Annotated in this window: 49 protein-coding genes (1 of these 49 only partly in view); 13 read left to right on the forward strand and 36 right to left on the reverse strand. The window is 66.7% G+C overall.

The window, feature by feature from the left end; translation table 11 throughout:
* Window positions 1–133: 133 nt before the first annotated feature.
* The 8 genes from N5C91_RS20690 to N5C91_RS20725 all read right to left on the reverse strand — a co-directional run bounded on the left by N5C91_RS20690 (window position 134) and on the right by N5C91_RS20725 (window position 9,128).
* Window positions 134–949 carry an ABC transporter permease gene (locus tag N5C91_RS20690; RefSeq protein ID WP_236170718.1) on the reverse strand — a complete coding sequence of 272 codons (816 nt, stop codon included), beginning with the start codon at window positions 947–949 and terminating at the stop codon, window positions 134–136.
* Between the two features lie 275 nt (window positions 950–1,224).
* A complete protein-coding gene (locus N5C91_RS20695; RefSeq protein WP_236170717.1) occupies window positions 1,225–2,061 on the reverse strand; it encodes an ABC transporter permease in 837 nt (278 codons plus the stop codon).
* Between the two features lie 15 nt (window positions 2,062–2,076).
* A complete protein-coding gene (locus tag N5C91_RS20700) occupies window positions 2,077–3,207 on the reverse strand; it encodes an ABC transporter substrate-binding protein (RefSeq protein ID WP_236170716.1) in 1,131 nt (376 codons plus the stop codon).
* Window positions 3,208–3,263: 56 nt separating this feature from the next.
* Window positions 3,264–4,349 carry an ABC transporter ATP-binding protein gene (locus N5C91_RS20705; protein ID WP_236198733.1) on the reverse strand — a complete coding sequence of 362 codons (1,086 nt, stop codon included), beginning with the start codon at window positions 4,347–4,349 and terminating at the stop codon, window positions 3,264–3,266.
* A gap of 139 nt (window positions 4,350–4,488) precedes the next feature.
* A complete protein-coding gene (locus N5C91_RS20710) occupies window positions 4,489–5,412 on the reverse strand; it encodes a LysR substrate-binding domain-containing protein (RefSeq protein WP_037018793.1) in 924 nt (307 codons plus the stop codon).
* Window positions 5,413–5,875: 463 nt separating this feature from the next.
* Entirely contained in the window at window positions 5,876–7,189 is a 1,314-nt protein-coding gene (locus N5C91_RS20715; protein WP_279831682.1) for an FAD-binding oxidoreductase, read from the reverse strand.
* A 209-nt stretch (window positions 7,190–7,398) separates the two neighbouring features.
* Window positions 7,399–8,763 carry a glutamine synthetase family protein gene (locus tag N5C91_RS20720; RefSeq protein ID WP_279831683.1) on the reverse strand — a complete coding sequence of 455 codons (1,365 nt, stop codon included), beginning with the start codon at window positions 8,761–8,763 and terminating at the stop codon, window positions 7,399–7,401.
* A 176-nt stretch (window positions 8,764–8,939) separates the two neighbouring features.
* Entirely contained in the window at window positions 8,940–9,128 is a 189-nt protein-coding gene (locus N5C91_RS20725) for a hypothetical protein (RefSeq protein WP_024763537.1), read from the reverse strand.
* Window positions 9,129–9,360: 232 nt separating this feature from the next.
* Between N5C91_RS20725 and N5C91_RS20730 the strand changes: the two genes are divergently transcribed.
* Both N5C91_RS20730 and N5C91_RS20735 read left to right on the forward strand, forming a co-directional pair.
* Complete coding sequence (locus N5C91_RS20730) at window positions 9,361–9,630, forward strand: MoaD/ThiS family protein (RefSeq protein WP_054909907.1); 270 nt, start codon at window positions 9,361–9,363, stop codon at window positions 9,628–9,630.
* Window positions 9,631–9,657: 27 nt separating this feature from the next.
* On the forward strand, window positions 9,658–10,761 hold the full coding sequence (locus N5C91_RS20735; RefSeq protein WP_279831686.1) for an exo-alpha-sialidase: 1,104 nt from the start codon (window positions 9,658–9,660) through the stop codon (window positions 10,759–10,761).
* On the opposite strand, the gene N5C91_RS20740 is transcribed toward N5C91_RS20735, so the two are convergent.
* Both N5C91_RS20740 and N5C91_RS20745 read right to left on the reverse strand, forming a co-directional pair.
* Window positions 10,740–10,883, reverse strand: coding sequence for a hypothetical protein (locus N5C91_RS20740; protein ID WP_236198736.1), 144 nt, complete (start codon window positions 10,881–10,883; stop codon window positions 10,740–10,742). The genes N5C91_RS20735 and N5C91_RS20740 overlap by 22 nt on opposite strands.
* 23 nt (window positions 10,884–10,906) lie before the next feature.
* The gene (locus N5C91_RS20745) at window positions 10,907–12,487 is read right to left on the reverse strand and encodes a RimK family protein (RefSeq protein ID WP_279831688.1); all 1,581 of its coding nucleotides are present in this window, start codon (window positions 12,485–12,487) and stop codon (window positions 10,907–10,909) included.
* A 93-nt stretch (window positions 12,488–12,580) separates the two neighbouring features.
* Between N5C91_RS20745 and N5C91_RS20750 the strand changes: the two genes are divergently transcribed.
* Window positions 12,581–13,060 (forward strand): N-acetyltransferase, encoded by a 480-nt coding sequence (locus N5C91_RS20750; RefSeq protein ID WP_279831689.1) that lies wholly within the window; start codon window positions 12,581–12,583, stop codon window positions 13,058–13,060.
* Complete coding sequence (locus N5C91_RS20755; protein ID WP_279831690.1) at window positions 13,057–13,920, forward strand: MBL fold metallo-hydrolase; 864 nt, start codon at window positions 13,057–13,059, stop codon at window positions 13,918–13,920. The genes N5C91_RS20750 and N5C91_RS20755 overlap by 4 nt, the downstream gene beginning before the upstream one ends.
* A 259-nt stretch (window positions 13,921–14,179) precedes the next feature.
* On the opposite strand, the gene aceF is transcribed toward N5C91_RS20755, so the two are convergent.
* The 3 genes from aceF to N5C91_RS20770 form a co-directional block, all read right to left on the reverse strand.
* Window positions 14,180–16,120 carry a dihydrolipoyllysine-residue acetyltransferase gene (aceF, locus tag N5C91_RS20760; protein WP_279831691.1) on the reverse strand — a complete coding sequence of 647 codons (1,941 nt, stop codon included), beginning with the start codon at window positions 16,118–16,120 and terminating at the stop codon, window positions 14,180–14,182.
* Between the two features lie 154 nt (window positions 16,121–16,274).
* Complete coding sequence (aceE, locus tag N5C91_RS20765; RefSeq protein ID WP_236198740.1) at window positions 16,275–18,923, reverse strand: pyruvate dehydrogenase (acetyl-transferring), homodimeric type; 2,649 nt, start codon at window positions 18,921–18,923, stop codon at window positions 16,275–16,277.
* A gap of 177 nt (window positions 18,924–19,100) precedes the next feature.
* Entirely contained in the window at window positions 19,101–20,087 is a 987-nt protein-coding gene (locus N5C91_RS20770; RefSeq protein ID WP_279831694.1) for a sensor domain-containing diguanylate cyclase, read from the reverse strand.
* Between the two features lie 340 nt (window positions 20,088–20,427).
* On the opposite strand from N5C91_RS20770, the gene N5C91_RS20775 reads away from it, so the two are divergent.
* Window positions 20,428–21,024, forward strand: a complete 597-nt coding sequence (locus N5C91_RS20775) for a histidine phosphatase family protein (protein WP_236170704.1) — start codon at window positions 20,428–20,430, stop codon at window positions 21,022–21,024.
* Here the strand turns inward: N5C91_RS20775 and N5C91_RS20780 are convergent.
* The 3 genes from N5C91_RS20780 to N5C91_RS20790 all read right to left on the reverse strand — a co-directional run bounded on the left by N5C91_RS20780 (window position 21,011) and on the right by N5C91_RS20790 (window position 23,117).
* Window positions 21,011–21,583: a hypothetical protein gene (locus tag N5C91_RS20780; protein ID WP_236170703.1), complete on the reverse strand. Its 573-nt coding sequence runs from the start codon at window positions 21,581–21,583 to the stop codon at window positions 21,011–21,013. The two genes, N5C91_RS20775 and N5C91_RS20780, sit on opposite strands and share 14 nt — an antisense overlap.
* Before the next feature lie 83 nt (window positions 21,584–21,666).
* On the reverse strand, window positions 21,667–22,263 hold the full coding sequence (locus tag N5C91_RS20785) for an NAD(P)H-dependent oxidoreductase (RefSeq protein ID WP_279831698.1): 597 nt from the start codon (window positions 22,261–22,263) through the stop codon (window positions 21,667–21,669).
* Complete coding sequence (locus tag N5C91_RS20790) at window positions 22,260–23,117, reverse strand: sterol desaturase family protein (RefSeq protein WP_279831700.1); 858 nt, start codon at window positions 23,115–23,117, stop codon at window positions 22,260–22,262. The genes N5C91_RS20785 and N5C91_RS20790 overlap by 4 nt, the downstream gene beginning before the upstream one ends.
* A 67-nt stretch (window positions 23,118–23,184) precedes the next feature.
* On the opposite strand from N5C91_RS20790, the gene N5C91_RS20795 reads away from it, so the two are divergent.
* Window positions 23,185–24,156: an AraC family transcriptional regulator ligand-binding domain-containing protein gene (locus N5C91_RS20795; RefSeq protein ID WP_279831703.1), complete on the forward strand. Its 972-nt coding sequence runs from the start codon at window positions 23,185–23,187 to the stop codon at window positions 24,154–24,156.
* Window positions 24,157–24,370: 214 nt separating this feature from the next.
* On the opposite strand, the gene N5C91_RS20800 is transcribed toward N5C91_RS20795, so the two are convergent.
* Window positions 24,371–24,751 (reverse strand): NUDIX domain-containing protein, encoded by a 381-nt coding sequence (locus tag N5C91_RS20800; RefSeq protein ID WP_236198746.1) that lies wholly within the window; start codon window positions 24,749–24,751, stop codon window positions 24,371–24,373.
* 363 nt (window positions 24,752–25,114) lie between these two features.
* On the opposite strand from N5C91_RS20800, the gene ycaC reads away from it, so the two are divergent.
* Window positions 25,115–25,741 (forward strand): isochorismate family cysteine hydrolase YcaC, encoded by a 627-nt coding sequence (gene ycaC / locus N5C91_RS20805; RefSeq protein WP_205336358.1) that lies wholly within the window; start codon window positions 25,115–25,117, stop codon window positions 25,739–25,741.
* A gap of 41 nt (window positions 25,742–25,782) precedes the next feature.
* Here ycaC and N5C91_RS20810 read toward each other — a convergent pair whose 3' ends face one another.
* From N5C91_RS20810 to N5C91_RS20820, 3 genes are all read right to left on the reverse strand, one after another.
* A complete protein-coding gene (locus N5C91_RS20810; RefSeq protein ID WP_236170699.1) occupies window positions 25,783–26,277 on the reverse strand; it encodes a hypothetical protein in 495 nt (164 codons plus the stop codon).
* Window positions 26,274–26,555, reverse strand: a complete 282-nt coding sequence (locus N5C91_RS20815) for a hypothetical protein (RefSeq protein WP_236170698.1) — start codon at window positions 26,553–26,555, stop codon at window positions 26,274–26,276. The genes N5C91_RS20810 and N5C91_RS20815 overlap by 4 nt, the downstream gene beginning before the upstream one ends.
* 654 nt (window positions 26,556–27,209) lie before the next feature.
* The gene (locus tag N5C91_RS20820) at window positions 27,210–28,496 is read right to left on the reverse strand and encodes an OprD family porin (protein ID WP_279831708.1); all 1,287 of its coding nucleotides are present in this window, start codon (window positions 28,494–28,496) and stop codon (window positions 27,210–27,212) included.
* Between the two features lie 191 nt (window positions 28,497–28,687).
* On the opposite strand from N5C91_RS20820, the gene N5C91_RS20825 reads away from it, so the two are divergent.
* Window positions 28,688–28,939, forward strand: a complete 252-nt coding sequence (locus N5C91_RS20825) for a DUF6021 family protein (RefSeq protein WP_279831709.1) — start codon at window positions 28,688–28,690, stop codon at window positions 28,937–28,939.
* A 9-nt stretch (window positions 28,940–28,948) separates the two neighbouring features.
* Here the strand turns inward: N5C91_RS20825 and N5C91_RS20830 are convergent, their stop codons facing one another.
* The 12 genes from N5C91_RS20830 to phnD form a co-directional block, all read right to left on the reverse strand.
* Window positions 28,949–29,515, reverse strand: a complete 567-nt coding sequence (locus N5C91_RS20830; RefSeq protein ID WP_279831711.1) for a hypothetical protein — start codon at window positions 29,513–29,515, stop codon at window positions 28,949–28,951.
* A gap of 13 nt (window positions 29,516–29,528) precedes the next feature.
* Entirely contained in the window at window positions 29,529–30,164 is a 636-nt protein-coding gene (locus N5C91_RS20835) for a hypothetical protein (RefSeq protein WP_236170694.1), read from the reverse strand.
* On the reverse strand, window positions 30,161–38,410 hold the full coding sequence (locus tag N5C91_RS20840) for a hemagglutinin repeat-containing protein (protein WP_279831712.1): 8,250 nt from the start codon (window positions 38,408–38,410) through the stop codon (window positions 30,161–30,163). Before N5C91_RS20840 ends, N5C91_RS20835 begins: the two co-directional genes overlap by 4 nt.
* A 43-nt stretch (window positions 38,411–38,453) precedes the next feature.
* Complete coding sequence (locus tag N5C91_RS20845) at window positions 38,454–38,972, reverse strand: toxin-activating lysine-acyltransferase (protein ID WP_236198752.1); 519 nt, start codon at window positions 38,970–38,972, stop codon at window positions 38,454–38,456.
* Window positions 38,973–38,982: 10 nt separating this feature from the next.
* On the reverse strand, window positions 38,983–40,776 hold the full coding sequence (locus N5C91_RS20850; RefSeq protein WP_279831715.1) for a ShlB/FhaC/HecB family hemolysin secretion/activation protein: 1,794 nt from the start codon (window positions 40,774–40,776) through the stop codon (window positions 38,983–38,985).
* A gap of 364 nt (window positions 40,777–41,140) precedes the next feature.
* Window positions 41,141–41,968, reverse strand: a complete 828-nt coding sequence (gene phnX / locus N5C91_RS20855) for a phosphonoacetaldehyde hydrolase (RefSeq protein ID WP_279831716.1) — start codon at window positions 41,966–41,968, stop codon at window positions 41,141–41,143.
* A 102-nt stretch (window positions 41,969–42,070) separates the two neighbouring features.
* Window positions 42,071–42,931 carry a LysR substrate-binding domain-containing protein gene (locus N5C91_RS20860; RefSeq protein ID WP_279831717.1) on the reverse strand — a complete coding sequence of 287 codons (861 nt, stop codon included), beginning with the start codon at window positions 42,929–42,931 and terminating at the stop codon, window positions 42,071–42,073.
* Between the two features lie 41 nt (window positions 42,932–42,972).
* Complete coding sequence (locus tag N5C91_RS20865; RefSeq protein WP_279831718.1) at window positions 42,973–44,268, reverse strand: MFS transporter; 1,296 nt, start codon at window positions 44,266–44,268, stop codon at window positions 42,973–42,975.
* Window positions 44,269–44,379: 111 nt separating this feature from the next.
* Complete coding sequence (gene psrA, locus N5C91_RS20870; RefSeq protein WP_279831720.1) at window positions 44,380–45,468, reverse strand: iron-containing alcohol dehydrogenase PsrA; 1,089 nt, start codon at window positions 45,466–45,468, stop codon at window positions 44,380–44,382.
* 196 nt (window positions 45,469–45,664) lie between these two features.
* On the reverse strand, window positions 45,665–46,483 hold the full coding sequence (phnE, locus tag N5C91_RS20875) for a phosphonate ABC transporter, permease protein PhnE (RefSeq protein WP_279831721.1): 819 nt from the start codon (window positions 46,481–46,483) through the stop codon (window positions 45,665–45,667).
* Complete coding sequence (phnC, locus tag N5C91_RS20880; protein WP_279831722.1) at window positions 46,480–47,280, reverse strand: phosphonate ABC transporter ATP-binding protein; 801 nt, start codon at window positions 47,278–47,280, stop codon at window positions 46,480–46,482. Before phnC ends, phnE begins: the two co-directional genes overlap by 4 nt.
* Entirely contained in the window at window positions 47,277–48,149 is an 873-nt protein-coding gene (gene phnD / locus N5C91_RS20885; RefSeq protein ID WP_279831723.1) for a phosphonate ABC transporter substrate-binding protein, read from the reverse strand. Before phnD ends, phnC begins: the two co-directional genes overlap by 4 nt.
* A gap of 111 nt (window positions 48,150–48,260) precedes the next feature.
* On the opposite strand from phnD, the gene N5C91_RS20890 reads away from it, so the two are divergent.
* From N5C91_RS20890 to N5C91_RS20900, 3 genes are all read left to right on the forward strand, one after another.
* Window positions 48,261–49,118 (forward strand): LysR substrate-binding domain-containing protein, encoded by an 858-nt coding sequence (locus N5C91_RS20890; RefSeq protein WP_279831724.1) that lies wholly within the window; start codon window positions 48,261–48,263, stop codon window positions 49,116–49,118.
* A gap of 86 nt (window positions 49,119–49,204) precedes the next feature.
* A complete protein-coding gene (locus N5C91_RS20895) occupies window positions 49,205–50,335 on the forward strand; it encodes an MFS transporter (protein WP_236170683.1) in 1,131 nt (376 codons plus the stop codon).
* Window positions 50,336–50,418: 83 nt separating this feature from the next.
* On the forward strand, window positions 50,419–51,306 hold the full coding sequence (locus N5C91_RS20900; protein ID WP_279831727.1) for a sterol desaturase family protein: 888 nt from the start codon (window positions 50,419–50,421) through the stop codon (window positions 51,304–51,306).
* On the opposite strand, the gene N5C91_RS20905 is transcribed toward N5C91_RS20900, so the two are convergent.
* The 3 genes from N5C91_RS20905 to N5C91_RS20915 all read right to left on the reverse strand — a co-directional run bounded on the left by N5C91_RS20905 (window position 51,295) and on the right by N5C91_RS20915 (window position 53,503).
* Window positions 51,295–51,978 carry an AraC family transcriptional regulator gene (locus N5C91_RS20905; RefSeq protein WP_279831728.1) on the reverse strand — a complete coding sequence of 228 codons (684 nt, stop codon included), beginning with the start codon at window positions 51,976–51,978 and terminating at the stop codon, window positions 51,295–51,297. The two genes, N5C91_RS20900 and N5C91_RS20905, sit on opposite strands and share 12 nt — an antisense overlap.
* Window positions 51,965–52,525, reverse strand: coding sequence for a GNAT family N-acetyltransferase (locus N5C91_RS20910; protein ID WP_279831730.1), 561 nt, complete (start codon window positions 52,523–52,525; stop codon window positions 51,965–51,967). Before N5C91_RS20910 ends, N5C91_RS20905 begins: the two co-directional genes overlap by 14 nt.
* A gap of 87 nt (window positions 52,526–52,612) precedes the next feature.
* Window positions 52,613–53,503 (reverse strand): LysR family transcriptional regulator, encoded by an 891-nt coding sequence (locus tag N5C91_RS20915; protein WP_279831732.1) that lies wholly within the window; start codon window positions 53,501–53,503, stop codon window positions 52,613–52,615.
* Between the two features lie 170 nt (window positions 53,504–53,673).
* Here N5C91_RS20915 and N5C91_RS20920 point away from each other — a divergent pair, with 170 nt between their 5' ends.
* Window positions 53,674–54,663 (forward strand): zinc-dependent alcohol dehydrogenase family protein, encoded by a 990-nt coding sequence (locus N5C91_RS20920; RefSeq protein WP_279831734.1) that lies wholly within the window; start codon window positions 53,674–53,676, stop codon window positions 54,661–54,663.
* A 42-nt stretch (window positions 54,664–54,705) separates the two neighbouring features.
* Here N5C91_RS20920 and N5C91_RS20925 read toward each other — a convergent pair whose 3' ends face one another.
* Window positions 54,706–55,479: an SDR family NAD(P)-dependent oxidoreductase gene (locus tag N5C91_RS20925; protein WP_279831736.1), complete on the reverse strand. Its 774-nt coding sequence runs from the start codon at window positions 55,477–55,479 to the stop codon at window positions 54,706–54,708.
* 169 nt (window positions 55,480–55,648) lie between these two features.
* Between N5C91_RS20925 and gcvA the strand changes: the two genes are divergently transcribed.
* A protein-coding gene (gcvA, locus tag N5C91_RS20930) for a transcriptional regulator GcvA (protein WP_279831838.1) crosses the window boundary here: on the forward strand, window positions 55,649–55,917 show its beginning. The gene runs 649 nt beyond the window's last position; 269 of the gene's 918 nt are visible here — the first part of the coding sequence; it begins with the start codon at window positions 55,649–55,651; its stop codon lies off the right edge, out of view.

Genomic DNA, 55,917 nt, shown 5'->3' on the forward strand with positions numbered 1-55,917 from the left:
CCGCTCGGTTGTCGCAGGGAGTGGCCGATGCGCGATCGCGGACGGAGTCCGCTCCTACGCTGAGTTTCGGCCGCAGAATCACCGGCGATAGCGCTTTTTTGTAGGAGCAAGCTCGCTCCTACAGGGAAAGGCTTCAGCTTCCTGCCGGGCGTGCTGCAATCTTCTGGGCGATCATCCGCCCGATCAGCGCGACGAAGGTCAGGGCGATCAGCACCACCGAGATCGCCGCCACCGCCGGGTCGATGTTGTCGCGCAGGCCGGACCAGATCTGCCGGGGCAACGTGTTCACCTCGGTGCTGGTAACGAACAGCGTCACCGCGATTTCCTCCCAGCTCAGCGCAAAGCACAGCAGCGCCGTGCTCGCCACGCCCAGCTTGAGGTTCGGCAGCACCACCATGAAGGTGGTCTGGCCCAGGCTCGCGCCGAGGTTGCGCGCGGCCAGCTCGATGCGTCGGTCCAGTTGGCTGAGCGCCACCAGCATGGTCACCACGCCGTAGGGCACCACCATCACGATGTGCGCGATGGTCAGGCCGACCAGGGTGTCGTAGCCCAAGCCGGGGGCGAACTGGCTGACCTTGGTTTCCATGAAGTACAGGACCATCGCCGAGATCATCGGCGGGATCGCCATGGGCAGCAGCACCAGGCCGATCAGCAGGGTCGCCAGGCGCGAGCGCAGGTACCAGATGCCGAGGCTGAAGCTCACCGCCAGGGCGGTAGCGATGATGCAGGTGGCGGTGGCGACGATCAGGCTCTGGCTGATCGCCGAGAGCCATTCCGGGCTGTCCAGCAGCGCCTGGTAATGCCGCAGCGACCAGTTGCCGTTGGGCATCGAGAGGAAGCGCTTGCTGGTGAAGGACACCGGAATCACCGCCAGCAGCGGGAAGATCATGAAGATCATCGCCATGGTCGCCAGCAGGCGGCTGGGGGCTTTGGTTTCGTGTGCATTCATCATGAGGGCCTGTTGTCGTTTCGCGGCGAGCCGCGTTGCCGCGTCAAATCGCGCCAGGCAAGGCGCGGGACGCAGGTAATGGTTATTCCCTTGGCAAGTCCTGCAACGCAGCATGGCGCGATTTGCCGCGCAACCCGGAGGGACGGGGCCCATTTGGCGCAGTGCCGCGTTGCTCGTCGTTCATCTGGATCACCAAACCTCTCTCCTCGCGCCTTGCTCTGCGCCAAATGGGCCTGGGTCGCGGTCGTCGCGAAACGACAACAGGCCCTCGCTCCTCAGCCGACCAGCTTGTCGACGCGGGTCATGCGCAGCAGCGCCCAGATCATCCCGCTCACCAATGCCAGCAGCACCACTGAAAGCGCCGCACCCAGGCCCCAGTTGCTGGTCTGGAACATCTGCAGGTAGACGTACTCGGCCACCATCACCGTCTGCCCACCGCCGAGGATCGCCGGGGTGATGAAGAAGCCCAGGCAGAACACGAAGACGATGATGAAGGCGCCGAGGATGCCGGGAATGGTCTGCGGCACGAAGATGCTCCAGAAGGTGCGCATCTGTCCGGCGCCCAGGCCGCGCGCGGCCAGCAGCACGCGCGGGTCGAGGCGGCGCATGGTCGAGACCAGCGGGAACAGCGCGAATGGCACCATGAAGTGGACCATGCCGATCACCACCCCCAGTTCGTTGCGCGTGAGCTGCAAGGGCTCGTTGGTGATGCCCAGGTACTGCAGCCAGTCGTTGAGCAGCCCGTTGCTGCGCAGGGCGATCAGCCAGCCGAAGGCACGCACCAGCACCGACAGCCAGAACGGGATGAACACGCAGATTTCCACCACGCGCTGCCAGAACGGCGGGCTGTAGACCCAGCAGTAGGCCATCAGGTAGGCGATCAGCAGGGAGATCACGCTGACCGTGGTGCACAGGCGGAAGGTCCGCCAGAGCACGTCGTGGATCGCCGGGTCCGTCATGATCCGCTGGTACTGCTCGATCCCCGGCTCCGGCAGGGTCACGCTCCAGCCGAGCACGCCGAGGAAGGGCAGTACGTAGAACACGAACAGGACAACCGGCAGCGGCAGCAGCAGGGCGCCCAGCTTCAGCCGCGAGGGGGCGTTATCGGCCATGACCTGCGCTCCGCGTCACTTGGAAATGTGGGTCAGGTACTGCTCCAGGGTCGCCGCGTAGTGGTCGGTGTACCACTCGTGGCTGAGCATGATCTGCTTGGGCAGGTTTGCCGGATCGGTGCAGTTGAGGTGCTTGCGGTCCTCGGGGATCAGCGCGGCGGCGGCGGGGTTGGCCGGGCCGTTGCCGAACATCTTGAACAGCTCGACCTGGGATTGCGGGTCCTGGGCGTAGGCGATGAACTTCATCGCGGCCTCGGTGCCGGCCGGGTTGCCCTTGAGCACGCCCCAGTTGCTGCAGCCCAGCAGGGCGTTGTCGAAGGTCCACTTGATGCGGTCTTCGCTGTCCTCGGTGATTACCTGGGCGCGGGTGTTCCAGATCGCGCCCATGGAGACTTCGCCCTCGATCAGCAACTGCTGGGTTTCCGCGCCCGAGCCCCAGAAGGCCAGTACGTGGGGCTTCAGCTCCTCGATCTTCTTCATGGCGCGCGGCACGTCCAGCGGGTAGAGCTTGTCCGGCGTCACGCCGTCGGCCAGCAGCGCGGCCTCCAGCATGCCGTTCATCCACTTGTAGAGGGTGCGCTTGCCGGGGAAGGTCTTCACGTCCCAGAAGTCCGCCCAGGTCTTCGGCACTTTGTCGCCGAAGCGCTCGCTGTCGTAGGCGATCACGTAGCTGAGCATGTAGTCGGCGATGCCGTATTCGTAGGCGAAGCCGGGCAGCACCTTGTCCCTGGAGACGACGTTGTAGTCGATCGGCTGCACCAGGCCTTCCTTGCCGAGGTTCTGCAGGATCGAGCTTTCCGCGTCGACCACGTCCCAGCTCACCCGGCCGCTGGACAGCTGGGTGCGGATGGCGCCCTCGGTGGGGCCGCTGCCGTCGATCTTGGTCGGGATGCCGGTGGCCTTGGAAAAGCCCTCGGTCCAGGCCTTGCCGAAGGCCTTGATGGCGTCGCCGCCCCAGTTCACCACCACCAGCGGCTTGTCGCCGGCGGCGAAGCTCACGCCGTTGCGCAGCGCCAGCGGCAGGGCGGCCATCAGGCCCATGCCCTTGAGGAAGGTACGGCGGTCGATCTGGCCGCGACGGGTCTTTTCGATGAGGACTTCGATGCAGTCTTGCTGGTGCGGATTGAACTCTTTCGGATTGAACATGGGGGCAGCTCCCGATCAGGTGGGATGGCGAAAAGGGGACTAACGCGTTTGGCGGCTCAGGCCAGCAGCAGGCTTTTCTCGATGGGCCAGCTCAGCCAGACCTTCGAGCCGTGCTCCAGGCGCGAGGCCTGGTGGTCGGCGTGTACGGCCAGGCTCATCGGCAACTTGCCTTCGGCGCCGGCACCCAGGCACAGCTCGGTGCTGGCGCCCTGGTAGGTCTTGGCGGTCAGCACGGCCTGCACCACGTTGTGGCCATTCACCTGTGGCGGAGCGCTGTGCAGCTGCATGTGCTCGGGGCGTACCGCCAGCAGCGGCGCGTCGGCCTGCAGGGCGGGAGAGTAGCTGGCGCGCAGTTCGGTCTCGCCGAAGCGCCCGCAGGCCAGCTCGCCGGCGCGGCCCACCTGGCTCAGCGGGAAGAGGTTCATCTTGCCGAGGAATTCGGCGACGAAGCGGTTGTTCGGCTGGTTGTAGATGATTTCCGGCGCGTCGACCTGGGCCAGTTGGCCACGGTTGAAGATGGCGATGCGAGTGGACAGGGCGAGGGCTTCGTTCTGGTCGTGGGTGACGAAGACGAAGGTGGTGCCGACCTGGCGGTGGATGCGTTGCAGCTCAGCCTGCAGTTGCTCGCGCAGGTTCTTGTCGAGGGCGGAGAGCGGTTCGTCGAGCAGCAGCATGTCCGGTTCGAAGACCAGGGCACGGGCGATGGCGACGCGTTGCTGCTGGCCGCCGGAGAGCTCGCCGGGGCGCTTGCCCAGGTGCTCGCCGAGGCCGACCACTTCCAGCATGTGGCGCACGCGGCGGTTGCGTTCCTCGGCCTTCACCCCGCGGATCTTCAGCGGGAAGGCGACGTTGTCCTCGATGCTCATGTGCGGGAACAGGGCGTAGCCCTGGAACACCATGCCGAAGTTGCGCTTCTCGGCGGGGCGCCTGGTGATGTCGGCGCCGCCTTCCTCCAGACGACCGCGGGATGGGTCCTGGAAGCCGGCGAGGATCATCAGGAAGGTGGTCTTGCCGGAGCCCGAGGGGCCAAGGAGAGTGAGGAACTCACCCTGCTGGATGTCGATGTTCACGCCATCCAGCGCGTTGAAACTGCCGTAGCTCTTGCCGATGCCGATCGCACGTAGTTGGGGCTGTCGCTCCACTGCACTTACCTCGATTTCTTGTTCTTGTTCGAGCAGCCGCCGGGTGAGGATCAGGTAAAAATCAGCGGCCTTTTTTTAACGCAGTATTGTCAAATCTCTCTTCGCTTCAATCGCGTTTTTTTGCCCTCATTGTTCGAAATCACTCACCAATCAGCGCGTGGCGCGCATTCTGGCGGAACTGCTCGGACATCCGCAGCTCGGCCTTCATCCAGGCCTTGAAGGCCCGTACGTCGGGGCGTTCGGACTTGGCCGGGTCGGTGACGAAGTAGTAGCGATTGGGCGGCTCGATGGCGACGTTGAACAGGCGCACCAATTGGCCCTTGGCCATGGCGTCACCGCTGACCAGCGCATCGCCCATGGCCACGCCCTGGCCGGCGATGGCCGCCGATTGCACCAGGTGCGCGTCGGAGAAGACGATGCCGTTGCGCACGTTGAGGTTCTTCACCCCGGCGGCGGCGGTCCACAGCAGCCAGTCGGAGTGATCGACCATGTGCAGGAAGGGCAGGCTGGCGAGGTCTTCCGGCGAATCGAGGCCGCCGACGGAGTTGATCAGCGACGGGCTGCACACCGGGAAAGTGTCCAGGGTGGCGATCAGGTCCACGTGCAGGTCCTGCCAGTCGCCCACGCCGTAGGCGATGAACAGGTCGACGTCACGATCGCTGACATCGTCGGGGACGCGGGGGGAAACCAGATTCAGCTCCACCTGCGGGTGGGCGCGCTGGAACTTGCCGATCTGGTGGCACAGCCAGTAGGTGGCGAAGCCCGGCGTGCAGCTCACGCACAGGCGGCCGGAGACTTCCTCGGCGTTGGCGAAGCGCCGCGCCTCGTTGAGGATGGCCAGGGCGCGCTGGGTTTCGCGGGCGAAGCACTCGCCGTGGTAGGTCAGCGCAATGCCGCGGCCAACCCGTTCGGTCAGCGGGATGCCCAGGCAGTCTTCCAGGCTGTGCAACTGGTGGCTGACCGCGCTGCGGGTCAGGCTCAGCTCGCTCGCCGCGCCGGACAGGCTGCCCAGGCGGGCGACGGCGTCCAGCACGCGCAGGGCGGTCATCGAGGGGAAACGCATGGCTGCTCACTCCTGGTGCGCGAAGTGGAGCCTTTATCCCTGAGCGGGGCGGTGGTGTCGAGTGGCTGCGGGTACGGGCGGAGAGGGCGGTTGTTGCGGGGCGTTTCGCGCAGCCCTGGAGCGCCGGAGCCAGACCGTAGGGCGAATAACCTGGAACAGGTTATCCGCCGTTGCTCCTACGGCGGATAACGCTGGCGCGTTATTCGCCCTACAAAACTCGCGAACGGGGCTCGCGGCGGGGGCGGGTTCGCGAGCAAGCTCGCTCCTACGAAGAGCCGTGCGCGCGCAACGTAAACCCCGGCCTTCAGCACGAACGTAGGATGGGTGGAGCTTGCGATACCCATGCTGCCGGTGCCTGGCCATCGATGGGTATCGCTGCGCTCCACGCCATCCTAGATAGGCGTTTGCCGGGCAGGTCGGCAGAGTGCGGCTCGCTCCTGCAGACTGGCTCCGGAGCAGGCCGTTAGCGCAGCTTCTCCATCATCTGGTAGTACCACATGCCCGCCGCCAGCATCGGGTTGCCGAAGACGTCGCCCATGGGCACGCGGATGTGCTTGCACTGGGCGAAGGTATCGAACTTCTCCAGGTCGCCGGTCATCGCCGTGGCCATGATCTCGCCCATGATGTGGGTGGTCGCCACGCCGTGGCCGGAGTAGCCCTGGCAGTACCAGACGTTCTCCGACAGCTTGCCCAGCTGCGGGATGCGGTTCATCACGATGCCCATGGCGCAGCTCCACTGGAACTCGATGTCCACGCCCTTGAGCGCCGGGAAGGTGCGCTCGATGCAGGGGCGCAGTTCGCCGGCGATGTCGCGGGAGTCGCGGCCCGAGTAGTTGGCGCCGCCGCCGAAAAGCAGGCGGCCGTCGCCGGTCATGCGGTAGTAGTCGAGCACGAAGCGGCAGTCGTAGACGGCCAGGTCCTGCGGGTTGATGCGCTTGGCCAGCTCGCCCAGCGGCTTGGTGGTGACGATGCCGCCCATGGCCGGGAAGATCATGCCCTTGAGCTGCTTGCGCTCCAGCTTGTGGTAGACGTCGCCGGCGAGCATCACCTGCGCGGCGTTGATCCGTCCGCCGGAGGTGACCACCGCCGGGCGTGGGCCGTGGATGATGTCCAGTACTTCGGAATGTTCGAAGATCAGCGCGCCCAGGCTGGCGGCGGCCTTGGCTTCGCCGATGCACAGGTTGAGCGGGTGCAGGTGCATGTTGCGGGTGTTCTTGATGGCGCCGCAGTAGAGATCGCTTTCCAGGTGCGCGCGCACGCCGGCGCCGTCCAGCAGGCTGATCTCGTCGCCCATGCCGCGGCGTTTGGCGTCATCGAAGGTGGCCTTCAGTTCGTCCATGTGCGACTGCTTCATCGCCGCGTGCAGGTGGCCGAACTTCAGGTCGCACTGGATGCCGTATTTCTCCACGCGGCTCATGATGATCTCGTGGCCGCGCCAGCGCAGGTGCCAGATGAAGTCGTCGACGTCGTCGCCGAGCCACTGGCGCATCTGCTTTTCCATGGCGGAATCGCCGGAGAGGCTGCCGGTGACCTGCCCGCCGTTGCGCCCGCTGGCGCCCCAGCCGACCTTGTTGGTCTCGACGATGGCGACCTTGTAGCCGCGCTCGGCCAGCTCCACGGCGGTGGCGACGCCGGTGAAGCCGCCGCCGATGATGGCGATGTCGACGTTCACCTCGCCCTGCAGCGTGGGGTAGCTGGTCTCTTCGTTGAGGCTCGCGGAGTAATAGGACTTCGCGCGCTCGGGGGCGGGCGTGGCGGGGTTAACAGCGGCGTTCATTGCGGTGTTCCTTTCTTGTTCGTTCGTTTGGCCCTTCTCCCTCACCCTGACTCTCTCCCAGAGGGAGTGGGGACTGATCGGAGCGGGCTTTGAAGTTGGGTTCTCGCCGGGTGCATCAGTGAGCGAAAAGCTCGTCTCGGCACGGACGGCCCCCTCTCCCTGTGGGAGAGGGTTGGGGTGAGGGGCGCTGCAGTTCCATCAGCACAGCCTCAAGCCTGCGTCAGATACCAGCGCCAGTCCTGCTCGCCGACCTCGCCCATGAACTGGCGGTACTCGGCCTGCTTGACCTTCAGGTAGACACCGAGGAATTCGTGCCCCAGTGCATCGCGCGCCCAACTGGAGCGCTCCAGCGCGCGCAGCGAGGTGAGCCAGTCGGTGGGCAGCAGCTCCTTGGCCTGGGCGTAGCCGTTGCCTTCCACCGGCGCGCCCGGGTCGATGGCCTCGCGGATGCCGCGATGGATACCGGCGAGGATGGCGGCGGCAGCCAGGTACGGGTTGGCGTCGGCGCCGCAGATGCGGTGCTCGACGTGCCGGGTGTTGGCCGGGCCGCCCGGCACGCGCAGGCTCACGGTGCGGTTATCGCAGCCCCAGGTCGGTGCCAGCGGCGCGTAGCTGTTGGCCTGGAAGCGGCGGTAGGAGTTGGCGTTGGGGCAGAACAGCAGCAGCGAGTCGAGCAGGCTTTTCAGCATGCCGCCCACGGACTGACGCAGCAGCGGAGTGCCGGCAGGGTCTTCGCTGGCGTAGAGATTGTTGCCCTCGGCGTCAGCCAGCGACACGTGCATGTGCATGCCGGTGCCGGCCAGATCGTCGAACGGCTTGGCCATGAAGCAGGCCTGCATGCCGTGCTTGTGCGCCACGCCTTTCACCAGACGCTTGTAGCGCACGGCCTGGTCCATGGCGAGCAGCGCGTCGCCGTGTTCCAGGGTGATCTCCACCTGGCCCGGCGCGTATTCGGAAATCGCCGTGCGCGCCGGAATGCCCTGGGCCTTGCACGCGGCATAGAGGTCGGCGAGGAACGGCTCGATCTGCTCCAGCTCGCGCAGGCCATAAACCTGCGTGGCGCGCGGGCGACCGCCGTCGGCGTCCAGCGCCGGTTGCGGGCGGCCATTGGCATCGCGCTTGGCGTCCAGCAGGTAGAACTCCAGCTCGCAGGCCATCACCGGGTGGTAGCCATCGGCCTTGAGGCCGTCGATCACGTGCAGCAGCACATGGCGCGGATCGGCGATGTCCGCCGGCTTGCCTTCCTCCGGGTGCATGCTGACCTGCACCGCCGCCGTAGGAATCTGCCGCCAGGGCAGGCGCACCAGGCTGCCTTGCAGGGGATAGGCGCGGCAATCGATATCGCCCACGTCCCAGACCAGCCCGGAATCCTCCACATCCTCCCCGTGCAGGGTGAGGCCGAGAATGGTGCTGGGCAGCGGCCGGCCGGACTGGTACACGGCGAGCAGTTCCTCGCGGTGCAGCAGCTTGCCGCGCGGCACGCCGTTGGCGTCGAGGATGAACAGCTCGACCATCTCGATATCGGGGTTCTGGGCCAGGAAATACTGGGCTTCTTGCACGGAGGCGAAATTCATGGGGCTCTCGTTAGCATCCACACGGATGCGCTGACGACCTGCAGGCCTGGGCCGCGCCGACGGGCGCAGGGTTGAAGGCAGGCAAGCGATGCAACGGGCTACGTCTTGTTCGAGAACGGCGTTGTGCCAGTCCTTGAGCGTAGTTCCGTCGAGGGAATCCGGGCGATGACGCCCGCTCAGCGAGAGGTGCTGTCCGGTGGACGGGCGTGGCGGCAGTGCCAGAGCGCCCAGAAGGCCAGTTCGAGAGGCAGGGTCAGCGGTTGCAGTTCGAGCCAGCGGGCATGTTTGCGCGGCAGGCGGACAGCGCTGCCGGCCTTGCGGGCGGCGACGGGTTCCAGCGATGCGGGCGAAACGAGCAGATGCATGTCGAAGGTTATGGCTGACGATTCCCGGAGACTCGCACGGCGGATGGGTTTGTTAAATGTGATTTTCACGACGTTTGGTTTCGTTTTATCGAAACTGAATGCCGGGCGATGGCCGCCGTGAAGGCCGTTGCAGAGCCGCTCCGGTGGCCACCGCGCATCCCGTCGAAGCGCTCGGAACACCCGTCGCGCCTGCCCTAGACTGGTGCAGTCAGCGCCCGTTGCGAGTTCGCCCATGTGCCGTATCGCCTTCGCCCCGTCGATCCAGCGTCACGTTCCCATCGAGGAGCGCGAGCTGACCGCGGACACGCTGTCCGGCGCATTGGAAATGGTCTTCGCCGAGGCGCCGAAGCTGCGCGGCTACCTGCTGGACGACCAGGGCGGATTGCGCCGGCACCTGACGATTTTCATCGACGGGCTGCGCCTGCGGGACCGCGCCCGCCTCAGCGATGCGCTGGCGGCGGACAGCGAGGTCTACGTGGTGCAGGCCTTGAGCGGTGGTTGAGACGCGGCGGCAATTCAGGAGAGCAGAATGGATGATCGACTGCTGGTGGCAACCCGCAAGGGCCTGTTCACCTTCCAGCGTGGCGCGGATGGCTGGCGGGAATGCCGCCGCGACTTCATCGGCGAGCCCCTGAGCACGGTGCTCGCCGATCCGCGCGACGACACTCTCTACGCCGCGCTCAATCTCGGTCACTTCGGCTGCAAGCTGTGGCGCCAGCGCGCGGGGGAGGATTGGCAGGAAGTCAGCGTGCCGACCTATCCGCCGCAACCCGACCCGCTGCCCGAACCCGCGGAAGGCGAAGCGCCGCCCGCGCCCTGGACCCTGCAACAGATCTGGTGCCTGGAAACCGGTGGCGCCGCCGAACCCGGCGTGCTCTGGGCCGGCACCATTCCCGGCGGCCTGTTCCGCAGCAGCGACGGCGGCGACAGCTGGGAGTTGAACCGCCCGCTCTGGGATGTGCCCGAGCGCTCGCGCTGGATGGGTGGCGGCTATGACTGGCCGGGGATTCACTCGGTCAGCGTCGACCCGCGCGACAGCCAGCACCTGACCGTCGCCGTGTCCTGCGGCGGGGTCTGGCAGAGCGATGACGGTGGCGCCAGTTGGCGCCTGAGCACCGCCGGCATGTACGCCGACTACATGCCGCCGGAGCTGCGCGAAGAGGGCGCCATCCAGGACCCGCACCGCCTGGTGCATTGCCCGGCACAGCCGGATCGCCTGTGGGTGCAGCACCACAATGGCATCTTCACCTCGACCGATGGCGGCTCGCGCTGGAACGACGTACCGGTCGAACCCTCGAGTTTCGGTTTCGCCGTCGCCGTCCACCCGACACGGCCGGGCACGGCGTGGTTCGTTCCGGCGGTGAAGGACGTCTGCCGGATTCCGGTGGACGCCCGCTTCGTCGTCACCCGTACCCGCGATGGCGGCGCCAGCTTCGAGGTGCTCGATGGCGGGTTGCCCCAGGGCGCCGCTTTCGACCTGGTCTATCGCCACGGCCTGGCCATCGACGATGACGGCGCCTGCCTGGCGATGGGCTCCACCACCGGTGGCCTGTGGTTGTCGGAGAATGGCGGCGACCACTGGCAATGCCTCTCCGCCAACCTGCCGCCGATCTACTGCGTGCGCTTTGGCTGAGCCTTGCGCCGGGCCTGTTCGCGCACCTCGCGTGGCTTCATGCGGTGGTCGAAGTAATTGATCGCGGTGCCGAACACGACGATGGCGATCAGGATGGTCAGGCCGATCTGTGTGGCTTCCATGGGCTTCTCCTTGGGCGGTGCGCTCAGAGCGCCTGGCCGCGGCGCTTGAGTTCCAGGCGGCGGATGAACTCCTCCAGCACCCGGCGGTAGAGGTCGTCCTTGAGGCAGGCATCCTCGATGCCGGCGTCGAGGTTGGGGTTGTCGTTCACTTCGATCACCACCACTTCGCCGTCCACCTCCTTCAGGTCGACGCCGTAAAGGCCGTCGCCGATCAGGTTGGCGGTCTTCAGTGCCAGCTCGACGACGGCGGGCGGCGCGCTTTCCACCGGCAGCGTGCGGCACTCGCCGATCACCTCGCCGTCGGCCTGGTGCTGGACGATCTGCCAGTGCCCGCGGGACATGAAGTACTGGCAGGCGAACACCGGCTGGCGGTTGAGGATGCCGATGCGCCAGTCGAACTCGGTGTAGAGGTACTCCTGGGCGAGCAGCAGCACCGAGTGCTCGAACAGCTCGGCGCTGACGCTGCGCAGCTGCTGGGCGTCCTCGACCTTGTAGACGCCACGGGAGAAGCAGCCGTCGGGGATCTTCAGCACCAGCGGGAAGCCCAGCCGCGCGCCGACGCGCTCCAGTTCCTGGGGGTTGTCCTTGTAGAGGATTTCCGTGTCCGGCATGCCCAGGCCGTGGTTGCGCAGCAGATCGGTGAGATAGACCTTGTTGGTGCAGCGCAGGATCGACGCCGGGTCGTCCATCACGATCAGCCCCTCGCTCTCGGCTTTCTTGGCGAAGCGATAGGTGTGGTCGTCAACGCTGGTGGTCTCGCGGATCAGCAGGGCGTCGTACTCGGCCAGGCGCGCGTAGTCCTTTTTCTCGATCAGCTCGACGTCGATGCCCAGTTTCCGGCCGACCCGGACGAAGCCTTCCAGGGCGCCGGCATTGGAGGGCGGCAGGCTTTCCGCCGGGTTGTGCAGGATGGCCAGGTCGTAGCGCGCCAGGCGCCGCGAATTGGGCTGGCGCCAGACGCGCCGGCTGAAACGGTCGAGGGCGTCGGCGAACTGGTCCTCCTGGTTATCGCGCAGCTTGTGCAGCGCGCCGGGGCGGATTCCCGCGATGTGCCAGGCGTCGGTGCAGCGGAAGTCCACCAGCAGGATGGGGCAGGGGAAGGCCTCGAACAGTTGGCGGGCGATGGGCTGCAGCGGCTCAAGCTCCGTATGGCCGAAATACAGGCGCAGGGTGAAGCCGTCGGTGCTGGCGCAGGGATGCTGGGCGAGGGCTTTTTCCAGGGATCTTTCCAGGCCGTCCAGGGCCAGGCCGTAGAGGGATTTCTTCGCCAGTTCGCTGATGGTACGTACCGATGGAATGACCTTGTGGCCTCGCGCTTCGGCCAATAGTGAACAGTAATAACCGTGGCCGAGATATTTATAGTGGCGGCACAGGTTGATGACCTGGAAGCGCTTTCCCGATTCGAACTGATGCGAGTCTTCCAGGTACTCGCGGGCGCTCAGCATATCTTCGCTGGGAATATAGGACGCCCAGTCTTCCTTGCGCTCGACGATGATCAGAACCCGGCTGGCCCTCGCTGAAGGAGGCTCCGCAGAGGTGTCGGCGACGACATGCAGGGAACTTGCGCTGAACTTTTCATGGAAGTTAGTGTGTAACGAGGACATTGTTCACGGACCTGTCTGGAAGTTGCCGTGTGTCTATTAAGCAGCAACTTTCTGAAATGTCCCGGTTCATTACGAAAGTTTTACGGAGTGCCCATGTCGCTGTTATATCGCCTTGCCGCGCCGGCCGATCTGGTGAACTTGCTGGAGCTGGAAGAGGCGTGTTTCGAGCAGGATCGCATCAGTGGCCGCAGCTTTCGCCGACTGATCGGAGCACCCAGCGCCATCCTGCTGGTCGCCGAACGTGATGGCGGGTTGCTGGGTTACGCGTTGCTCCTGTTGAAACGGGGCTCGGATATCGCCCGCCTATACTCCCTGGCGATTTCCTGGCAAGCGCGAGGGCAGGGTCTTGGCGCTGCGCTGCTGGAGCGCTGCGAAGAGCAGGCCCGGGCGCGCGGTTGCCGGCGCCTGCGTCTGGAAGTGCGCACCGACAACGCCAGCGCCATTGGCCTTTACCAGCGCAGCGGCTACGTCCGCTTTGCCCGCAGCGCCGGTTTCTACGAAGACGGCAGCGATGCCTGGCGCTACGAGAAACCGCTCGGCGCTCCGGCCCCGACAGCAAGGAACCCGGCATGACCGCCCGTATCCAGCACTTCTTCGACACCGCCACGTCCACCTACAGCTACGTGGTCGCCGACCCCGCCACGAGCCGTTGCGCCATTGTCGACCCGGTGCTGGACTATGACGCCGCAGCGGGCCGGGTCAGCCATGACAGCGCCCGGCGCATCGCGGCCTATGTGCGCGAACAGGGCCTGACGGTGGAATGGCTGCTGGAAACCCATCTGCATGCGGACCACCTGTCCGCATCGGCGTGGCTCAAGGGCGAACTGGGCGGACGCCTGGCCATCGGCTCCAGCATTGCCCAGGTGCAGCGCACCTTTGCCGGGCTGTTCAACCTGGGCGAAGACTTCCCTTGCGACGGCAGCCAGTTCGACCATCTGTTCGCGGACGGCGAGACCTTCCGCATCGGCAGCCTGCACGCCGAAGCCCTGCACACTCCCGGCCACACGCCGGCCTGCATGACCTACCGCATCGGCGATGCGGCCTTCGTCGGCGACACGTTGTTCATGCCTGACTACGGCACCGCCCGCTGCGACTTTCCCGGTGGCGATGCGCGGCAGTTGTACCGGTCAATACAGCGGCTGTTCGCGCTGCCCGCTTCAACCTGGCTGTTCCTCTGCCACGACTACCTGACGGAGGGGCGCGAGGAGCACCAGCACCAGACCACGGTCGAACGCGAGCGCAGGGAAAACGTGCATGTCCACGATGGCATCAGCGAGGATGCCTTCGTCGCCATGCGCGTGGCCCGCGATGCGACGCTGAACGCCCCGGCGCTGATCTGGCCGTCGATCCAGGTGAACATGCGTGGCGGCGTGTTGCCGGAGGCCGAAGCCAATGGCGTGCGCTATCTGCGGATTCCGCTGGATCGGATGTAGTCACCCGCGATGGCGATGGCGATGGTGATCCTGTAGCAGCGCCCCATGGGCCCGCTCCTACGAGATGCCTCTGCGCTTGGGGCGGCCCTCACCCTAACCCTCTCCCAGGGGGAGAGGGGACCGTTCGGTGAAGGATGAAACTTCGGCGTCAGCCGGCACGGTCGGCTCCCTCTCCCTCTGGGAGAGGGCTGGGGTGAGGGAAATTCGACGGCACGGACCTCTCCGAAGAGGACGCTTGCTCCTAACAGGCGTGTTCCGGTTACAGCAACAGACTGCGAATATCCCCCAGCACCTCTCCCAGCCGCCGAGTGAACCGCGCCGCTGCCGCACCGTTGATCACCCGGTGGTCATAGGACAGCGACAGCGGCAGCATCAGCCGTGGCTGGAAGGCCTTGCCATCCCACACCGGCTGCATCGTCGCCTTGCTCACGCCGAGGATCGCCACTTCCGGCGCATTGACGATGGGCGTGAAGCCCGTGCCGCCAATGTGCCCGAGGCTGGAGATGGTGAAGCAGGCGCCCTGCATCGCGTCGGCGGAGAGCTTCTTGGTGCGTGCCTTCTCCGCCAGTTCGGCGGCCTCCAGGGCAAGCTGCAGCAGCCCCTTCTTGTCCACGTCGCGGATCACCGGCACCAGCAGGCCATCCGGCGTGTCCACGGCGAAACCGATGTGCACGTAATGCTTGCGGATCAGCGCCTTGCCGCTGGGGGCCAGCGAGCTGTTGAAGTCCGGCAACTCGCGCAGCAGGTGGGCGCAGGCCTTGAGCAGGATCGGCAGGATGGTCAGCTTGGTCCCGGCCTTTTCCGCCGCCGCTTTCTGCGCAATGCGGAAGGCTTCCGCCTCGGTGATGTCGGCGGACTCGAACTGGGTCACGTGGGGCACGTTCAGCCAACTGCGGTGCAGGTTGCTGGCGCCGACCTGCATCAGGCGGGTCATCGCCACTTCTTCGATTTCGCCGAACTTGCTGAAGTCGATTTCCGGGATCGGCGGAATCCCCGCGCCGCCACTGGCGCCTGCCGCCGAGCCTGATTTTCCGCGTTGCAGTTGCTCCTTCACGAATAGCTGCACGTCCTCCTTGAGGATGCGGCCCTTGGGCCCGGTGCCAGTTACCTGCGCCAGGTCGACGCCGAACTCGCGGGCGAGCATGCGCACGGCGGGGCCTGCATGGACCTTGCTGCCGTCGCGGCTCGGCGCGCCGACGGGCGCGGCTGCCGGTGCTTTGGGTTGCTCGGCTTTTGCACTGGGCGCTGGAGCGGGTTGCTCGGCGCTCTGCGCAGGAGCGGGCGCGGCGCTACCGGCGACTTCCAGTTCGAGGATCTCATCGCCTTCCTTGAGCGTGTCGCCGATCTTCACCTTGATGGCTTTCACCACGCCGGCCCTGGGCGCGGGAATCTCCATGCTGGCCTTGTCGGATTCCAGGGTCAGCAGGCTCTGGTCGGCCTCGATGGAGTCGCCCACCTTGACCATCAGTTCGATGACGTTGCCCTGGCCATTGCCGATATCCGGCACGCGGACGGTCTCGATGCCGCCACCTCCGCTGACTCCGCCGGAGGCTGGTGCTGGCGCCGGCGCAGCGGCCGGCTGCTGTTGCGCTGGAGCCGCAGCGGCCGGCGCACTGGCCGCCTGTGCGCTGCCCTCGGTTTCCAGCTCGAGGATGTCGTCACCCTCCTTGAGCGTGTCGCCGATCTTCACCTTGATGGCCTTCACCACCCCGGCCTTCGGCGCGGGAATCTCCATGCTGGCCTTGTCGGACTCCAGGGTCAGCAGGCTCTGGTCGGCCTCGATACGGTCGCCGACCTTGACCATGACCTCGATGATCTCGCCCTGGCCGTTGCCGATGTCCGGCACCTTGATGGTTTCCACGCCACCACCTCCCGCGGGCGCGGGTTGCGGGGCTGGTGCGGCGGCGGGTTTGGGCGGCTCAGCGGCAGGTTTGGCGGGCTCTTCGGCCTTGGCCGCGGTGGCGCTACCTTCGGCCTCCAGTTCGAGAATCTCGTCGCCTTCCTTGAGGGTGTCGCCGACCTTCACCTTGATGGCCTTCACCACGCCCGCCCTCGGCGCGGGGATTTCCATGCTGGCCTTGTCCGATTCCAGCGTCAGCAGGCTCTGCTCGGCCTCGATGCGGTCGCCGACCTTGACCAGCAGTTCGATGACTTCGCCCTCGCCGTTGCCGATGTCGGGTACGCGGATAGTCTCGCTCACGGTGCCTCTCCTCAGAACCTGCTCAATGTCTGCCTGCACTTGCTCATGCGGCGTTGAGAGCAGGCTCGAAATGCTCATTTACCGCTCGTAAACTGCGCTTTCTCGCCTGCTCTCGCCTTGCCTGAGCTGCGTTCGGCAAGACCTTGAACAGGTTCTAGCAGTCCAGCGGGTTGGGTTTTTCCGGATCGAGACCGAACTTGGCGATGGCTTCCGCCACCACTTTCGGCTCGATGTCGCCGCGATCGGCCAGCGCCTCGAGCGCGGCGAGCACCACCCAATGGCGGTCCACCTCGAAGAAGTGGCGCAGCCTGGCGCGGGTGTCGCTGCGGCCGAAGCCGTCGGTGCCCAGCACCTTGTATTCCTTGGTTGGCACCCACTGGCGAATCTGTTCGGCGTAGACCTTCATGTAGTCGGTGGACGCCACCACCGGCCCGCGCCGCCCTCCCAGGCACTGCTCGACGTAGCTGGGCCGTGGCTTCTGCCCCGGGTGCAGGCGATTCCAGCGCTCCACGGCCAGGCCGTCACGGCGCAGTTCGTTGAAGCTGGGGACGGACCAGATGTCCGCGCCTATGCCGAAGTCTTCGCGGAGGATTTTCGCCGCCGCTTCCACCTCGCGCAGGATGGTGCCCGAGCCGAGCAGCTGGACGTGGTGCGCGGCGCCGCGCTTGTCCTCGTCGAGCAGGTACATGCCCTTGATGATGCCCTCTTCGGCGCCCTTGGGCAGGGGCGGGTGGGGGTAGTTCTCGTTCATCACGGTGATGTAGTAGAAGACGTCCTGCTGCTCCTCCATCATCTGCCGCACGCCTTCGCGGATGATCACCGCCAGCTCGTAGGAGTAGGTCGGGTCGTAGGTGCGGCAGTTGGGGATGACCGATGCCAGCACGTGGCTGTGGCCGTCCTCGTGCTGCAGGCCCTCGCCGTTGAGCGTGGTGCGCCCGGCGGTGCCGCCGAGCAGGAAGCCGCGTGTGAGGCTGTCGCCGGCCGCCCAGGCGAGGTCGCCGATGCGCTGGAAGCCGAACATCGAATAGAAGATGTAGAACGGCAGCATCGGCTGGCGGTAGTTGCTGTACGCGGTGCCGGCGGCGATGAACGACGACATGGCGCCGGCCTCGGTGATGCCTTCCTCGAGAATCTGGCCCTTCTTGTCCTCGCGGTAGAACATCAGCTGTTCCTTGTCGACCGGCTCGTACAGCTGGCCCACCGAGGAGTAGATGCCGAGCTGGCGGAACATGCCTTCCATGCCAAAGGTGCGGGCCTCGTCGGGGATGATCGGGACGATGCGCTGGCCCAGCTCCTTGTCCTTGACCAGCTGCGAGATGATCCGCACGAAGGCCATGGTGGTGGAGATTTCACGGTCGCCCGAACCCTCCAGCAGCGCCTTGAGCGTTTCCAGCGGCGGCGCCGGGATGGCCTGGCTGTTGCCATGGCGCTGGGGCATGAAGCCGCCGAGCGAGGCGCGGCGCTCCTTCAGGTAGCGCGCTTCGGCGCTGCCCTCGTCGGGCCGGTAGAAGGGCAGCTTGGGCAGGTCGGCGTCCTTGATCGGGATGTCGAAACGGTCGCGGAAGGCGCGCAGGCTCTCGACATCGATCTCGTGGATGTTGTGGGCGATGTTCTTCGCCTCGCCGGTGCCGGTGCCGTAGCCCTTGATGGTCTTGGCCAGCACTACGCTGGGTTGGCCCTTGTGGTTCACCGCCGCATGGTAGGCGGCGTAGACCTTGTACGGATCGTGGCCGCCGCGGTTGAGCTTCCAGACTTCCTCGTCGGAGAGGTCCTTGACCATCTCCAGCAGTTCCGGCCGTGTGCCGAAGAAGTGTTCGCGGACGAACGCACCGTCCTTGGCCTTGTAGTTCTGGTAGTCGCCGTCCACCGCCTCGTCCATCCGGGCCTGCAGCAGGCCGGCGGTGTCCTTGGCGAACAGCGGGTCCCAGAAGCGCCCCCAGATCACCTTGATCACGTTCCAGTTGGCGCCGCGGAACACGCCTTCGAGTTCCTGGATGATCTTGCCGTTGCCGCGCACCGGGCCGTCCAGGCGCTGCAGGTTGCAGTTGACCACGAAGATCAGGTTGTCGAGCTTCTCGCGCCCGGCCAGGGAAATAGCGCCGAGGGATTCCGGCTCGTCGGTTTCGCCGTCGCCAAGGAAGCACCAGACCTTCTGCTTGCCGGCGGGGATGAAGCCACGGCTCTCCAGGTACTTCATGAAACGCGCCTGGTAGATCGCCTGGATCGGCCCCAAGCCCATGGATACCGTGGGGAACTGCCAGAAGTGCGGCATCAGCCGTGGGTGCGGGTAGGAGGAAATGCCCTTGCCGTCGACTTCCTGGCGGAAGTTTTCCAGTTGCTGATCGCTGAGCAGGCCCTCGATGTAGGCGCGCGCGTAGATGCCCGGCGAGGCGTGGCCCTGGAAGTAGATCAGATCGCCGGCGTGTTCCTCGGTGGGGCCGTTGAAGAAGTAGTTGAAGCCGATGTCGTAGAGAGTCGCCGAGGAGGCGAAGGTGGAGATGTGCCCACCCAGCGACGGGTCCTTGTGGTTGGCGCGCATCACCATGGCCAGTGCGTTCCAGCGCACCAGCGAACGGATGCGCCGCTCCATGAACAGGTCGCCCGGCATGCGGGCTTCATGGCCCACCGGGATGGTGTTGCGGTAGGGCGTGGTGATGGCGTAGGGCAGTTGCGTGCCGGTGCGGCTGGCCAGCTCGCCAAGGCGAGTCATCAGGTAATGGGCGCGGTCTTCGCCTTCTTTCTCCAGTACGGATTCCAGCGCGTCCAGCCATTCCTGGGTTTCGACGGGGTCGATGTCGTGCATGGTCAGGGGTCCTGGTTACGGGGTCGGCTCTACGCAATGCCGGCTCCGGGCCAGGTGTTCCAAGGGGTTGGCGCAACGCTCGGCGGCCCTTGTGAGGCCACCGCGCTGCCGCCGGCACGCGCGTGTGGCTATAGAGCTTAGACAGCTCTGGCGCAGGCGTCGGGCCGCTTGGTCGAGTCAGGTCGTCGCAGGAGCCTCTGGCGCATCGCGCCGCAAATCATCCCCGCGGTTCCACTGCCCCGCCATCAGCCGGTCGCGCCCGGCCTGCTTGGCCTGGTAGAGCAGGCGGTCCACCGCCGCGACGAAGTCCAGCGGACGGTCGCTGGAGGCGGGCACGGCGGTGCCGACGCCGAGGCTGATGGTCAGCAGGGTGGAGACGGCGGACTTCTCATGGCTGATCTGCTGCTCGCGCAGCACACTGCGGCAGCGCTCGGCGATCTGCCGGGCGGCCTCGCTGTCGGTTTCCGGCAGCACCAGCACGAACTCCTCGCCGCCGAAGCGCGCGATGAAGTCCCTTGGGCGGTGCAGGCTGCCGGCCAGGGCCTTGCCTACGGTGCGCAGGCAGTCGTCACCCTGGATATGCCCGTAGTGATCGTTGAACTGCTTGAAGTAGTCGATATCCAGCAGTACCAGCGAAAGCGGCTGGCCGCTGCGCTGGGCGCTGCCCCATTCGGTGTCCAGCACCGAATCGAACATGCGCCGGTTGGCCACGCCGGTCAGGCCGTCCTTGTAGGAGTACTCCTCCAGCTGGCGCTGCAGCATGATCAACTGCTCTTCGGCGCGCTTGCGCTCGCTGATGTCGAACATGAAGCCGACCAGCGAATCCACTTCGCCGTTGTCGTCGCGCACCACGTGCACCACGTCGCGGATCCACACGTAATCGCCCGTCGAGGTGAGGGCGCGGTAATCCGCCTCGTGGTCGGTGCCCTCGCGGGACTGCGACACGCAGAAGTTCACCACGCGCTCGCGGTCTTCCGGGTGCATGCGTTCGGCCCAGTCGTTGGCGCTGACCCAACTGGCCTGGCTCCAGCCCAGCAGGTCTTCGATCTGCGGGCCGATGTAGGCGAAGGTCATGGATCGCCAGTCGATCTTCCAGGGAATGGCGCGGGTGGATTCGAGGAGGGTCTGGTAGACGGGGTTTTCCGGGGCGGCGTCGTACGGCATGGCGGCGGCTCGCTGATGGCACTGTGCCTTGTTCTACCACAGCGCGATGTCTGAAAACCGTTCGATTGCGCCAGTTGGCGCTGTGAAAGCGGCGGGGCGACAGACGGTCATTTCTGACAGAGACGGATTCTTCAGCAATTCATAACGGCTTCTTCACGAAACCGGGGATAGGGTTTGATCGCCCGCCATCTGACAACCCCGCAGTGCGATGGTCATCCCAGGGAAGGGTCGGGCCTCCCTCCGTCACGGAGGGAAAGGATGCGGACCTCTTCTCTGCAGTACGGCCGAACTCATGCCCATCCCAAAGCTTTTCAGTTCCCTGTCCCGCGGTTGGCTGTCCTTGCTGGCAATCCTTCCGGTGATCGCCTTGCTCAGTGGCTTCCTGCCGCTGGATTTCTCACGGCCGACACCCCTGGTCGGTGACGTCCAGCGCCAGGCCGAATTGCGTGCCCACTGGCAGAACGGCGACCTGATCGTCCTGGTACGCCACGCCGAACGCTGCGACCGCTCCAGCGCTCCGTGCATGGCCGACCTCAGTGGCATCACCGTGCGTGGCGGGCAAAGCGCCCATGAGATCGGCCAGGACTTCGCCGCGCTGGGCCTGGCCAATGCGGACATCCTCAGCAGCAACCAGCTGCGCGCCGTGCAGACCGCGTCTTCGATGTTCGGCCGGACGCCGACGGAGCAGCCCTGGTTGTACAAATGTGAAGGCTCGATGCTGGACCAGGCGCTGCAGCACAAGATCGCCCACCGCAATCTGATCCTGGTGACCCACAGCGAGTGCATCGAGGACCTGGAGCATTCGGTGAGCGTGGACGACCCGGCGACCCCGGACTACACCTCGACGCTCTTCGTGCTCAGTGAAGCGGACAAGAGCCCGCGCCTGCTCGGCTACCTCGACGCCGACCAGTGGCCGCTCGACGTCAGCGGGCGCTGATCTGGCTGGGCGTGGCGCCCAGGCGGTAGCGCTGCAGTTCCTGCGGAGTCAGTACGCGCATGCGCTGCGGGTCGATGCTCTGCATGGTATCGGCGAGTTCCAGCGGAATATCCATGTCGCGGAAGTAGGTGCGGGCGTTGTAGCTGCCCGCGGCCTGGGACGAGTCGCCGGCCGGGAAGTAGGGGCGATGCAGGCCCACGTAGCCGCGCACCGTGCGCTGTTTGCCGGCGGCCAGCAGGTAGACGCACGAGCCCTGGCAGACGCTGTTGGTCGGCACCAGGGTCTCGAAGCCCGACTCGCGGAGCAGGCGGCCCATCTTGATCGACTCGGCGGCGCTGCCGCCGATGCTGTCGAGCAGGGCCACCTTGCGGGCGAACTTGCCGGGGTTGGCCAACAGCCCCTTGAACAGCCGCTCGTAGTCGCCCGGAGCGATGTCCTCGCTGATCCGCACCGCCAGCACTTCGCCGACCTTGGAATGCTTCACCGGCTTCACCTCGACCTGGGCGAAGGTCAGGCTGGAAAACAGCGCAGTGGAGCAGAGCAGGGCGGCGCGAAGCATCGGAGGGCGAATCCTTTCGAAGTTTTTCTGGGAAGGCGCTGAAGATACCTTGAAGCGCCTTCCCGCGCACCCTCCCGGATTCGTCACATGCCGTTGGCGTAGGCCGGGTTGAGCAGATCGATACGCTCGCGCACCCCGCGCAACGCGCCAGCGTACTGGCAGAGCATGTGCAGTGCCCAGTCGGCGCGTTCGCGCAGGCGCTGGTCATCCTCATCGCTCGGCGGGCCGTCGTTGAGCATGCCCTCCACCCGGCGCACCAGCAGTTGCTCCGGCAGGTAGGCGATGCGGCTGTTCTTGTAGCTGGAGGCGCGCAGCTCCGCCAGCGGGTAGGCGCCACCAAGGCCCGCGGAGACGCCCACCGGCAGCGCCGGCTTGTGCCCCAGCTCGTGCAACCCGGCATAGAGGAAGAAGTTCTTCAGCGCCGGGCAAGCCATGCCGTGCCATTCCGGGGCGATGATCACCAGCGCATCGGCCTCGCGCAGCAGCTCGCGGTGCTGCGGCCAGAGCTCCTGCGTATCCGTGGCCGGCCACAGCGGCAGCGGCGCGGCACCCAGGTCGATGACCTGGGCCCAACCGCACAGCGCCAGGCTCTCCAGGCGACCGGCGAGGTAACGGGCGACCTTCGCCGACTGGCTGTGCAACTGGCTGGAGCCGGCGACCAGGACGATATTCGGGCTCATCGGGCCACCTCCGCCGCGCCGTCCTCGGCTGCGGCTGGCGCGCGGGTCCGCACCAGCGGCCAGAACACCTCCTCCTGCCAGCTCACCGGTGCCAGGTCCTCGATGCCGTAGGTTTGCGGACGGCGCCGGGTGATCTTCGCCGTACCGAACAGCACGTCCCAGAAGAACAGCAGGTTGCCGAAGTTGCCTTTGTAGTTCGTCACCCCGTCGTCGGCGTTCAGGCCGTGGTGCGCGGAATGGGTGGCCGGCGTCGAGATGGTTCGCTCCAGCAGCCACATCAGCGGGCGCAGGGCGCGGATGCGGTAGAGCCTGTCGTCCCAGGCGAGGTTGCTGTGGGCGCCGAAGATCACGCACATCTTCAGGATCAGGTAGACGTAGTAGACGTTCGCCAGGCCCATGTGGATCAGCGCCCCGGAGAACCAGATGCCCGGCATCAGCAGGTAATAGAAGCTGTTGTTGCGGTAGACGATGCGGATGCTCATGTAGGGCGCCGAATGGTGGGCGCGGTGCAAGGCATAGAGCACCGGTACGCGGTGCGCCAGGCGGTGCCACCAGTACTGGGTCAGGTCGTCGAACAGCAGGAACAGCGCGAAGCCCGCCAGCCACGGGATGCCTGCCAGGGAGCCGGCGGCGGCCGGGAAGGCCAGGTCGAGCAGGGCGCCGCTGGCCCACATCACCAGCGGAAAGGTCAGCCCCAGCAGCAGGCTGGAGCCGAAAATCTCGATCAGCACGTCGCGGCGCTGGCCACGGGGTTGGCGGAAGGTGGCGCAGGCCAGTTCGAGAAGGATGAAGGCGAGGAAGATTCCCGCCACGATCACGGTCGGATTATCGAGGAGCATTGTTGTTGTAGTCATGGCACTCTCGGTTCGGGTCCAATGGGACAAGGCGTGCCCATCAGAACCCAGGACCGAACGGCAACCCATGCGCGAAACGGACAGAAACACCCGAGAAGTGGCCAATCCTGTGGCCCAGCGCTACCACCGCGGGCCGCTCGGCCAGGTGCTGGAACGCTACCTGAGCAGCCATCGCGCGCGCCGCCACAGCGATTACAGCCTGATCGAACTGGAGCAGCTGTGGCTCGAAGCGGCGAGCCTGGAGCCGGCCATCGGCCTGCAACTGTTCGGCCAGTTCACCCCACAGGACTGGCATGTGATCGCCCACCTCGCGCAGTTCTGCGCCGACGTGCGCCAGGCCGTGCTGTGCTGGGTGCGTTACGCCCCGTTGGCGGCCGATACCGACACCTTCCACCTGCTCGAGGACGGCGACAGCGTCGCCGTCGAGCTGATCATCGACGCCCCCGAACCGCTGAGCCGTTATCTGCTGGAGCACTACAGCGTGATGGCGATGACGCAATTGCGCCGCGCGACCGGTTGCTCCATCACGCCGGTACGCGCCTGCTTCAGCCATGCCCGGCCCGAGTACCACGCGCAGTACCGGGCGTGGTTCGGCGAGCGCATCGAGTTCGGCAGCGCCTGCAACCGGCTGTACTTCGACGCGCCGACGCTCGCCCTGCCCCTGCTGGGGCGGCATGCCGGCCTGGTGGAACTGCTCACGATGGAACTCGACCGCCGGCTTGCCCGCTTGCGCCAACTCAGCGGCTGGGCGGCCAGCGCGGCCGGTATCGCCCGGCGCATGCTCGAACGCGGCGAAGTCCCTGCCCTGGAAGCCATTGCCGAGCAGTTGCACCAGAGCCCGCGCACCTTGCGCAGGCGCTTGGCGGAGCAGGGCATGGGTTTTCGCGAATTGCTCGACCAGGTGCGCAAGGAACTGGAGCAACACCTGGAGTTGCAAGGGGAAAGCCGCACACGCATCGCCGAGCGCCTGGGCTACGGTGACTTGGCCGCCTATCTGAACGCGCGCAAGCGCTGGAGTGCCTCAGGCACCGAACAGTAAGGCAGAGCACCCGAACCGAACGGCCTGACGGCCACGCCACCTTGCCCTTGTAGGAGCGAGCTTGCTCGCGAACAACCAGACACCGGCGTCGAGAGGGTTCGCGAGCAAGCTCGCTCCTACAGCAATCTACGCAGCCATGGTCACTTGGTAAGAGTCGAACGCGCCTGCGTTGTCCGCCGTGGGCGCGGAGATGGAGCGATGAAAAAGGCCGGCGTCAGCCGGCCTCTTTGCTCAGGCACGAACGCAACAGGCGCCGCACCGACTTGTTGATGTTGCGCTTGCTCGCTTCTTCCGGGGTGAACCAGCGGCAGTCGGCAATTTCGTTCAACGGCGTGGGTTGCTGCGTCGGGTCGACAGGCGTTTCGAACACGTAGTGCAGCGTCTGGTACAGCTCCAGCGGCGCCACGTAGTTCATCTGCTCGATGGCCAGCCCGGTTTCCTCGATCAGCTCGCGCGTGGCCGCCTGGCCGGGGCGCTCATCGGCTTCGATGCGGCCGCCGGGCAGGTTCCACTTCGACTTGGATTTGCGGACGAAGAGGATCTTGTCGTCCAGGCGGCAGATGACTGTCGCGCGCTCCTTAACGTTCTTGGCCATGGCGCTGACTCCCCCACACGCTTCCTACAGTTTTCAGCTTAGACATTTAGCGAATATTTCCATTGAGAAGAACTGGTTACGGCAATTATGTCGACGGATGGTAAGGATTTGTCGCTGGATAGGTCTGTAAGGGAAATCTGAAGACCTGATCGTCATCATCCTTTCTCCAAAATCCTCCACCGTGGACCGGTGGCCAGAGCCGAAGTGCGATGTTTTTGTACCGGCGTACCGGGTTCCATGGCCTACGCTTGATTCCTGCCATTGCGCCGAGTGGCGCGCGCGAACTGAGCGAGCACGCAGTACCGCTGACTCATCATCGGCCCGGCGCCCCGCGCCGGGTGACCTTCATCCAGAGGAAACGCCATGAGCAAGCCCTATGTCCGTCTCGACAAGTCCCAGGCCGCCGTGCTGCTGGTCGACCACCAGGCCGGTCTGCTGTCACTGGTCCGCGATATCGAACCGGACAAGTTCAAGAACAACGTCCTGGCGCTGGCCGACTTGGCCAAGTACTTCAAGCTGCCGACCATCCTCACCACCAGCTTCGAGAACGGCCCCAACGGCCCGCTGGTGCCCGAGCTGAAGGACCTGTTCCCCGACGCGCCCTACATCGCTCGCCCGGGCAACATCAACGCCTGGGACAACGAGGACTTCGTCAAGGCGGTGAAGGCCACCGGCAAGAAGCAACTGATCCTCGCTGGCGTCGTCACCGAGGTCTGCGTGGCGTTTCCGGCGCTGTCGGCGCTGGAAGAAGGCTTCGACGTGTTCGTCGTCGCCGATGCCTCGGGCACCTTCAACGAAGTCACCCGTGACGCCGCCTGGCGCCGCATGGAGGCGGCAGGCGCGCAGATGATGACCTGGTTCGGCGTGGCCTGTGAGCTGCACCGCGACTGGCGCAACGACATCGAAGGCCTCGCCGCACTGTTCTCCAACCACATCCCTGATTACCGCAACCTGATCACCAGCTACAGCACGCTCACCGCCAAGAAGTGAGGCGCAGCTCGCCGGCCGGCTGAGCCAGGCCGGCTGGCGAGTCAGGGTCGATAGCGATACTTGCGCAGGCCCGGGGTGATGCAGCGGGCGCCCAGCGACCACTGCGGCACGCCGTGCCGCGCTTCCTGCAGCAGCTGGAAGAAGCGGATCAGGAAGCCCGTTTCGAAGCACTGCCGGGCAATGCCCACGCTGTGCTGCTGGCGTGCGCTGAAGAGCGCGTTCCAGGGCGCGGAGCGATCATCCGGTGCGAGGCTGTGTTGCGCCTCGAGCATGCCCGTGCGCAGCACATCGATATGCCGCGCCTGGGTTGGCGTCAGCGGAATGCGCCGGCAGTAGGGTGTTGCCGGAATTTCCCGGATATTGCTCAGCACCCGCAAGTGGGCCAGCCAGAAGCCATTCTCGAAGTGATCCTCCGCGCGGGCCAGCAGGGTCAGCAGGTAAGGGTCCTGGTATTGCCGCAGGAGCGGGCGCATCGCGTCGATGGCGTGCAGGGCGGCGCTGTAGTGCTCGATGGCCGCGTCGGTGGAGGTACTCATCGTTCTGTCGGCCCCGCCTGGTAGCCGGGGCGTTCCAACGCCAACTCATAGAGCTGGCGCGCCTCGCTGGCCAGCGGAGCGAGGGCGGAGGCCAGGCGCGCGGTGGCCTGGACCAGTCCGCGGTCGCTGTCGTTCTGCATCAGCTGCAGCAGGTCTTCGACGGCGGTCATGCGCCGCAGTGCGGCTTCACGCAGGTGGGCGACGGGGGCCAGGGCGTTGATGAAGAGGACTTCTTCGCCGCATTGGCCGGTCAGGGGTACCGGGAGGAATTCACGCATGGGGCACCTCCACGGGGAGGGCTTGCGGCGAGGGAAGGTGGTGCGCGGGGGAGAAAGGGGGGTAGTGCATGAGGCTCACTTCCTGAGAGTGGTTGGGAGCCGTCAATCAACCTTTCCTACGGGAAGAGAGGCGGCCGTGCGAGGGTAGGAAACGCCGGTCTCAGGAACCGGTAGGCCCGAGGGCCTCCCCGCACGACCACCATAGAACACGAACCCTCCAGACGAACTGTGTCTGTGAGTCGTGGCTACGAAGCTACCGTGCCCTGAGAGTCGTTGCTCGGGTTCCTACGCCCGACCGCGATGACGCTGCGGCGGAACAGAGGCTATGGACGGCGCTTGTAGGCCCGCAAGGCTAATGGCCCGTGGGACTTTTCGGTTGATGACCGCGATGCAGCAGCAGGACATTGCCGACAGAATGAATCGGGTCTCATCCCTTTACCCATCACGTAGGACCGCAGGGGACTGTGCCCGCGATCGTTGTCCCTGACTGCAGCGGCATCACGGCGAAGCGCGAATGTAGGATGGCGTGGAGCGCAGCGATACCCATCAATGCCAACGCGTGCCGGGAGGGCGGCGGGATGCGGTTCGCGAGCAAGCTTGCTCCCACAGTTGGGCGCGGCTATGGGAATGGCCCGCGCCTGCTGTGAATCGGCCTCAGAGAATCGAGAAGTTGTAGCTCGCGATCAGCCGCACCTCGTCCACGTCCCGCGCCGACTGTTCGTAGTTGGTGCGGTAGGTGGCGTTGCGCAGGCGCAGGCTGAGGTCCTTGAAGGTGCCGGCCTGGATCACGTACTTGAACTCCACGTCGCGCTCCCATTCCTTGCCCTCGTCGCCATTGGCCAGGGCGATGTGGTCGCCGTTGACGTAGCGGGTCATGAAACTCAGGCCGGGCACGCCGACGCTGCGCAGGTCGAAGTCGTAGCGCAGTTGCCAGGAGCGCTCCCCGGCGTTGGCGAAGTCGTTCACCTGCACGTAGTTGGCGAGGTAGGGGTTGCTGCCGTCGAGGTAGGGCATGGAGCTGTCGCCGCTCATGCGCTGCCAGCCGGCGCTGAGAGTGTGGCCGCCCTGGGCGTAGGACAGCAGCAGGCTCAGCGCGCGGTTGTCGATCTCGCCGGCGCGGGCCGAGCCGTCGTCGTCGCTGTCGAACCAGCGCAGGTCGGCGCTGAGCTTGCCGGCGCCCACCGCCTGTTTGCCGACGATGCCGACGTAGCGCTGGCGATAGACGTTCTCCAGCCCGCCCTGGGCGTATTGCAGCAGCAGTTGGTCATTGACCTGATAGTCGGCCTGGTAGGCGTCGAAGCGGTTGCCGGTGGTGTCGCAGGCGTAGCGCTTGTTCTTGCAGTTCAGGCGCACGTCCTGGGCATCGCTGGAGTCGCGCGCGGTGTAGCGCTCCAGCCGTGTGGCGGTGAGCTTGAGGTGGGCGATTTCCTCGCTGGTCAGCTGCGCGCCGTGGAACATGTTGGGCAGCAGGCGGCCGTCGTTGTACTTGAGCAGCGGCATGTCCGGCAGCATCGCGCCGTACTTCAGTTGGCTGCGGGACACGCGCAGCTTGCCGGTGACGCCAGCCTTGGCGTACTGGTCCGCGGAATGGCGTGGGTCGTGGCCGCTGGCAGGCAACAGGCCGCTGTTGCTGTCGGCCGGGCTGGAGTCGAGCTTGACGCCGAGCATGGCCAGGGCGTCGACGCCGAAGCCGACGGTGCCCTCGGTGTAGCCCGACTGCAGATTGAGGATGAAGCCCTGCGCGGTCTCTTCGCGCTTGGAAGCGCCCTGCGGGTTGGACGAGCTGCCATCGCGGAAGTCGCGGTTGAAGTAGAAGGTGCGTGATTCCAGGCGCGCGCTGCTGTCCTCCAGGAAGTCGGCACTGGCCGGGGCGGCAATGCCTCCGAGCAGGGCGAGGGCGCTCAGGCGGGTGAGCGGGCTGGAGGAGAGGGGCGAGGGCATGCGGTGACTCCGGAGCGCTAAAAAAGCGCGCGAAGGTGTCACAGATGGGCGGTCGGGTCTTTGCGACCATGGTCTAGATCGCGGGTTTCCCTGCGGCGGCGAGCGAAACCGGCCGGTGGTCGGTACGAGGCAAGCGCTCGGCAATGGCTGCGTAAACTGCCTTGTCACTGCCAGAGACGCAGGAGGTGATCATGAAACGCCATGTCCCCCTCAGCGAGCATCCCGTGGCTGCCAGCGAGCGCTGGCTGTTCGCGTCGGGCCAGGCGCCCGCCGATGGCTCGCACCACGTGGACCCCGACCTGGGGTTCGATCCGGATTCGCCGGACCTGGCCGACCCGCAGGTCGACCCGCCCCATCCGCCCCATGCTCCCGAAGACGGGCCGGACCCCGGCAACCAGCGGCGCGTACCGGATGACCGCTATCCGCCGTATTCGCAACCCTGAAAGCGGCGCTCAGAGCGCATCGGAGGCCTTGCACAAGCCGGTGTCCTGCAGGCTGCCGCTGAGGTTGCGGCCATCGCCCAGGCGTACCAGCCGCGCCAGGCACTGGCCGCTCTCCATCAGCAACAGTTCATAGTCCTGCCCGGCTTCGGGGGTGAAGGTCATGGACTGCTGGCAACTGTACGAATAACCGCTGCTGACCATGCCCTGGCTCTGGAAGTTGACGGCGAAGGGCTGGTTCGCCGGGACATTCACTTCGCTGCTGACGAAGCCGCCCTGGCGCAGCTGTTCCGCCTGGCGGCTGGGCGGCATGCCCAGGCTCTGGCCGTTGCGGTTGGCGAATCCGGATTGCGCCACGGCGATCACCCCGGCGCCTGCGCGGCGCCAGTCGATGCAGGCGCTGGCGGGGACGCCGCGGGCCATGCCGTTGGTGATCACCCGCAGGCGCGCCGTCTCGCTGCTTGCCGGGGTGGAGTAGGGCGTGGAGTAGGAGCGGACGTTGGCGAAGTTGCCGCAGCCGCTAAGCAGCGCCGCGACAGCCAGCGAGCCAGTGACGTGGCGGAAGGTGGAGAGGAGCATCCTGGTTCCTGTTTCAAGGCTGCCCAGCGGCCTTGGGCGGCGCGCAGCAGTTCCGGGTATCGATGACCTTGCCACGGCAGGCGGGCAGGACCGGCGGGTTCTTGCACAGCAGGGCGTTGGCGGGCTGGTTGAAGTGAAAACCCTGATCGAGCATGCACAGCTGCGCCGCCGCGATGTCGTTGAGTAGCATCTCGTCGATGGGTTCGATGACCGTGGTATAGCCGCAGGCCTTCATCGCATCCTGCACGCCTTGGCTATCGGTGCCGGAATGCTCCCACTGCTCGTAGGCGGGACGACGTTTCACCGACGAAGGTTTCTGCGCAACGCCGGCTGCCTTGCAGGCGGGAAGCTGCGAGTGGATGTCGCAGTAAGTGTGGCGGCCCTGGTGGACGAAGCCCTTGCCGAGCATGCACTGCTCGCCACGGGCGTAGTCGTTGTTGGTGATGGTGGTGCTGTCGACGTGGGCGGAGTCCGGGAAACCGCAACCCAGCAGGGCATTGCGTACGCCCTGCCGGTCGACGCCGGGCTTGGCCCACAGCTCGTAGAGCGGCGGCGGCGGCTGGAACGGCCGCGCCTGGCTGCAGGCCGCCACGAGCAGGCAGGCGAGGAGGGGAACGAGACGAGCGCTGCCTTTGATCATCGCGCTCATGGCTGCTGCGGGTAGGTCTTCACGGGTGTCAGCTGCGGCACCTGGCCCGGCTTGTCCATCCAGAATTGCTGGCATTCCTTGTCGCCCGCTCCATAGCAGTTGTGCACGGTGTACTTGCCGCCGGCCACGTTCTTGATCTCCTTGAGCGTGTTGCTGTCTTCGGGGATGGTGCCGCCGGTGCCGGGGTTCCAGCCGATCCAGCCGCCCACCGGGTCGGTGTTGTGGTTCTGCAGTTGCAACACCATGGCGTTCTTCTGCTCGTCGCTCAGATCATCGCGATTCTGCAGCATCGCCAGCAGGTCGTCAGCCTTGGCGGCGTTGTAGGCCGGGCCGTAGAAGTTGAGGGTGGTGTTGCTCAGGCTGCCGCTGGGGTCGGGCAGCCGTGCGATGGACTCCATGGCATTGCCGGTGGTCATCGAGCCGCGGCTGTGGCCGTCGATGTGCAGGCCGGTCTCGCCATAGCGCAGCAGCGCGTCGCGGGTCTCGACGGTGGCGTTGGCCAGGCCCCAGAAGTCGTTCTCCAGGTATTTCTGGTAGCCGGCGATGAGCAGCTCGGAAACCGAGTTGCTGGCATCGGGGAACCAGATGAAGTACTGCGGGCCGTCAGAGGTACTGTGCTGCGCCGCGTACTTGGCTGCGCCATTCTCGTCGTTGAAGATGCCGTTGTTGGCAATGTGCACGCGGCCATCGGCGCCCGGTTGCAGGTTGCTCTTCTCCTCCTCGGTCAGCTCGCGGCGCAGGGGAACGCCCTGGTCGTCGCGCCGCACGTTGCCATTTTCGTCGGTGAGGATGACGAACATCCGCGCCTTTTCCAGGAACATCTTGCGGTAGGCGTCGTCGGTGAACTGCACGGCCTGGCGGTAGGTTTCGTTCTTGATCGCCTGTTCCGCCTCGGCGGTGCGGCGCATCTCGTCGACGTCCTGGCGCTCGGCGGCGGTGTGCGCGTTGGCGGTGTCGCGGTTGAGGCCGGCGACGGTGTCCGCGCCGTTCTGCCCGGTGAGTTGCTGTTGCAGGGCGTCATCGGTGATGACCACGGTGCCGGCGCTGATGGCGCTGCGGGTGTCGCCGGAGGAGGAACCGGAGTCCTTGCCCGAGTTCATCGCGTTGCCGACGATGGCCTTGCCGACACCGTACTTGCCCTGGGTGAGCATGTCGGAGCTGATGTTGATGCCGCTGCTGGTGGCCTTGGCGTCTGCCGCGTTGTGGATGTCCGCCTGGGTCAGGGTGCCGGTGCTCAGCTGGTTGCGCCCGGCCGCGATGGCGGCGTCGCTGCTGGCGATCAGGCCGCCCTTGAGGTCGGTGTTGCCGTTCACGCGGATGTCGAAGCCGCCGTCGCCGGCCTTGATCCCCGATTGCTCGGTGACGCTGGCGTAGTTGGAGTTCTGCTTGGCGGTGTTGCTGCTGACGCTGCCGCTGGAGGCGCCATAGCAGAACGGCGGGATGCACAGGCTGACGCCCACGCCCTTGCTCGACTGCTTGGCGTCGTAGGTGCTGGTGTCCTGCAGGCTCTCGATGCTCAGGTTGCCGCCGACATCGGCAGTGACCTGCGGTGCGCTGACCAGCGCGCCGCGCAGTTGGGTATCGCCACCGGACTGCAGGTTGACCTGGCGTCCGCCGTCGACGTGGGTGTTGCTCCACACCAGGTCCTTGCCGTCGGCGTTGCCACGGCTCTGCGAGGCGCCGGCGTTGATGGTGAAGCCGTTCTGCGTGCCGCCCACGGCGAAGCCGATGCCGATGCTGGCGCTGCTGCCCTTGCTGGTGCTGTGCTGCTCGACGGTGTTCTGCGCCGCGAGCAGGGCGATGTCGCCCTCGGCCTTGAGATTGGCGTCGCGACCGGCGCTGATCTGGCTGCCCTGCACGGTGATGTCGCTGTCCTTGCCGGCGCCGCTGGCGACGATGTTCACATCACGCCCAGCGCTCACGCTGGAGCCGGCGGCGGTGCTGCCGCGCTGCTCGCTTCGGCTTTCGTTCTTGCTCGCGCCGATGGAGATGCTGATGTTGATGCCGCCGGCCTGGGCCGGATTGGCCATGACGGCGGAGGCGGCTCCGGCACCTTCCAGCGCGACGTTGGCCGCGGCCAGGGCCTTCATGCGGTTGTCGTCGGTGCGCTCGGCGGACTTCTTCATCTGCTGCGCGGTCTGCACGGCGCTGATGATCGGGTTGGTCAGGGTGACGGAAAGGCCGCTCTGCTTGAACTTGCTTTCCTGGGTGCTGAGGTGGGCGTTCTGCGCCTCGACAATGTCCACGCTGCGGCCTTCGATGTTCACATCACCGCTGGGCGCGCTGACCTTGCTGCCGACCTGGCGGTAAGCCTCGCCGGCCTTGATGTTGACGTTGCCGTTGATCGAGCCGACGGTGCTGGCGGCGGCGCTGTCGCCGTCGTCGGTGTTCTTCACCGACTGCTGCTGGCTGCCGATGGTGAAGCCGATGCCGCCGCCGCTGAACAGGCCGCTCTTCTTCTCGTCGCGGCTGTGCTGCTCGTTGAGGTGGTCGGTGGCCGAGGCGATGGTCACGTTGCGGCCCGCCACCAGGGTGGTGTCGCCGTTGGAGACCACGTTGCTGCCTTCCACCTTGAGGTCGTTGCCGGCGCTGACGTAGGTGGTCTCGCCGCTGAAGGTGGTGCCCTGGGACAGGCGCTCGTCGACCGTGTCGCGGGTGACGATGGTCTTGGAGGAGAACCAGCCGGTCTTGCTCTTGACCTTGTGCGCCTCGTCGGCCATGGCGTTGTTCTGGCTGGCGGTGAGGTTGACGTCGTGGTCGGCGGAGGCCTGCACCGCGCCCTGGTCGCTGGTCACGCTGGCGCCACGGGCGTTGAGGTCGTGGCCGGCGATCAGGCGCACGTCGCCCTGGCCCTGCACGCTGCTGCCCACCTCGCCGGCGCTGGACTCCTTGCGCCAGTTGCTGGAGTTCCAGGTCATGCTCTGCTGTTCCTGGACGGCCACGGTGCCGAGGTTGATGTCGTTGCCGGCGCCGAGGGTGGTCTTGCCGCCAGCGCCGCTGTTGACCACCTGGGCGGCGTTGAGGTTGAGGTCGCGCCCGGCGGTGGCGATCAGCTCGCCGGCCGGATCGGAGACGAACAGCCCGGCGACCCGCGATACGCGTGTGGCGCTGCCCTGGGCACTCTCGGTGTCGCGGGTGCTGGAGCTCAGGTTGATGTCGCGGCCGGCCACGGCGGTGAGGCTGTGGCTGGCGTCGATCAGGCCGCCAAGGTTGTTCAGGTCGCCGGCGGCTTTCACGCCGACATCGGTACCGGTCAGGCGGCCACCGAGGTTCTGGATGTTCTGCGCGGTGATCGACAGCACGTTGCGGCCAACGAGGGTGCCGCTGTTGACCAGGTCGTTCTGGATGTTCAGGTCGACGTTCTGCCCGGCCATCAGCGCGCCGGAGCCGTCGATGTCGCCCTGGCGCACGCGCACGTAAACCTGCGGCACCAGCGCGCGGGTCACGCTGCCGTCGGGCAGGGTGACGTCCTTGGCCACCAGCCAGACGATGTCGCTGGTGAGCTGCGCCATCTGCTCGGGACTCAGGGCGACGCCGGGCACCAGGTTCCAGGCCTGGGCGTAGGTCAGGCCGTTGTCGAGCAGGGCGCGGTACTGGGTTTCGTCGTTGCCGTAGCCGTCGAGGAAGCGCCGCCCGGTGAGCTGGGCGATCTGCTCGCGGATCAGTTTCTGCTCGTAGAAACCATCGCCCAGGCGCGTCAGGGTCAGGCCGGGGTCCAGCTTTAGGCGGTCGAGCATGTAGTCCGAGGACAGCCAGGCGCGGTAGTTGGTGAAGCGCGGGTCGCTCTCGATCAGGTAGCCGCTGGTGGCCTGCGGGTTGACGTGGAACAGGCTGTTGTCCGGCACGCGGGTGTCGATACCGCCGGTGCGGATGGTCTCTGCGACGCGGGCGTTGTTCTTGCTCTGCACCGCGGTAACTTCCAGCACCGGGCTGATCACCCGGCCATTACCGACGTTGACCTGGGCGGCGCCCGCGCCGGAGGCCGGCTGGTCGACGCGGCCGAGATTGAGGTCGCCGATCTGCGTGCCGCTGCCGACGTGGGCGGTGTTCTGCTCGTAGGCGCCGGGCTTGAGGAAAATGTCGACGATGCTGGCCGCCGGGTTGTAGGCGGCGCCATCGGCGCCCTGTTTGTCGCGGCCCTTCTTCTGGATGCGATAGAAGTGGGTGACCACGCCGCTCTCGGTGGTGGTGCGCGCGCCGGGCGCCTCGGTGTTTTCCAGGTGGCCCAGGTTACCGCTGAGGGTGCCGCCGGCGATGATCCGGCTCTTGTCGTTGAGCGCGTCGGCAACGTCCAGGCGCATATTGCCGCCGGCGAGAATCTGCGCCGGATCGGAGCTGAGGATCTGCGTTTCGCGGGTCACGCGGGTGTAGCTGTAGAGGTTCCAGTCGTCACGGGTGCCTTCGGGGGTGACCAGGTGATCGACCTCGGAGTTGTAGACGGAAATCTGCTCCGGCTTGTAGCGGGTGGTGGAGCCGGTGAGCTGGTACTCGAGGATGCTTTCGCGGCTGAGTTCCACTTCCTGGGTACTGAAATGCTCGTTGGTGTTGCGCAGCACGGCGCTGGCCAGGCCCAGGTCGCCCAGGGCTTCGATGGTGGCGCTGGCGTTGCGGATTTCACTGGCGCTGCCGGTGGCGTGGCCAGTACCGTCGAGGGCGCCGCCGATGTAGAGGTCGCCGGCGCTGAAGAGCAGGGCATGCTCGCGGTTGAGCAGCGAGCCGACACCGATGTCGAGGCGGTTGCGCGCGGCGATCACGGCGGCCTTGCCGTCCTCCACGTCGTTGCGCAGGCTGCCGGCGGACACCGACAACTGGTCGCCATAGATGCGCCCGCTGCCGAGGTTGTTCAGGGTGCCGGCGTTGACACGGGTGGTCTGGCCGTCGAGCAGGCCGCGGTTGGTCAAGGTGCCGCTGGTGTCGAGGGTCAGGTTGGTGGCGCTCAGCTCGCCGGTGGCGGTGTTGTTCAGGTTGCCGGCTGTCACCTTCAGCGCCTGGCCCGCGACGAGGCGTGCCTGGTTCTCCAGGTTGCCGGCAGTCTGCAGGTCGATGCTGCCGTTGGCCTGCAGCTGGCCGCTGTGCACGTAGCTGTCGCGCAGCTTCAGGCTGATGTCGCCCAGGCTCAGGGTCTTGCCGTCGCCGCCCAGGTTCCTGGCGTCGATGCTCAGCTTTTGCCCGGCGATCAGCTTGCCGTTGTGGTTGAGGATGGCCAGGGACTTGCTGGCCGCGCCGTCCAGGATGTTCAGGTCCTTGCTGGAGCTGACCAGACCGCCGCTGTTGTCCAGTTGGCCACTGCTATTGAGGGTGAGGGTCTCGTCGGCGCGCAACGCACCGGACTGGTTGTCGATCTGGCTGGCGCTGAGCGTCAGCGAATGGCCTTCGAGACCCTGGTCGGTGCCCAGGGTGTTGCGGTTGTCGACGCTGCCCGCCGTGACCAGCAGTTTGCCGCCGGCGCGCAGCAGGCTGCCGGTGTTGTCCAGGCGGCCACTGGCAAGGTCGAGCACGGCATCGCCGAGGGTCTGCAGCTGGCCGCCGCGATTGTCCAGGCCGCTGGCCTTGATGCGCACGTTGCCTTCGCTGGTCAGCAGGCCGCCGCGATTGTTGGCGATCTGCGCGCTGGTGAGGTCGAGATCGCCCTTGCCGCCGATGAAGCCGGCGCTGTTGTCCAGGTTGCCACTGGCGAGGATCACCCCGCCCTTGCCGAGCAGGCCGCCACTGGCGCCGGAGTCGGTGTTGCCAATGGATTGGCCGTGGGCGTCGATGCGCAGCAGGCCGCCGGCCTGGGCCAGGCCACCCTGGTTGTTCAGCGCGCCGGTCTGCAGCTCCACGCCGTCGGTGGCGATCAGCACACCGTCCTGGTTGTCGAGCGTGGCGCGGTTGCTGTCGAGCTTGAGGTTGCCGGCGCTGATCAGGCCGTTGCCGTTGAGCACGCCCTGGCCGGACAGGGTGATCTGCTGCTGGCCTTCGATGCGCCCGCGGCGGTTGTCCAGGGTGCCCCGGGTGGCGTCGACGGCCACGCTGCCGTCCACCGAGCCGAGGGTGCCGGCCTGGTTGCTGATGCTATCGCCACGGGCCGTCAGTGCGCCTTTGGCGGCGAGGGTGCCGCTGTCGTTGTTGAGCTTGCCGGCGCTGACGTCGAGCGTGCCGATGGCGGTGACCTTGCCCTTGGCGTTGACCAGCTCGCCAGCCTCCAGGCGCGAGTTGCCGGTGGCGGCGAGGGTGCCGGAGGTGTTGTCCAGCTTGCTCTTGACCTTGGCCTGGAGGTCGCCCCCGGCAGCCTGGACCGCGCCGGACTGGTTCAGCAGGCTGCCGGCGTCCAGCTGCACGCCGCCGTTGCCAGCGAGGGTGCCGCCGCTGTTGTCCAGCAGGCCGCTGGTGCTGACGCGCAGGGTGCCGGCGCCGGTCTGGAGGATTTCGCCCTGGCGGTTGGACAGCGATGCGGCATCGATGCTGATCTGCCGCGCCACGGTGCTGGCGCCGTCGAGCAAGGCGTCGTTCAGGCTGGCCTGCAACTGGCCGTTGCTGGCGATGGAGCCGTTGCGGCCATCGACGGAGTTCGCGCTGACCTTCAAGGTGCCGCTGCCGGCGTGTTCGACCTTGCCCCGGCGGTTGTCCAGGTTCAGGGCGCCAAGGGTCAGGTTGGTGGCGTTGCTGGCGATACGGCCGTCGCTGTTGTCCAGGGTGCCGGGGAGGGCGAGGGTCATGTCGCCGTTGCCGGTCTGGATGATCTCGCCCTTGCGGTTGGACAGGTCGTGGGCCTGCAGCTGCACGCTGCTGCCGGCCAGCCTGGCCGAGTCGGAGGTCAGCTTCTGCGCGATGTTCGCTGCAAGGAGGCTGCCGGCGTCCAGCGTCGCTCCGCTCAGGTCGGCACTGGCGGTGGCGCTCAGGCGAATGTTCTGGGCGCTGGCCTGGCCCTGTTTGAGGTCAAGGTCGGTGCCGGCGATCTCGAGGTCGCCACCGGCGAGGGTGGCGCCCTGGCTCTTCACCTGCCGCGCGGCCTTGATGTCGAGCCGGCCGCTGCTGCCGATGCTGCCGTCCGCCTGCACGCCGGCGGCCAGGGTGGCCTGGCTGTCGTTGACGATGCCATTGGCGTTCAGGCTGACGTTCTGCTGCGCCGCGGCGATGCCGCTGTTGCGGATGTCGCCGCGGCTGCTCAGGGCGCTGTCGCCTTTGGCGTAGAGCGAGCCGCTGTTGTCGATGCCGCCGTTGCTGTCCAGGCGCACATTGGCAGTGGCGTTGATCTGGCCGCTGTTGCCGATGCGCCCGTCGGCGCTGATCACCACGTCGCCGGCGCTGGCGCCGATCTGCCCGGCGTTGCGCACGCCGACGCCGGATTCGGTGCCCACCAGCATGATCTTGCCGGCGTACATGCCGCCGAGCTGGGCGACGTCGATGGCCACCGAGGGCTTCTCGCCGTTGCCTTCGATGGGCCGTGCGCTGCTGTTGTCGGCGTTGACCTGGTTGGCCCCGGCGGTGACGCGCAGGTCCTTGGCCCAGACGCCGGCGTTGACCTCCACGGAGCGCGCGATCACGTCGGTGAAGTCGGTCTGGCTGGCGTCCAGGCCCTTGCCGGTGATGGCGATGCGGCCACCGCGCACTTCGTAGCCCTGCAACTGGCCGTCGACGATCTGCGCGGTGCCGGTGGTGAGGGTGGCGCGGTTGGCATTGATGAAACCGCAGCCGTCGCAGGCGATCCCTGCCGGGTTGGCGATCACCACCTGGGCGCGGTCGCCGGCCACCTCGACGTAGCCGCGCAGCTGGCTGGGGTTGCTGCCGTTGACCTCGTTGAGGATCACCCGCGCGGTGCCGTTGGCCAGGTTCTGGTTGCCGTCGATCCAGCCGCCGAGCTGGGTCTGCACGCTGTTGCGCGAGTTGTTGAGGATCGCGCCTTGCTGGTTCACGTCGAACTGGCTGTAGGTGTTGCGCGAGACGCCGGCGGCGCTGGGCGTCTGGATGTTCACCTGGGGCACGCCGTTGGCGGAATTGATCACACCCGGCTGCTGGCCGGGCGGCGCGCCATGGTCGGCGACGATGTCGGCATGGGCCAGCGGGGCGGCCAGGCTGATCAGCCCAAGCGTCGCCATCAGGGCGAAGCGCAACGGGCGCAGGCTGACCAGCAACGAGCCGGCGCACGCGCTCTGCGGGCCGTCAGTGGTGCCGGGCGCCTTGCTGGCGCTGCTGACGTTCTCGGCGACGACCATCAGTTGGCCGCGGGCCTTGTTGAAGACGATGCGGTAGAGGTGCTTGTTCATACAAATCCCTTTGTCGGTTCAGGGCGCAGGCCGCGGGGCGCGCTCAGAGCTGGATGGCCAGCGGGTGGTCGGAGAACCATGCGCGCGCTTCGGCGGGCATGACCGCGACACCCTGGAACTTCTTGATCCTCAGGCCGCGTTGTTCGCCACGGTGGTACAGCGCCCGGCCGCAGCGGTTGGCGAAGAAGTGCCGCTGCAGGACGCGCGACACCGGAACGGAGTGGCCGAACGGCGCCACCCAGTCGTTGAACCAGATGCGCTCGCCGCTGTTCCAGTCGGCGGCCGGCATGCAGATGGCCGGCTGGCTCAGGTAGCGCGCCTCGGCTTCCAGGCTCAGGTTGCTGAAGGCGACGTAGAACACCGGGCGGCCGTTCTGCCGGCCGAGGATGAACTGCCGATGGCTGATCGCCGGCAGCAGCAGGGCATTGAGCGCGTGCAGCGGGATGTCGCGGTGGGACGCCGAGTGCAGCCACAGCCAGACCGCCGAGCCCAGCGCCTCGGCTTCGCTCCAGGGCTCGTCGAAGAAGCCCGGCGCGGTGATGTCGAATCCGTCGATATGCATGGGCGCCTCCTCAGAAGGACCAGGTCAGGTTGAAGCCACCGGTGGTGCTGGCGGTGTCGAAGCCCTTGGGCTTGCTGATCGGCTGGCCGACGAAGACGTCGTAGGACACTCCGCGATAGCCGCCGCGCAGGCCCAGCACGTAGCCGGCCAGGTGGGTACCGATCAGGTACTTGCTCGATTGCCCGCCGACTTCGCCGTAGTCCACGCCCACGTAGGCCTCCTGGCCGGTCTGGCCGAGCGCCAGGCCGAGGTCGTTGCGGGTCAGCCAGCCACGGTCGGCGGAGAGGATCTGCTCGCCGTCGAAGCCGCGCACGCTGTAGCGCCCGCCGATAGTGAAGCGGTCCTGGGGTACCAGCGGCGTGCGGTTCCATTGCGCGCGCCAGGTGTTGCTGTAGCGCAGGCGCTGGTCGCCCAGGGCGAAGGGCACGCTGAGCTGGGCTTCGGCGGTGATGATCTTGGAGCGCGAGGTGCCTTCGTCGAAGGGCTCCTCCGGCGCCGCCATGGCGTTGCGCGCTCCGGTGCCGCGGCGGTAGCCGCTGCTCAGGTAGAGGGTGGAGGCGCCGATGTACTCGGTATGGGTCAGGCCGAACGACCAGCCGGCCATGCGCCGGCGCTGGATCTCGATCTCGGTATCGTCGATCCAGTTCTTCGAGCGCCGGCTCCAGCCGCCGATGCTGGCGGTGGTCTTGCGCACGGCGTCGCGGTAGAGCATGCGGGTGAGGCTGATCTCGTCGTTCTTGCTCTCGCCGCTGTAGCTGTAGTCCTGGTTCGCCCCGGAGATGGTCTGGTGGTAGTCGTACTCGCTGGAGGTCACTCCCAGCAGCCAGTAACCGAAGGGCACCGAGTAGTGCAGGGTGTGGCCGCGCGAGCCGCGATCGCCGGAGTCGCCGCCGCCCAGGTCGTGGTTGTAGCTGAAGTAGAAGAGGTCGCTGAGGGTCAGGAAGTTGTCGAAGGACACCGAGGTGGTACCCAGGTACTTGCCGGTCTCGTCGGTGCCCGAGTCGTCCACCGAGAGGCTGAAGCGGATCGGGAATTTCTGCCGCCAGGCGATCACCAGGTCACTCTCGCCGGGCTGCGCGCCGGCGCCTTCGGCGGCGGTGATCTGGATGTCGGCGTCGGCGGTGGGCACCCGCTTGAAGTTCTCCAGCGCCTGTTCGATGTCGCGCAGGTTGAGCAGGTCGCCGGGCTTGGCGGGCACGGTGTTCCAGGCGTTGGCGCGGTGCGAGGTGTCCTCGGCGAAGCGGATCGAGCGGATACGCCCCGGCACCAGGGTCAGCGCCAGGGTGCCGCTCTTCAGGTCCTGCGGCTGCGCCAGTACGCGGGAGGTGACGTAGCCGCGTTCGATGATGGCGTTCTGGATGCGCTTCATCGTCAGGTTGATGCCGTTGGCGCCCAGGCACTGGCCGCTGGCCGGGTCGTCCTTAGGGTCGGCGGCGCGCAGGGCCCACTGGAATTGCTCGGCGGCGTCGCCGGTCAGGGTGATCTGGCGGATCGCAAAACAGGGCGCCTCGTTGCGCGGCAGGCGGTTGCCTTCCAGGCCGCTGGGCGGCAGCTTCAGGCGCACATCCGGCGAGGGTTCCATCTGCTCGCGCAGCGCGCGATCACGCTCCTGCTGCTGCAGAAGCTGCTGGGCGGGGAGCGGGTCGGCGGCGAGGGCGACGCCAGTGCAGGCACTCACGGCCAGGGAGGCCAGGATGGCCTGGCGCAGTGCGCTTCGAAGGGGGGAATCGATACCCGTCCGTGGGGTGCGTGGAGCAGGGCCGGCAGCCACCGGCAGCTCTCTACGGCAAGAGAGAAGAGCCATTTCGCGTCCTTGTGAAATATCTTGCAATAACTCGTCGAATTATGACGAAAGGTCCGGAATGCGACCGTGAATCCGTTCTAATCGCTGTAAATCCGTTGATACACCGCTATCGGATGTGTAACGCGGATATGACAGTTCCGACGGTTCGAGATGAAGGACGGAAATTTTGTTCCGAATTTTTACCGAGGACTGACGAACGGTCTGAAGTGCTATTGCTGCGATATCACGGTGTGGCATGGCCAATCTTTTGTAGAAGCGAGCTTGCTCGCGAACCGATTCTCCATGGTGATGTTCGCGAGCAAGCTCGCTCCTACAGACAGCAGAAGGCCCGCGCTGGGCGGGCCTTCTTGGTTGAACCGATCAATCAACTGCTCTGCGGCATCTCGCCCCGCGCCAGGCGCGCGTTGATATCGGCAATCACCGCCGGCAGTTCGGCGATGGTGTCGATCAGGTAGTGCGGCCGCGAGCCTTCGAACATCTGGCCGATGCGCTGGCGTTCCTGTTCCAGTTGGTGCGCCGGCAGCGCCTTGTATTGCTCATAGGTCAGGCCCAGGGCGTTGCCCGAGCATGTCAGCGCCACGGTCCACATGCCGGCGCTGCGGCCTTCGAGGATGCCCGGCCAGGTGTCGTCGACCTTCACGCAGGCGGCGACGTCATTGATGCCCAGGGCGATCACGTTGGCCAGCGCCTGTGCCGGGTGCGGGCGGCCGTTGGGCACTTCGTCGGTGGCGACCACGTGGTCGGCGACGTAGCCGTTGGTCTTGGCCAGTGCCACGACCTTCTCCATCACCACCGCCGGGTAGCCGGAGCAGGAGCCGATCTTCAGCCCACCCTTGCGCAGGGTGGCAATGGCTTCCAGAGCGCCGGGGATCAGCGCCGAATGCTCGGCGATCTTCTCGATCTGCAGCGGCATGAAGCGTTCGTAGATGGCCGTGACGTCATCGTCGGTGGGCAGATGACCGAAGGCCGCGCGGTAGCGCTCGCCGATGGCGGGGATGTCGCACAGGGTGCGGATGTGGTCCCACTTGCCCATGCCCATGGGGCCGCGGGCTTCTTCCAGGCTGACCTGGACGCCGAATTCGGCGAAGGCTTCGACGAAGATCTGGGTCGGCGCGAAGGAGCCGAAATCGACCACGGTGCCGGCCCAGTCGAGGATCGCGGCTTGCAGTTGCTTGGGTTGCTGGTAATGCATGGTGATGCTCCTGTGAGGGGATTCCTGGTGAAAAGCGGGATGAGCGCGGCCCGCCTGGCGTCATGGCAGGCTCGCGGTGTCACGGGGTATTCGGGCCGAGAATCAGGCCGTGGAGTCGAACAGCTCGGTGATGATCGGCCGCTTGCGGCGGATGCCCAGGCAGCACAGGTAGTAGTCGATGTGGAACGGCTCCTCGACGAAGGCGATGGAGCGCGTGCCGGGCCGGTCGGCGTATTCCACCGCCGAGACGAAGCCCACGCCGATGCCGTGTACCACCGCATGGACGATGGCCTCGCGGCTGTTCAGCTGCATCGCGCAGTCCAGCTCCACGCCATGTCGGCGGCAGCCTTCCTCGACCAGCTGGCGGGTGCGCGAGGCCGGTTCGCGCAACACCACGCGCTGGCTGGCGATCTCCTGCACGCTGACCGATGCCTGCTGCGCCCAGGGGTGGTCGTCGCGCACCACCGCGAGGATCGGGCAGGTGCGGTAGAGCTGCGTGCTCAGGCGCTGGTCGAACTCCGAGAGGGCGAGGATCGCCACGTCGATATCGAAGTTGTACAGCCGCTCCAGGGTGCCGGCCTCGCTGGTGAACGAGGTCTCCAGCTCGATGTGCGGGTAACGCTGCATCAGCGCGTAGGTCAGGCTCATGGCGATCGGCGGCGACACCGCGCCGATGCGCAACATGCCCTGCTTGCGCTGCTGGAAACTCTGCAGCAGTTGCAAGGCTTCGTCCTCCTGGCCGAACAGGCCCTGGGTGATCGCGTAGAGCTGCTCGCCGGCCGGGCTCAGCTCGATGAAGCGTCCGCGTCGATGGAACAGCTCCACCGAAAAGCGCTTCTCCAGGCCGCTGACCTGCTCGCTGATGGTCGGCTGGCCGACGCTGAGCAGCGCCGCGGCCTGGGTGAAGCTGCCGGTGCGGGCCACGGCGTGAAAGGAGCGCAACCACTTGTGGTACTGGTACATGAGGTCTCTCTGTGAGGAAGGCTAGGCGCATGGCCGTGCCCTCAGCGCCGGACGAACAGGGCGACCACCGCGCTGCACACGCAGGCCGTGGTGACCACGATGAAGATCAGTGAAGTATTGCCCGTGGTGTCCAGCATGCGACCGATCAGGGGTTCGGCCAGACCCGCGAAGAGGTAGGAGGAGAAGTTCATGATCCCGGTGGCGGTACCGGCGCGGCGCGCGCCGACCAGGTCCGGGCAGAGCGCCCAGAAGCTCGACGCCGGGCCGTAGACGAAGAAGCCGCAGAGGAACAGCGCGAGCAGGCCGATGCTGCTGTGCGCCGGCAGGCTCCACATCCACAGACTGGTGAGCGCGCCGAGCACCATGTAGAGCATGATCGCCCGGTAGCGCTTGCTGCCGAACAGGCGGTCGGAGACCCAGCCGTTGCTCAGTGCGCCGACGGCCATGCCGACGGGCAGGGCGATGGTGATCCACTTCGGGTCGATGAAGCTCTGGCCCTTCTGCCAGTCGGCGCCGAGGAAGTGCACCGGCACCCAGACGATCAGCCCGTAGCGCGCGGCGTTCTGGAAGCCCAGGGACAGCGCGGCGACCAGCAGGCGCGGGTTCTTCAGCACCGCCAGGTAGCGCTGCGTCGAGGTTTCCTCTTCACCGTGGGCCGCTTCGCTGGAGCGGTCCTCGGCATTCGCCACGCCGGTGTCGGCCAGCGGCTCGAAGCCCATGTCCTGCGGGCGTTCCCGCGCCACCAGGTAGAACACGATGCCGCCGGCGAGCATCAGCAGCACCGGCAGGCGGAAGATCCAGCGCCACTCCAAGTGCAACACGTCGATCACCACTACCGAGGTGACGTACGACAGCACCGAGGCGCAGCCGGCGGCGAACACGTAGAAGCCGTAGACCTTGCCGCGCTCGGCGGCGCTCCACCAGTTCGACAGCAGGCGGCTGCCCGGCGCCCAGCCCAGCGCCTGGAAGTAGCCGTTGATGCCCCACGGCAGGATCAGGCTGCCGAAGCCGCCGGCGAAACTGGTGACCCAGTTGGCGCCGCAGGACAGCACCGCGCCCAGGCTCATGATGCGCCGGCCGCCGAACTTGTCGGCGAGGTTGCCGTTGATGGCCTGGCCGATGGCGTACATCCAGAGCATGGCGCTGGAGGCCCAGCCGAGGGTTTCCTTGCTCAGGCCGAACTCGGCCTGGATACCGGGGATGGCAAAGCCGAAGGTCTGGCGGCCGGTATAGAAGAACAGGTAGCAGAACATCGCGGCGAGCAGCATGCGCCACTGCGCCACGCGGAAGGGCGACACGGATGACTCAAGGCCAGGCAGGGTTTGTGCACGGTTCATGGCGGTTTTCCTTCTTGTTCGCTCGCGCCGGCGCAAGGCTCGGCGTGTCGGCACTCTTGTTCGGTGCAACAGGAAAAGGCGGCAGCCAGGGCCGCCCGGTGAAGGACGGCGTCAGGCGGCTTGCGAGCCGATGAAGTTGCGGCCGCGTGCGCCCTGCATGGCGAAGTCGATCATCGCTTCGGCCTCGGCGGACGTCACGCCGTAATCGCCGAACTCGGTCTTGACTCCGAGGCGATGGAGGAATTCACGCAGGCGCTGCTGTGCGCCCTTCAGGTCGTTGCCGAAGACGCGCTGCAGCACGCGGTCGCGGTCGGCGTCGCGGCCCCAGGCGAGGCCCAGCACCAGCGGCAGGGTGAACGAGCAGGCGATGCCATGGGGCAGGCCGTGGCGCAGGGTCATCTCGTAGGAGATGGAGTGGGCCAGCGCGGTCTTGGTGTTGGAGAAGGCCATGCCGGCCTTCAGCGCGGCCAGCGCCATGCGCGAGCGCAGCTCGCGGTTGCCGAGGTCCTGTTGCAGGCGCGGCAGGCAGTCGAGGATGTCCTCGATGGCGGAGATGGCGAAGGTGTCGGAGATCGGGTTGGCGTTGTGGTTCCAGATCGATTCCAGCGCGTGGGACAACGCGTCCAGCCCGGTGGAAACGGTGACCCCGGCGGGCACGCTGAGCATCAGGTCCGGGTCGACCAGCGCCACCTGCGGCCAGGTGCAGTCCAGGTGCAGGGAGTATTTCTTCTGCTGCTGCGCGTCCCAGATGGTCGCCCAGGGCGTCACTTCGCTGCCGGTGCCGGCGGTGGTCGGCGCGGCGACCAATGCCTTGTGCCGTGCCGGGACGAAAGGCTTGCCGGCGGCCAGCAGGTCGAGCAGTTCGTCGAAGCGCCCGGACCCGGTGCCGACGATCAGCGCCTTGGCGGTGTCGATGGCGCTGCCGCCGCCGAGGGCGAATACCGTGCTGCAGTCGCCCGCTTCACGCCAGAAGCGCTCGTGCACATTGCGCAGCCAGGCCACATCGGGGTTGGGTTGCACGTCGTCGATGACGTAGGCGAGGCGTTCGCCGAGCAGGTGGCGGACGCGCTCGATCAGCCCCAGTTGCGCGGCTTCGGGGAAGGTCACCAGGGCGACCTTGCCGTCGCACAGCTCGGCGATGCGCTCGAGGCTGCCGCCGCCGAAAACGGTGGCGACCGGATTATGGAATCGGGCAGGCATGGGCAGTTCCTTGTTGTTGTTTGAATCTGCGGCCATGCTCGGGGCCTCGTGGTTTTCGTTCCAATCGATTGATCGCAGGTGGGCATCGGCCTGACCGATAACGGCGGGTGCGGACATCTGGCAAAACTCCAGGCATGAGCCTGCCCGGCGCGCGCCCAGGAGGGCGCACGCGGCAGGGTTGAAGAGGGAGGGTGGATCAGTGCCGGCCGTTGCCCTGGATGGCGTGGCGCAGGCGGTTGGAGAGCATGTCGGCGAGCACCACCATGACGGTGATGACGAGGATGCAGGTGGCGGTTTCCGGGTACTTGAACAGCTTCAGGCTGCTCACCAGCTCGAAGCCCAGGCCGCCGGCGCCGACCATGCCGAGCACGGTGGCCGAGCGCAGGTTGACCTCGAAGCGGTAGAGCACCACGGCGATCCAGGCGGTGATCACCTGCGGCAGCACACCGAAGGCGATCACCTGCAACGGCCGCGCGCCGGTGGCCTGCAAGGCTTCGATGGGGCCCTGGTCGATTTCCTCGATGCTCTCGGCGAAGAACTTGCCGAGCATGCCCACGCCGTGCAGCGCCAGGGCCAGCACGCCGGGGAAGGGGCCGAGGCCGACCGCCGAGACGAACACCAGGGCGAGGATCAGCTCGTTGATGCTGCGGATGACGTTGAGCAATTGTCGCGTGCCCAGGTACAGCCAGCGGTTGCCGTGCAGGTTGCGCGCGGCGAGGAAGCCCAGCGGCACCGCCAGGACGATGCCCAGCAGCGTGCCCCAGAGGGCGATCTGCAGGGTTTCCAGCGCCGGGCGCCAGAGGCTGGGGAGGATGCTCAGGTCCGGCGGCAGCGAGCGGCTGAGGAAGTCGCCGATCTGCGGCAGGCCGCTGGCCAGTTCGCTCCAGCTCAGTTGCGCGCCCTCGGCGCTCCAGTGCAGCAGGTAGAGCACCGCCAGTACGGCGGCGCCGGTGGTCAGCCAACCGCGCTTGCTGTGTGGCGTCTCGACCATCCACTGATGGCTTCGCAGGTTCATGCGCCGACTCCTGTGCCGCTGGTGTACACCGCGCGAGCCGCCGCCTGGTAGGCGGTCGCCTCGCCGCTTGGGCGTTGCTGGTAGATCCGCTGCAGGGCCGAATCATCCAGTTCCCCGGCGCTGCCGTCGAAGACCACGCAGCCGTTGGCCAGGCCGATGATGCGGTCGCCGAACTCGCGCGCCAGGTCCACCTGGTGCAGGTTGCACACCACGGTAATGCCCAGGGTGCGGGTGGCCTCGCGCAGGTAGTGCATGACCAGTTGCGCGGTCTTCGGGTCGAGGCTCGCCACCGGTTCGTCGGCGAGGATCACCTGCGGCCGCTGGGCCAGCGCTCGGGCAATGCCGACGCGCTGCATCTGCCCGCCGGACAGCGAATCGGTGCGCGCATCGGCCTTGTGTTCCAGTTCCACCCGGCGCAGGCATTCGCGGGCCAGGGCGATGTCTTCACGGCTGAACAGTTGCAGCACCGAGGCGAGGCTGCCGACGCAGCCCAGGCGCCCGGTGAGCACGTTCTTCAGCACCGACAGGCGCGGCACCACGTTGTGGTGCTGGAAGATCATCGCCACCCGGCGGCGCAGTTCACGCTGGTCGCGGGGTAGCAGCGCATCGACCCCGGCGACCTGCAGCGTGCCGCTGTCGGCCTTCGCCAGGCGGTTCATGCAGCGCAGCAGGGTGGACTTGCCGGCGCCGGACTGGCCGAGGATCACCACGAACTCGCCGGCCTCGATGCGCAGATCGATCCCGCGCAGCACCGGGTTGTCGCCGTAGCCCTTGGTCAGTTGGGCGACGCGGATCATTTCAGGCTCCGCAGGTCGAGGTCGAGCACCTTGGCGGTGTCGCGTACGACGTTGTAGGCGGCGTCGTTGGTCGGCTGGAAGCCGTTGAGCATGCCCTGGTCGCCCCACGGCACGTCCTTGATCGAGGCGAACGCGGCGACCAGTTTCTTCTGCAGTTCCGGGTCGAGGTTCTTGCGCCAGACCATGGGCGACTCGGGGATGTCGTCGGATTTCCAGACGACCTGGAAGTCGTCCTGCTGCACCTGACCGGCGCTGATGGCACCAGCGAGTATGCGGTCGGCCACGGCGGCGGCATCCACCTTGCGGTTCTCCACGGCGAGGATGCTGGCGTCGTGGGAGCCGGAGAAGATCACCCGCGAGAACAGCGCCTTGGGGTCATGCCCGGATTGTTCCAGACCGGCCTTGGGGAACAGGTGGCCGGAGGCCGAGCTGGGGTCGACGAAGGCGAAGGTGTGACCCTTGAGGTCGTCCAGACTGCGGATGCCGCTGTCCTTCCGGGCGATGATCAGGCTGTGGTAGGCGCTGCTGCCGGTCTTCTTGGTCACCGCCACGGCGAAGGCGTTGGCGCCGGCCACCTGGTTCGCCAGCACGTAGGAGAACGGCCCGAGGTAGGCGACGTCCAGCTTGCCGGCGCGCAGGGCTTCGATCACGCCGTTGTAGTCGGTGGCCACGAAAGGCTTCACCGGCATGCCCAGGCGTTCCTGCAACTGGTCGAGCACCAGCTGGCTGCTCTTGATCATGGCCTGGGAATCCTCGGAGGGGATCAGGCCGATGGTGAGGGCGTCCTGCGCCTGGGCGGTCGACAGCAGGGCGGAGGCGAAGGCGAGCGGCAGCACGGCGAAGCGGAACAGTCTGGTCAGCGAAGTCATGGCGTTACCCGGAGGTTGTGTTCGGTAGCGCCAAAGCTAGGGCTGTCATGTGACAGTCACGCCATCAAATCAATATGGGTTTGCACGCAAATCCATTGATAGGAGCTATGGATGTCCAGCGCCCGCCTGCGCACCTTCCTTGCCGTTGCCCGCCACGCCAGCTTCAGTGCCGGAGCCCGGGCCATCGGTCTCAGCCAGCCAACGGCGACCACGCAGATCCAGGGCCTGGAGCGCGAATTCAATGTCGAGCTGTTCCATCGCCGTGGCCGGCGCATCGAGCTGACCGCCGTGGGTCGCGCGTTGCTGCCCATCGCCCAGCAGATGTCGATGCTCGAATCCGAGGCGACCAACCTGTTGCGCGATTCCGGCCAGCTCAATCGCGGTCAGCTGAAGGTCGGCGCGGTGGGGCCGTTCCATGTGATCGAGATGGTCGACCGCTATCGCCGCGACTATCCGCAGATCGACGTGTCGATCCGCATCGGCAACTCGGCGTCGGTGCTCGCCGACCTGGAGAACTACGTGACCGATGTCGGTGTGCTGGCCGGGCTGCATGACGATCCGGCCTTCGTCGCCGAGTTGTATGCGCGGCACCCGGTGATCCTCTTCGCCCACGCCGAACACCCCTTCGCCCGCCACGACGAGGTGCCGCTGCAGGCGCTCCAGGGCCAGCCGCTGCTGCGCCGCGAGCAGGGCTCGACCACTCGCGTGGCCCTGGAACGGGTGCTGGAAGCGGCGGACGTCACCCCGCGCATTGCCATGGAGATCGGCAGCCGCGAGGCGCTGCGCGAGGCGGTGATCCGTGGCATCGGCATCGGCGTGGTGTCCGAGGCGGAGTACATCGCCGATCCGCGCCTGAAGGCCATCCGCATCATCGGCGACCCGGTGTTCACCGAGACCTACCTGTACTACCTGGCCGAGCGCCGCAGCAGCCAGGTGATCGCCTCCTTCCTGCGCACACTCGCGCGATAGCACGGCCGCCGGGGCGGGCGTAAGGCTTGTCTTGCGGGCCGGGGGCCGGGTTATCCTGCGGCCCCCGTCGCCGTCACGAGACTGTCATGTCGTCCGCTGCCGAGCAGGCGCCACTGCGCCGCGCCGATCGAGATTCGCGCAACTCCGCCCAGGTGCTCGGCCTGTGCCTGCCCGCCGACGTGCTGCTCTACCTGCTGCTGCCGATGTACGCGGCGGACTTCGGCGTCACCCTGGTGGAAGCGGGCATCCTGCTGGCGGCCAACCGCCTGGTACGCATCGTCGGTTATGGCTGGGTGGTGCGCTTCTACGCGCGCCATGGTGACCGCGCCGCCTGCAGCCTCGCAGCGTTCGCCACGGCGTTCTGCGCGCTGGCCTCGGCAACGCTCTCCGGGTTTGCCGTACTGCTGGTGTTTCGCCTGGTCTGGGGCCTGTGTTTCGCCACCTTCAACCTCAGCACCCAGACCCTCGCCACCGCTGAAGCGCAAGGCGCCGCGCGGCGCGCCGGCCGTTCGCGGGCGACCTTGTCCATCGGGCCGATGCTGGCCCTGCCGCTGGGGGCGGTGATGGCCCAGGCCTTCGGGCCGCGCAGCGTGTTCTTCGTGCTCTGCGTGGCCGCCCTGTGCGGCCTCTGGCGTGCCCGCGCGCTGCCGGCCACGGGGCACGAGATTCCCGTCAGCAGTGGTCGCCGCCTGCGCCTGCCGGACAGCATCGCCACCTGGTCGTTCATCGAAGGCGTGACCCTGGACGGCCTGTTCATCTTCGGCCTGTCGCTCTACGCGCAGACCCACCTGGGCGGCACCGGCGTGCTGGTGGCAGGCATCCTGATGGCGGTGCGTTATCTCAGCGAGATGCTCTTCAGCCCCTTCGGCGGGCGCCTGGCGGACCGCTTCGGCGCGCTGCGCATGCTGGTGATCCTGTCGCTGGCCACCTCGCTGGCGCTGCTGATGTTCGGCAGCTACTGGCTGTTCGTCGGCGCCTTCTTCGTGCTGGTGTTGCGCGCGTTGCAACTGCCGCTGGTGGTCACGCTGGTGGCGCAGCGCAACCCGCAGGCGCGCATCCAGGCGCTGGCCGGCAATGCGGTCTGGCGTGACATCGGCGCCGGGCTCGGACCGATCCTTGCCGGCGTGCTGCTGCCGCAGGTGCCGGCGATCTGGGCCTACGCCGGAGCGGCACTGATTCTAGCGCTCAGTGCGCTGGGGTGTGCCTGGCGGCGCTGAGCTGGCGAGATGCGCGGATTGTTCAAGCGCCGGTGACGCGGCAACGGGAACACTGGCGACTCCCATTGCACCGGAGCTGCCCCATGCGACACCTCTACGCCCCCGCGTTGTTCTTCGGCTTCATCGGCCTGGCCCTGTACCTGGTCGGTGAAGGCGTATCGCTGCTCTGCCTGCCGGCGCTGTTGCCGCTGGCGATCCTGCTGGCCTTTCTTGCCGAGCGGTTCTGGCCGTATCGAGCGGGCTGGAATGAGAGTCACGGCGATGGCGCACGCGACCTCATCCATGCGTTGGTCAACGAGACGCTGAACGCCCTGGGCATTGCAGCGATTCCATTGCTGGCCCTGTGGCTGCCGCACGTCGAACTGTGGCCGACGGATTGGCCGCTGGCGCTGCAACTGCTGGTGGCGCTGCTGATCGCTGACTTCGGCATCACTCTGGTGCACTACGCCAGCCACCGTTCCGCGCTGCTCTGGCGTCTGCACGCGGTGCACCACAGCGTGACGCGCATGTACGGCTTCAACGGCCTGATGAAGCACCCGCTGCACCAGATGCTCGAAGCCCTGGGCGGCACGCTGCCGCTGCTGTTGCTGGGTATTCCAGTGGAGGTTGCGGCGCTGCTGGCGTTCGCCATCGCGATCCAGTTGCTGCTGCAGCACAGCAACGTGGATATGCGCATCGGCGCGCTGCGCCATGTGTTCGCCTGGGCGCCGCTGCACCGCCTGCATCACCTGAAGTACGGCACCACGGGGGATGTGAACTTCGCGCTGTTCTTCAGCTTCTGGGATCGCCTGCTGGGCACCGCGCTGTACCTGCCGGACTATGAACTGGCGGAGGATGACCTGGGCATCGGTGATCGGCCCGATTACCCGGCCGCCTACCTGGAGCAGATCGCCGAGCCGTTTCGCCGCTCCGATGCAGCGCATCCGCCGGCACCATTGCCGGCAGAGCTGCGCCGCGCGCTAGTCGATTAGCCGCAGCTTCAGTTGGCGCAGCGTCAGGTCGGCGCGAATGCCGAACTGGCTGCGCACGCTGCGCGAGAAGTGCGCGGAGTCGGCGAAGCCGGCGGCGATGGCAGCGCTGGTCAGGCTGTCGCCGGCCATCGCGAGGCGCAGTGCCTGGCGCAGCCGCTGCCAGAGCACCAGGCGGCGTACCGACAGCCCCAGTGTGCCGCTGAACAGCCGCTCCAGCTGGCTCAGCGAGAGCGCGGCTGTCTCGGCCAGTTCCTGGGCGGGCAGGGCGCCGTCATCCAGCGCGCGGATGCGTCGGAGGGCTTTATCCAGGCGCGGGTCGAGCTCGCGGCGGGGCAGGGTTTGCAGTTGCGCGGCGAGCGCTGGCAGGTCCGGCCCGGTTGCTCGGCAGACGCGCTCCAGGTCAGCCAGCTCGAACGCCAGCGGCTCTGCGAACAGGGTGACGGCGCGCTGGTCGCTGTCGAGGATCGCGTGGCGCTGGTTGGAGGCGATCACCAGCAGCGAGGCCTGCTGTGGCCGGTCGTCGAGCAGCGCCTTCACCTCACCCTCGCAAGCCATCAGCAATTGATGCGCGTAGTGTGCGTGGGCGCGTGCGTGCCCGGTGGTGCCGGCGACGAGGCAGAAGTCCGCGCCGAGCCACAGTTCGCCCTGCCAGGCCCGTTCAGTCGGCTGCATGGCGTGCCAGCCACTCCTCGCGCGTCAGCTCCCAGGTTTCCCGTGGCAGTACGCCACTGACGAAGTGGCCTTCGTCGCGGCCCGCCAGGCGCATGCCCTCGCGTTCGGAGATACGCCGGGAACCTTCGTTGACGATGGCCTTGGGCACCTGCATCAGCGGCTTTCCCAGCGTCTCGAACCAGAAGCGATTGACCGCATCGCAAGCCTCGCTCATGTAGCCGTGCCCCTGGCAGGCCGGCGCCAGCCAGAAGCCACGGTGATTGCCTGGCTGGTCGAACAGCGAGATGTTGCCGATGGCGTCGTCCGGCGTGCTGGCAAGGCGGATCATCCAGTGCCATTCCTCGCCACGGGCCATGGCCGGTAGCACCCAGTCGCGCACATAGACCAGCGCGCCGTCGGCCGGATAGGGCCAGGGCACGCGGCGGTCGAGGTAGCGCACCACTTCCCAGTGCGGGAACAGGCGCTGGATGGTCGGCGCATCGCTCAGTTGCACGGGCGTCAGCAGCAGGCGCTCGGTGCGCAGGGTCGGCGGGCTGTGGCTATCCATGGCGGCTCCAGTTTCTTCGCCGACAGTCTGCCGGTTCCTGGCGGCCGCTGGCCAGCCCCGGGCAAGGCCGGCGCCACCCGGCGAGGTTCAGGCCGGGCGGCCGAAAGCGGCGCTGGCGAAGTCGAGGAAGCTGCGCAGCTTGGGCGTCAGGCGCCGATCCGGGGCGTAGAGGATGTGCATCGGCGAGGCCGGCACGCTGTATTGCGGCAACAGATGAACCAGCGTGCCGTTGCGCAGCGCCTCGCCAACCAGCTCCCGAGGCTGCAGCACCACGCCCAGTCCGGCGATGGCGGCGGCCAGCAGCGGGTCGCCTTGATTGATCGTCAAACGGCTTGTAATCGGCACTTCGATACGTCCGTCCGGGCCGTCGAAAGTCCAGCTCGATCGGCCATCGGAAAAGGCGAAACCCAGGCATTCGTGCTGGCTCAGGTCCTCGGGGGTGCGGATCGCCGGGCGGCGCGCGAGGTAGGCGGGGGCGGCGCACAGCAGCAACTGATACGGCGCGAGGGCGACGGCCTTGAGGCGGCTGTCGGCCAGCTCGCCGATGCGGAACACCACGTCGTAACCGTCGTTGACCAGGTCCACCAGTTCGTTGGCCAGTGTCAGGTCCACCGACACCTGCGGGTAGCGCACCATGTACTCCAGCAGGCGTGGCGACAGGATGCGCATGCCGAAGGTCACCGGCGCGTTGATCCGCAGCCGCCCGCTGGGCGTGCCACGAGTTTCCGCAGCCAGGTTCTCCGCCGCCTCCATGTCCGCCAGGATCAGCTTGGCGCGCTGGTAGAAGGCCCGGCCAAAGTCGGTGAGGCTCTGGCGCCGCGTGGTGCGGTTGAGCAGCGACAGGCCCAGGTGCTGTTCGAGCATCTTCACCTGCTTGCCTACCAGTTGCGACGACAGCTGCAGTTCTTCGGCAGCGGCGCTGAACGAGCCCAGCTCCACCGCCTTGACGAAGACGGCCATTTGTTCGAGGCGGTCCATTACAAACCCTGCGTTTCAAGTGTCCGCCCATCCTAGGCCTTTATCCGCAGCGGACCAACGCCTAGATTTCTCCCCATGTCGCGGACGGTCGAGCACCGTTGCAGGGACTTTCTACACTCCCATTCCGGCCGGCGCTTTCGTCCCGGCCCCCGATCGAGAAGAGGTTTGCCATGGCCCGCATTGTCAGAATCCACCAATACGGTGACGCCAGCGTCCTGAAACTGGAGGCGGTGGATGTACCTGCCCCGGCGCCGGATGAAGTACAGATCGCGGTCAGGGCCATCGGCCTGAACCGTGCCGAAGTGATGTTCCGCAACCACGCCTATCTGCAGGAAGCCGAATTCCCCAGTCGCCTGGGATACGAGGCGGCCGGCGTGGTGAGTGCGGTGGGCAGTGCCGTGAGGAATGTCGCGGTCGGCGATGCGGTAAGCCTGATCCCGCCGCTGGATATCGCCCGCTGGGGCACCTACGGCGAAGTGGCCAACGTGCCGGCGTACCTGGTGGTGAAGCACCCGCAGAATCTCAGCTTCGAACAGGCCGCGGCATCCTGGATGCAGTACGTCACCGCCTGGGGCGCGCTGGTGGAGCAGGCGAAACTGTCGAAGGGCGAGTTCGTGCTGGTCACCGCTGCATCGAGCAGCGTGGGGCTGGCCGCCTTCCAGATCGCCCGCATGGTCGGTGCCACCTCCATTGCGGTGACCCGTACCCAGGCCAAGAAGCAGGCGCTGCTGGAGGCGGGCGCCGATCACGTGATCGTCAGCGATGACGAGGATATCGTCGAGAAGGTCATGGCGCTGACCGGTGGGCAGGGCGCCCGCGTAGTGTTCGACCCGATCGGTGGCCCTGGTTTCGAAGTGCTCACCCAGGCCATGGCCCGTGGCGGCATCCTCCTCGAGTACGGCGCACTGAGCCCGGAACCGACGCCGTTCCCGCTGTTCACCGTGCTCGGCAAGAGCCTGACGCTCAAGGGCTACCTCTACGCCGAGATCGTCGCCGACCCGGCGGCGCTGGAACGCGCCAAGGCGTTCATCGTCAAGGGTCTGGAGTCCGGCGCGCTGAGCCCGGTGATCGCGCGGACCTTCGCGCTGGAGCAGATCCAGGAGGCGCATCGCTTCCTCGAAGCCAACCAGCAGGTGGGCAAGATAGTCGTCACGGTCTGAGGCCGGAGCAAGGCAAACGGGCGCCCTGCGGCGCCCGTCTGGTCACTGGCGGCCGGCGGTGACGCCGCCGTCCACTGGCAGCACGGTGCCGGTGATCCACGAGGCCTCGTCGGAAGCCAGGAACAGCATCGCTGCTGCCACGTCGCCCGGCTGGCCGTTGCGTCCCAGCGGGTGGAAGGCATTGAAGGTCGGCAATACCTGCCTGACCTGTTCGGCATCCATGAAGGTGCCGTAGACCGGCGTTTCCACCACGGCCGGGGCCACGGTGTTGATGCGGATGTTCGAGCCGGCCAGCTCGATGGCCAGATTGCGGGTCAGCGCATGCACGCCGGCGTTGGCCGCGGAGTAGGCCGCCGAGGGCGTGGCGCCGATGGCCTGGATGGCCCATAGCGAACCGGTCTGCACGATGGCGCCGCCGCCGCGCTGCAACATGGCCTTGGCTGCCGCCTGGGCCATGAAGAACTTGCCCTTGAGGATGGTATCGAGGAAGGCGTCGTATTCCTCCGGGGTGACTTCCAGGAACGGCTTGGGCGTGAAGATGCCGGCGTTGTTGATGAGGATGTCGAGGCCACCGAACTCGCGCTGCGCCAGTTCGACCAGGGCCTGGGCGGTGGCCGGGTCGGCGATGCTGCCGGCGAGGCTGCGCACGCGCTCGCCGCTGGGGTCGATTTCACGCGCTGCGGCTTGCAGCTTGGCGCCGTCGCGGCCGCCGATGACGACGCTGGCGCCGGCCTCGACGAGGCGCCGTGCGACTTCCTTGCCGATGCCTGAACCGCCGCCGGTGATGATGGCAACCTTGTTAGAAAAACTATTCATGGTGGACGTCCTCGCTGTGGCCCGTGGCCGGTGATCGGAAGAAGCCGTCGTTCAGCGCTCAGTAGCCTTTTGCTGGTCGCTTGGGATGGCTTTGTGGCGTAAATTGTCGATCGCGGCGAAGTGGCCGACAACGCACAAGTTCTTCCTGATCGACATAGAAAATCTATCGATGACAACCCCGGCTTACCTGAATGCCCTGCGCGCTTTCGAAGCGGCGGCCCGGCACCAGAGTTTCTCCGCGGCGGCAGCGGAGCTGAACGTCACTCCGGCAGCTGTCGGCCAGCAGGTTCGCCACCTCGAATCCTGGCTGGGCGTTGCCCTGTTCACCCGCGCCGCCAGTGGCTCGGCGCGGTTGCAGCTTACCGAGGTAGCGCGCGCCGCCTTGCCGGATATCCGCGAGGGCTTCGAGCGCCTGGCACTGGGCCTGTCGCGGCTGCG

The sequence above is a fragment of the Pseudomonas sp. GD03903 genome, assembly GCF_029840045.1.
In the GTDB taxonomy this organism is placed as follows: Bacteria; Pseudomonadota; Gammaproteobacteria; order Pseudomonadales; family Pseudomonadaceae; genus Pseudomonas; species Pseudomonas pseudonitroreducens.

Bases quoted from the DNA above. Each gene is read 5' to 3' on its own strand.
- N5C91_RS20900 (WP_279831727.1), top strand. From the start codon at position 50,419: ATGCGACACCTCTACGCCCCCGCGTTGTTCTTCGGCTTCATCGGCCTG.
- N5C91_RS20835 (WP_236170694.1), bottom strand. From the start codon at position 30,164: ATGAGCGCGATGATCAAAGGCAGCGCTCGTCTCGTTCCCCTCCTCGCC.
- phnC (WP_279831722.1), bottom strand. From the start codon at position 47,280: ATGATCCGCGTCGCCCAACTGACCAAGGGCTACGGCGACAACCCGGTG.
- phnD (WP_279831723.1), bottom strand. From the start codon at position 48,149: ATGACTTCGCTGACCAGACTGTTCCGCTTCGCCGTGCTGCCGCTCGCC.
- phnX (WP_279831716.1), bottom strand. From the start codon at position 41,968: ATGCATTACCAGCAACCCAAGCAACTGCAAGCCGCGATCCTCGACTGG.
- N5C91_RS20780 (WP_236170703.1), bottom strand. From the start codon at position 21,583: ATGCTTCGCGCCGCCCTGCTCTGCTCCACTGCGCTGTTTTCCAGCCTG.
- N5C91_RS20770 (WP_279831694.1), bottom strand. From the start codon at position 20,087: ATGCCGTACGACGCCGCCCCGGAAAACCCCGTCTACCAGACCCTCCTC.
- N5C91_RS20700 (WP_236170716.1), bottom strand. From the start codon at position 3,207: ATGTTCAATCCGAAAGAGTTCAATCCGCACCAGCAAGACTGCATCGAA.
- N5C91_RS20800 (WP_236198746.1), bottom strand. From the start codon at position 24,751: ATGGCCAAGAACGTTAAGGAGCGCGCGACAGTCATCTGCCGCCTGGAC.
- N5C91_RS20810 (WP_236170699.1), bottom strand. From the start codon at position 26,277: ATGAGTACCTCCACCGACGCGGCCATCGAGCACTACAGCGCCGCCCTG.
- N5C91_RS20720 (WP_279831683.1), bottom strand. From the start codon at position 8,763: ATGAATTTCGCCTCCGTGCAAGAAGCCCAGTATTTCCTGGCCCAGAAC.
- N5C91_RS20695 (WP_236170717.1), bottom strand. From the start codon at position 2,061: ATGGCCGATAACGCCCCCTCGCGGCTGAAGCTGGGCGCCCTGCTGCTG.
- ycaC (WP_205336358.1), top strand. From the start codon at position 25,115: ATGAGCAAGCCCTATGTCCGTCTCGACAAGTCCCAGGCCGCCGTGCTG.
- N5C91_RS20840 (WP_279831712.1), bottom strand. From the start codon at position 38,410: ATGAACAAGCACCTCTACCGCATCGTCTTCAACAAGGCCCGCGGCCAA.
- N5C91_RS20745 (WP_279831688.1), bottom strand. From the start codon at position 12,487: ATGTCCTCGTTACACACTAACTTCCATGAAAAGTTCAGCGCAAGTTCC.
- N5C91_RS20915 (WP_279831732.1), bottom strand. From the start codon at position 53,503: ATGGACCGCCTCGAACAAATGGCCGTCTTCGTCAAGGCGGTGGAGCTG.
- N5C91_RS20920 (WP_279831734.1), top strand. From the start codon at position 53,674: ATGGCCCGCATTGTCAGAATCCACCAATACGGTGACGCCAGCGTCCTG.
- N5C91_RS20890 (WP_279831724.1), top strand. From the start codon at position 48,261: ATGTCCAGCGCCCGCCTGCGCACCTTCCTTGCCGTTGCCCGCCACGCC.
- N5C91_RS20860 (WP_279831717.1), bottom strand. From the start codon at position 42,931: ATGTACCAGTACCACAAGTGGTTGCGCTCCTTTCACGCCGTGGCCCGC.
- N5C91_RS20815 (WP_236170698.1), bottom strand. From the start codon at position 26,555: ATGCGTGAATTCCTCCCGGTACCCCTGACCGGCCAATGCGGCGAAGAA.
- N5C91_RS20725 (WP_024763537.1), bottom strand. From the start codon at position 9,128: ATGCATCTGCTCGTTTCGCCCGCATCGCTGGAACCCGTCGCCGCCCGC.
- N5C91_RS20910 (WP_279831730.1), bottom strand. From the start codon at position 52,525: ATGGATAGCCACAGCCCGCCGACCCTGCGCACCGAGCGCCTGCTGCTG.
- N5C91_RS20830 (WP_279831711.1), bottom strand. From the start codon at position 29,515: ATGCTCCTCTCCACCTTCCGCCACGTCACTGGCTCGCTGGCTGTCGCG.
- aceE (WP_236198740.1), bottom strand. From the start codon at position 18,923: ATGCACGACATCGACCCCGTCGAAACCCAGGAATGGCTGGACGCGCTG.
- N5C91_RS20790 (WP_279831700.1), bottom strand. From the start codon at position 23,117: ATGACTACAACAACAATGCTCCTCGATAATCCGACCGTGATCGTGGCG.
- N5C91_RS20820 (WP_279831708.1), bottom strand. From the start codon at position 28,496: ATGCCCTCGCCCCTCTCCTCCAGCCCGCTCACCCGCCTGAGCGCCCTC.
- N5C91_RS20750 (WP_279831689.1), top strand. From the start codon at position 12,581: ATGTCGCTGTTATATCGCCTTGCCGCGCCGGCCGATCTGGTGAACTTG.
- N5C91_RS20905 (WP_279831728.1), bottom strand. From the start codon at position 51,978: ATGCAGCCGACTGAACGGGCCTGGCAGGGCGAACTGTGGCTCGGCGCG.
- N5C91_RS20845 (WP_236198752.1), bottom strand. From the start codon at position 38,972: ATGCATATCGACGGATTCGACATCACCGCGCCGGGCTTCTTCGACGAG.
- N5C91_RS20865 (WP_279831718.1), bottom strand. From the start codon at position 44,268: ATGAACCGTGCACAAACCCTGCCTGGCCTTGAGTCATCCGTGTCGCCC.
- N5C91_RS20755 (WP_279831690.1), top strand. From the start codon at position 13,057: ATGACCGCCCGTATCCAGCACTTCTTCGACACCGCCACGTCCACCTAC.
- N5C91_RS20850 (WP_279831715.1), bottom strand. From the start codon at position 40,776: ATGGCTCTTCTCTCTTGCCGTAGAGAGCTGCCGGTGGCTGCCGGCCCT.
- N5C91_RS20740 (WP_236198736.1), bottom strand. From the start codon at position 10,883: ATGGAAGCCACACAGATCGGCCTGACCATCCTGATCGCCATCGTCGTG.
- N5C91_RS20795 (WP_279831703.1), top strand. From the start codon at position 23,185: ATGCGCGAAACGGACAGAAACACCCGAGAAGTGGCCAATCCTGTGGCC.
- N5C91_RS20715 (WP_279831682.1), bottom strand. From the start codon at position 7,189: ATGAACGCCGCTGTTAACCCCGCCACGCCCGCCCCCGAGCGCGCGAAG.
- N5C91_RS20735 (WP_279831686.1), top strand. From the start codon at position 9,658: ATGGATGATCGACTGCTGGTGGCAACCCGCAAGGGCCTGTTCACCTTC.
- N5C91_RS20825 (WP_279831709.1), top strand. From the start codon at position 28,688: ATGAAACGCCATGTCCCCCTCAGCGAGCATCCCGTGGCTGCCAGCGAG.
- N5C91_RS20730 (WP_054909907.1), top strand. From the start codon at position 9,361: ATGTGCCGTATCGCCTTCGCCCCGTCGATCCAGCGTCACGTTCCCATC.
- N5C91_RS20895 (WP_236170683.1), top strand. From the start codon at position 49,205: ATGTCGTCCGCTGCCGAGCAGGCGCCACTGCGCCGCGCCGATCGAGAT.
- psrA (WP_279831720.1), bottom strand. From the start codon at position 45,468: ATGCCTGCCCGATTCCATAATCCGGTCGCCACCGTTTTCGGCGGCGGC.
- phnE (WP_279831721.1), bottom strand. From the start codon at position 46,483: ATGAACCTGCGAAGCCATCAGTGGATGGTCGAGACGCCACACAGCAAG.
- N5C91_RS20710 (WP_037018793.1), bottom strand. From the start codon at position 5,412: ATGCGTTTCCCCTCGATGACCGCCCTGCGCGTGCTGGACGCCGTCGCC.
- N5C91_RS20690 (WP_236170718.1), bottom strand. From the start codon at position 949: ATGAATGCACACGAAACCAAAGCCCCCAGCCGCCTGCTGGCGACCATG.
- N5C91_RS20925 (WP_279831736.1), bottom strand. From the start codon at position 55,479: ATGAATAGTTTTTCTAACAAGGTTGCCATCATCACCGGCGGCGGTTCA.
- N5C91_RS20785 (WP_279831698.1), bottom strand. From the start codon at position 22,263: ATGAGCCCGAATATCGTCCTGGTCGCCGGCTCCAGCCAGTTGCACAGC.